This window comes from Vibrio sp. 11986-1-5 (assembly GCF_963878025.1).
Lineage (GTDB): Bacteria > Pseudomonadota > Gammaproteobacteria > Enterobacterales > Vibrionaceae > Vibrio > Vibrio injensis.
Map to the genome: position 1 here is coordinate 1 of NZ_CAWNVW010000052.1, position 57,671 is coordinate 57,671.

The 57,671-nt window shown below is 44.5% G+C and carries 49 protein-coding genes, 1 tRNA gene, 3 rRNA genes and 1 other RNA gene (1 of these 54 running past the window's edge); 35 read left to right on the forward strand and 19 right to left on the reverse strand.

What is annotated here, in order from left to right:
- From AACS00_RS14165 to rrf (AACS00_RS14180), 4 genes are all read left to right on the forward strand, one after another.
- Positions 1-107 (forward strand): 23S ribosomal RNA (locus tag AACS00_RS14165); the annotation flags it as partial.
- 163 nt (positions 108-270) lie between these two features.
- Positions 271-386 (forward strand): 5S ribosomal RNA (gene rrf / locus AACS00_RS14170).
- Positions 387-464: 78 nt separating this feature from the next.
- Positions 465-540, forward strand: a tRNA-Thr gene (locus AACS00_RS14175).
- A gap of 31 nt (positions 541-571) precedes the next feature.
- Positions 572-687: ribosomal RNA gene (gene rrf, locus AACS00_RS14180) — 5S ribosomal RNA — on the forward strand.
- A gap of 41 nt (positions 688-728) precedes the next feature.
- On the opposite strand, the gene AACS00_RS14185 is transcribed toward rrf (AACS00_RS14180), so the two are convergent.
- From AACS00_RS14185 to leuA, 5 genes are all read right to left on the reverse strand, one after another.
- Positions 729-1,517, reverse strand: a complete 789-nt coding sequence (locus AACS00_RS14185; protein ID WP_110167788.1) for a DUF547 domain-containing protein — start codon at positions 1,515-1,517, stop codon at positions 729-731.
- A gap of 141 nt (positions 1,518-1,658) precedes the next feature.
- Positions 1,659-2,261 (reverse strand): 3-isopropylmalate dehydratase small subunit, encoded by a 603-nt coding sequence (leuD, locus tag AACS00_RS14190; RefSeq protein ID WP_110167789.1) that lies wholly within the window; start codon positions 2,259-2,261, stop codon positions 1,659-1,661.
- 15 nt (positions 2,262-2,276) lie between these two features.
- Positions 2,277-3,680 carry a 3-isopropylmalate dehydratase large subunit gene (gene leuC, locus AACS00_RS14195; protein ID WP_110167880.1) on the reverse strand — a complete coding sequence of 468 codons (1,404 nt, stop codon included), beginning with the start codon at positions 3,678-3,680 and terminating at the stop codon, positions 2,277-2,279.
- A 61-nt stretch (positions 3,681-3,741) separates the two neighbouring features.
- Positions 3,742-4,833 (reverse strand): 3-isopropylmalate dehydrogenase, encoded by a 1,092-nt coding sequence (leuB, locus tag AACS00_RS14200; protein ID WP_110167790.1) that lies wholly within the window; start codon positions 4,831-4,833, stop codon positions 3,742-3,744.
- A 59-nt stretch (positions 4,834-4,892) separates the two neighbouring features.
- Positions 4,893-6,443, reverse strand: a complete 1,551-nt coding sequence (leuA, locus tag AACS00_RS14205; protein WP_110167791.1) for a 2-isopropylmalate synthase — start codon at positions 6,441-6,443, stop codon at positions 4,893-4,895.
- A gap of 451 nt (positions 6,444-6,894) precedes the next feature.
- On the opposite strand from leuA, the gene AACS00_RS14210 reads away from it, so the two are divergent.
- From AACS00_RS14210 to ilvN, 6 genes are all read left to right on the forward strand, one after another.
- Positions 6,895-7,431 (forward strand): phosphatase PAP2 family protein, encoded by a 537-nt coding sequence (locus AACS00_RS14210; protein ID WP_110167792.1) that lies wholly within the window; start codon positions 6,895-6,897, stop codon positions 7,429-7,431.
- Complete coding sequence (locus AACS00_RS14215) at positions 7,428-8,474, forward strand: MJ1255/VC2487 family glycosyltransferase (protein WP_110167793.1); 1,047 nt, start codon at positions 7,428-7,430, stop codon at positions 8,472-8,474. The genes AACS00_RS14210 and AACS00_RS14215 overlap by 4 nt, the downstream gene beginning before the upstream one ends.
- A gap of 353 nt (positions 8,475-8,827) precedes the next feature.
- Entirely contained in the window at positions 8,828-9,787 is a 960-nt protein-coding gene (gene leuO, locus AACS00_RS14220; protein WP_072671487.1) for a transcriptional regulator LeuO, read from the forward strand.
- A gap of 177 nt (positions 9,788-9,964) precedes the next feature.
- Positions 9,965-11,770: an AMP-dependent synthetase/ligase gene (locus AACS00_RS14225; RefSeq protein ID WP_110167794.1), complete on the forward strand. Its 1,806-nt coding sequence runs from the start codon at positions 9,965-9,967 to the stop codon at positions 11,768-11,770.
- A 547-nt stretch (positions 11,771-12,317) separates the two neighbouring features.
- On the forward strand, positions 12,318-14,057 hold the full coding sequence (locus AACS00_RS14230; RefSeq protein ID WP_110167795.1) for an acetolactate synthase 3 large subunit: 1,740 nt from the start codon (positions 12,318-12,320) through the stop codon (positions 14,055-14,057).
- A gap of 1 nt (position 14,058) precedes the next feature.
- Positions 14,059-14,553: an acetolactate synthase small subunit gene (gene ilvN / locus AACS00_RS14235; protein ID WP_072671484.1), complete on the forward strand. Its 495-nt coding sequence runs from the start codon at positions 14,059-14,061 to the stop codon at positions 14,551-14,553.
- Between the two features lie 67 nt (positions 14,554-14,620).
- Here ilvN and serA read toward each other — a convergent pair whose 3' ends face one another.
- From serA to zapA, 5 genes are all read right to left on the reverse strand, one after another.
- Complete coding sequence (serA, locus tag AACS00_RS14240; RefSeq protein ID WP_072671483.1) at positions 14,621-15,850, reverse strand: phosphoglycerate dehydrogenase; 1,230 nt, start codon at positions 15,848-15,850, stop codon at positions 14,621-14,623.
- 343 nt (positions 15,851-16,193) lie between these two features.
- Positions 16,194-16,850: a ribose-5-phosphate isomerase RpiA gene (gene rpiA, locus AACS00_RS14245; protein WP_072671481.1), complete on the reverse strand. Its 657-nt coding sequence runs from the start codon at positions 16,848-16,850 to the stop codon at positions 16,194-16,196.
- A gap of 153 nt (positions 16,851-17,003) precedes the next feature.
- Entirely contained in the window at positions 17,004-17,594 is a 591-nt protein-coding gene (locus tag AACS00_RS14250) for a 5-formyltetrahydrofolate cyclo-ligase (RefSeq protein WP_110167796.1), read from the reverse strand.
- Position 17,595: 1 nt separating this feature from the next.
- Positions 17,596-17,779: non-coding RNA, 6S RNA (gene ssrS / locus AACS00_RS14255), on the reverse strand.
- A 21-nt stretch (positions 17,780-17,800) separates the two neighbouring features.
- A complete protein-coding gene (zapA, locus tag AACS00_RS14260; RefSeq protein WP_072671478.1) occupies positions 17,801-18,103 on the reverse strand; it encodes a cell division protein ZapA in 303 nt (100 codons plus the stop codon).
- A gap of 240 nt (positions 18,104-18,343) precedes the next feature.
- Between zapA and AACS00_RS14265 the strand changes: the two genes are divergently transcribed.
- Genes AACS00_RS14265 through AACS00_RS14275 form a run of 3 tightly spaced genes read left to right on the forward strand, consistent with a single transcriptional unit; the run spans position 18,344 to position 21,368 of the window.
- On the forward strand, positions 18,344-18,919 hold the full coding sequence (locus tag AACS00_RS14265) for a YecA/YgfB family protein (RefSeq protein WP_072671516.1): 576 nt from the start codon (positions 18,344-18,346) through the stop codon (positions 18,917-18,919).
- Between the two features lie 20 nt (positions 18,920-18,939).
- Positions 18,940-20,109 (forward strand): 2-octaprenyl-6-methoxyphenyl hydroxylase, encoded by a 1,170-nt coding sequence (gene ubiH, locus AACS00_RS14270; protein ID WP_181397589.1) that lies wholly within the window; start codon positions 18,940-18,942, stop codon positions 20,107-20,109.
- Between the two features lie 11 nt (positions 20,110-20,120).
- Complete coding sequence (locus AACS00_RS14275; RefSeq protein ID WP_110167798.1) at positions 20,121-21,368, forward strand: FAD-dependent 2-octaprenylphenol hydroxylase; 1,248 nt, start codon at positions 20,121-20,123, stop codon at positions 21,366-21,368.
- 91 nt (positions 21,369-21,459) lie between these two features.
- On the opposite strand, the gene AACS00_RS14280 is transcribed toward AACS00_RS14275, so the two are convergent.
- The 3 genes from AACS00_RS14280 to ygfZ form a co-directional block, all read right to left on the reverse strand.
- On the reverse strand, positions 21,460-21,666 hold the full coding sequence (locus AACS00_RS14280; RefSeq protein WP_040903845.1) for a DUF1107 domain-containing protein: 207 nt from the start codon (positions 21,664-21,666) through the stop codon (positions 21,460-21,462).
- A 557-nt stretch (positions 21,667-22,223) separates the two neighbouring features.
- Positions 22,224-22,703, reverse strand: a complete 480-nt coding sequence (locus AACS00_RS14285) for an aminoacyl-tRNA deacylase (protein WP_375152960.1) — start codon at positions 22,701-22,703, stop codon at positions 22,224-22,226.
- Positions 22,693-23,664: a tRNA-modifying protein YgfZ gene (ygfZ, locus tag AACS00_RS14290; protein WP_072671472.1), complete on the reverse strand. Its 972-nt coding sequence runs from the start codon at positions 23,662-23,664 to the stop codon at positions 22,693-22,695. The genes AACS00_RS14285 and ygfZ overlap by 11 nt, the downstream gene beginning before the upstream one ends.
- A 147-nt stretch (positions 23,665-23,811) precedes the next feature.
- Here ygfZ and AACS00_RS14295 point away from each other — a divergent pair, with 147 nt between their 5' ends.
- The gene (locus AACS00_RS14295) at positions 23,812-24,072 is read left to right on the forward strand and encodes an FAD assembly factor SdhE (RefSeq protein ID WP_072671471.1); all 261 of its coding nucleotides are present in this window, start codon (positions 23,812-23,814) and stop codon (positions 24,070-24,072) included.
- The gene (locus AACS00_RS14300) at positions 24,041-24,445 is read left to right on the forward strand and encodes a protein YgfX (protein ID WP_309048914.1); all 405 of its coding nucleotides are present in this window, start codon (positions 24,041-24,043) and stop codon (positions 24,443-24,445) included. The genes AACS00_RS14295 and AACS00_RS14300 overlap by 32 nt, the downstream gene beginning before the upstream one ends.
- A 5-nt stretch (positions 24,446-24,450) precedes the next feature.
- On the opposite strand, the gene nadB is transcribed toward AACS00_RS14300, so the two are convergent.
- A complete protein-coding gene (nadB, locus tag AACS00_RS14305; protein ID WP_110167799.1) occupies positions 24,451-26,055 on the reverse strand; it encodes an L-aspartate oxidase in 1,605 nt (534 codons plus the stop codon).
- Positions 26,056-26,383: 328 nt separating this feature from the next.
- On the opposite strand from nadB, the gene rpoE reads away from it, so the two are divergent.
- The 11 genes from rpoE (at position 26,384) to acpS (ending at position 35,600) form a co-directional block, all read left to right on the forward strand.
- Positions 26,384-26,956, forward strand: coding sequence for an RNA polymerase sigma factor RpoE (gene rpoE / locus AACS00_RS14310; protein WP_072671466.1), 573 nt, complete (start codon positions 26,384-26,386; stop codon positions 26,954-26,956).
- A 19-nt stretch (positions 26,957-26,975) separates the two neighbouring features.
- A complete protein-coding gene (locus tag AACS00_RS14315) occupies positions 26,976-27,614 on the forward strand; it encodes a sigma-E factor negative regulatory protein (protein ID WP_110167800.1) in 639 nt (212 codons plus the stop codon).
- Positions 27,611-28,573 carry a sigma-E factor regulatory protein RseB gene (rseB, locus tag AACS00_RS14320; RefSeq protein WP_072671464.1) on the forward strand — a complete coding sequence of 321 codons (963 nt, stop codon included), beginning with the start codon at positions 27,611-27,613 and terminating at the stop codon, positions 28,571-28,573. The genes AACS00_RS14315 and rseB overlap by 4 nt, the downstream gene beginning before the upstream one ends.
- A complete protein-coding gene (locus AACS00_RS14325; protein ID WP_040903838.1) occupies positions 28,570-29,040 on the forward strand; it encodes a SoxR reducing system RseC family protein in 471 nt (156 codons plus the stop codon). Before rseB ends, AACS00_RS14325 begins: the two co-directional genes overlap by 4 nt.
- 113 nt (positions 29,041-29,153) lie before the next feature.
- Positions 29,154-30,947 (forward strand): translation elongation factor 4, encoded by a 1,794-nt coding sequence (lepA, locus tag AACS00_RS14330; RefSeq protein ID WP_072671461.1) that lies wholly within the window; start codon positions 29,154-29,156, stop codon positions 30,945-30,947.
- 86 nt (positions 30,948-31,033) lie between these two features.
- Positions 31,034-31,930 (forward strand): signal peptidase I, encoded by an 897-nt coding sequence (gene lepB / locus AACS00_RS14335; protein WP_072671460.1) that lies wholly within the window; start codon positions 31,034-31,036, stop codon positions 31,928-31,930.
- Positions 31,931-31,967: 37 nt separating this feature from the next.
- A complete protein-coding gene (gene rnc, locus AACS00_RS14340; protein ID WP_072671459.1) occupies positions 31,968-32,645 on the forward strand; it encodes a ribonuclease III in 678 nt (225 codons plus the stop codon).
- Positions 32,638-33,603, forward strand: a complete 966-nt coding sequence (era, locus tag AACS00_RS14345; RefSeq protein WP_072671458.1) for a GTPase Era — start codon at positions 32,638-32,640, stop codon at positions 33,601-33,603. Before rnc ends, era begins: the two co-directional genes overlap by 8 nt.
- A gap of 144 nt (positions 33,604-33,747) precedes the next feature.
- Positions 33,748-34,473 (forward strand): DNA repair protein RecO, encoded by a 726-nt coding sequence (gene recO, locus AACS00_RS14350; RefSeq protein ID WP_072671509.1) that lies wholly within the window; start codon positions 33,748-33,750, stop codon positions 34,471-34,473.
- Positions 34,470-35,201 (forward strand): pyridoxine 5'-phosphate synthase, encoded by a 732-nt coding sequence (gene pdxJ / locus AACS00_RS14355; protein WP_110167801.1) that lies wholly within the window; start codon positions 34,470-34,472, stop codon positions 35,199-35,201. The genes recO and pdxJ overlap by 4 nt, the downstream gene beginning before the upstream one ends.
- A gap of 6 nt (positions 35,202-35,207) precedes the next feature.
- The gene (acpS, locus tag AACS00_RS14360) at positions 35,208-35,600 is read left to right on the forward strand and encodes a holo-ACP synthase (RefSeq protein ID WP_110167802.1); all 393 of its coding nucleotides are present in this window, start codon (positions 35,208-35,210) and stop codon (positions 35,598-35,600) included.
- Between the two features lie 20 nt (positions 35,601-35,620).
- Here acpS and barA read toward each other — a convergent pair whose 3' ends face one another.
- Positions 35,621-38,398, reverse strand: a complete 2,778-nt coding sequence (gene barA, locus AACS00_RS14365; protein ID WP_181397594.1) for a two-component sensor histidine kinase BarA — start codon at positions 38,396-38,398, stop codon at positions 35,621-35,623.
- Between the two features lie 213 nt (positions 38,399-38,611).
- On the opposite strand from barA, the gene rlmD reads away from it, so the two are divergent.
- The 5 genes from rlmD to eno all read left to right on the forward strand — a co-directional run bounded on the left by rlmD (position 38,612) and on the right by eno (position 46,376).
- Positions 38,612-39,934, forward strand: a complete 1,323-nt coding sequence (rlmD, locus tag AACS00_RS14370) for a 23S rRNA (uracil(1939)-C(5))-methyltransferase RlmD (protein ID WP_110167804.1) — start codon at positions 38,612-38,614, stop codon at positions 39,932-39,934.
- Between the two features lie 66 nt (positions 39,935-40,000).
- Positions 40,001-42,220 (forward strand): GTP diphosphokinase, encoded by a 2,220-nt coding sequence (gene relA / locus AACS00_RS14375; protein WP_110167805.1) that lies wholly within the window; start codon positions 40,001-40,003, stop codon positions 42,218-42,220.
- 114 nt (positions 42,221-42,334) lie between these two features.
- The gene (gene mazG, locus AACS00_RS14380; protein WP_110167881.1) at positions 42,335-43,138 is read left to right on the forward strand and encodes a nucleoside triphosphate pyrophosphohydrolase; all 804 of its coding nucleotides are present in this window, start codon (positions 42,335-42,337) and stop codon (positions 43,136-43,138) included.
- 221 nt (positions 43,139-43,359) lie between these two features.
- Positions 43,360-44,997, forward strand: a complete 1,638-nt coding sequence (locus AACS00_RS14385; protein ID WP_072671452.1) for a CTP synthase — start codon at positions 43,360-43,362, stop codon at positions 44,995-44,997.
- A gap of 77 nt (positions 44,998-45,074) precedes the next feature.
- Positions 45,075-46,376 (forward strand): phosphopyruvate hydratase, encoded by a 1,302-nt coding sequence (eno, locus tag AACS00_RS14390; RefSeq protein WP_072671451.1) that lies wholly within the window; start codon positions 45,075-45,077, stop codon positions 46,374-46,376.
- Positions 46,377-46,475: 99 nt separating this feature from the next.
- Here eno and AACS00_RS14395 read toward each other — a convergent pair whose 3' ends face one another.
- From AACS00_RS14395 to AACS00_RS14410, 4 genes are all read right to left on the reverse strand, one after another.
- Positions 46,476-47,690, reverse strand: coding sequence for a multifunctional CCA addition/repair protein (locus AACS00_RS14395; RefSeq protein ID WP_110167806.1), 1,215 nt, complete (start codon positions 47,688-47,690; stop codon positions 46,476-46,478).
- Positions 47,691-47,761: 71 nt separating this feature from the next.
- Entirely contained in the window at positions 47,762-48,370 is a 609-nt protein-coding gene (locus tag AACS00_RS14400; RefSeq protein WP_072671449.1) for a TIGR04211 family SH3 domain-containing protein, read from the reverse strand.
- A gap of 230 nt (positions 48,371-48,600) precedes the next feature.
- A complete protein-coding gene (locus AACS00_RS14405; protein ID WP_072671448.1) occupies positions 48,601-49,860 on the reverse strand; it encodes an inorganic phosphate transporter in 1,260 nt (419 codons plus the stop codon).
- A 146-nt stretch (positions 49,861-50,006) separates the two neighbouring features.
- The gene (locus AACS00_RS14410; protein WP_072671447.1) at positions 50,007-50,687 is read right to left on the reverse strand and encodes a TIGR00153 family protein; all 681 of its coding nucleotides are present in this window, start codon (positions 50,685-50,687) and stop codon (positions 50,007-50,009) included.
- Positions 50,688-50,895: 208 nt separating this feature from the next.
- On the opposite strand from AACS00_RS14410, the gene AACS00_RS14415 reads away from it, so the two are divergent.
- From AACS00_RS14415 to hldE, 4 genes are all read left to right on the forward strand, one after another.
- Entirely contained in the window at positions 50,896-52,416 is a 1,521-nt protein-coding gene (locus AACS00_RS14415; RefSeq protein WP_110167809.1) for a CYTH and CHAD domain-containing protein, read from the forward strand.
- 389 nt (positions 52,417-52,805) lie between these two features.
- Complete coding sequence (locus AACS00_RS14420) at positions 52,806-54,062, forward strand: methyl-accepting chemotaxis protein (RefSeq protein ID WP_110167810.1); 1,257 nt, start codon at positions 52,806-52,808, stop codon at positions 54,060-54,062.
- 105 nt (positions 54,063-54,167) lie between these two features.
- Positions 54,168-57,011, forward strand: a complete 2,844-nt coding sequence (glnE, locus tag AACS00_RS14425) for a bifunctional [glutamate--ammonia ligase]-adenylyl-L-tyrosine phosphorylase/[glutamate--ammonia-ligase] adenylyltransferase (RefSeq protein ID WP_110167811.1) — start codon at positions 54,168-54,170, stop codon at positions 57,009-57,011.
- 124 nt (positions 57,012-57,135) lie between these two features.
- Positions 57,136-57,671, forward strand: partial view of a bifunctional D-glycero-beta-D-manno-heptose-7-phosphate kinase/D-glycero-beta-D-manno-heptose 1-phosphate adenylyltransferase HldE gene (gene hldE, locus AACS00_RS14430; RefSeq protein WP_110167812.1) — the 5' portion only. The gene runs 895 nt beyond the window's last position; the window shows 536 of its 1,431 coding nt (coding positions 1-536); it begins with the start codon at positions 57,136-57,138; its stop codon lies beyond the right edge, outside the window.

Sequence of the window (57,671 nt, forward strand, 5' to 3'; positions counted from 1 at the left end):
TAAGTGTCCTAAAGGGTTGTTCGAGACTAGAACGTTGATAGGCAGGGTGTGTAAGCGCTGTGAGGCGTTGAGCTAACCTGTACTAATTGCCCGTGAGGCTTAACCATACAACACCGAAGGGGTTTTGTGGGCTCAATTGAGTGCATTGAATGTGTAGAGAACGAGAAACAGCTTTCCAGATTTAGGAATTGAATTTATCAACTACATCCCTGTAGTTGACCCTACGGGCCGCACTAAAGTGCGTTAAATTTTGTTCCAGACAAAATTTTGCTTGGCGACCATAGCGTTTTGGACCCACCTGATTCCATGCCGAACTCAGAAGTGAAACGAAACAGCGTCGATGGTAGTGTGGGGTCTCCCCATGTGAGAGTAGAACATCGCCAGGCTTTTATTTCTACTTCTTCTTACGAGAAGAAGTGACTCTAGCGCTGATAATAAGCGGACTAGCAGTTTAAAAAAGATCTGCTGATATAGCTCAGGCGGTAGAGCGCATCCTTGGTAAGGATGAGGTCCCCAGTTCGATTCTGGGTATCAGCACCAGTGATTCAATAGCTTGAGCTATAAAAATTCACTTGGCGACCATAGCGTTTTGGACCCACCTGATTCCATGCCGAACTCAGAAGTGAAACGAAACAGCGTCGATGGTAGTGTGGGGTCTCCCCATGTGAGAGTAGAACATCGCCAGGTACTCATTTGAAAAGCCTCTGTAGTAATACAGAGGCTTTTTGCTATTTACGATTTAACTGCCAATCATATTCATAACGAAAACGTCGCGTTATTCTTTCATCATTAGCTAGCTCTGGACGATAGCGAATAAGGTGATCCAATAATTCATCTTGTGAACCAAAATCCTCAGCGTACCATTGATAAATAGAAGATAGAATCAAACGTTGATTATGGATATTAACGCCTTTATCGCTGTTGATAAATTCATAAGCAGCCTGTTCCAGTAAACGCTCAATATTATCTGCAGTAAATGCTTCAGGTTGGAGATTGGGACAACCAAGGCTGGCGCAATTGACCACATAATGAATTCTTGCGTCTTGCCAGATAGGCCGCAAAATTCGATGCTCAATATCATTAAGGGTCAGCTTTTGATTAGCGATTTCTATTAATGGCAGATTCCAAGGTCCAAAGCGAAACCAGCCACCGATCTTGGTAATTGAGGATACAGGATAATGATCAATGACTACTTTGACAGTGAGTGCGTTATATAAGTTTATCCAGTAAGCGTACTGCTGTTGCTTATTTAGTGTTCTTGGATCTAGCCTTGTCAGGGAGTTAATATAAGCTTGTAATTTTTCTTGGTCCGAGGTTTGTAGATTGGCGTAATCGAAAACAGTGTGCATGCCTTGTTGAGATAAGTAACTATCAAGCAGTTGTTGCCAAGTTTGATGGGATACCTCTTGTGAGTTTAATTGATTACTTTGATCCCAATAGTCCCATCGTTCTGATTTGGGTGCGGCGGTGATTGATAATGACCAGCATAAGGTTAAAAGCGATAGTAAATATTTCATAGATTCCTTAATGAGAAAAAGCAGAATGCTGCCAGCAGACAGTGTAGTTCAAACGAGAAGATAAATACGGCTTTAAAAAGTAAGGGCTGCCTAGGCAGCCCTTTTTCAAATAGTCGTTGAGTTAGCTAAGCTAAAGGTTATTTAAGCTAAAAAACGCGGTATTTTTGCTTCATATTCAGCGATTTTTGTCTCATGTTGTAGCGTGAGGCCTATATTGTCTAAGCCATTTAATAAACAGTGACGTCGAAAATCGTCAATTTCAAAATGGTAGGTTTTGCCGTTAGCCGAAACAGTCAAACTTTGTAGATCAACACTGATGGTTGCTCCTTCAGTATGTTGAACATAGCTAAACAGTTCATCCACTTCTTGATCAGTCAGTTGTACCGGAATCATCTGATTATTAATCGAGTTACCATAAAAAATGTCGGCAAAACTTGGGGCGATCATCACTTTGATGCCGTAATCGGCCAATGCCCATGGCGCGTGCTCTCGAGAAGAGCCACAGCCAAAGTTTTCACGGGCAAGCAAGATACTCGCTCCTTGATAGCGAGGCTGATTCATGACAAATTCTTGGTTAGCTTTTTCACCTGCATCGTCTAAAAAGCGCCAGTCATGAAAAAGGTGCTTGCCAAATCCAGTGCGATTGACCTTTTGTAAAAACTGCTTGGGGATAATCGCATCGGTATCCACGTTGGCGGCATCAAGAGGAACGGCTAATCCGGTATGTTGCTGAAATCCTGACATGGTGTTCTCCTTGAATTAAAGTTGGCGAATATCGACAAAGTGCCCACTAATAGCGGCGGCGGCAGCCATCGCAGGGCTGACTAAATGAGTTCGACCATCACGGCCTTGACGTCCTTCAAAGTTACGGTTTGAAGTCGAAGCGCAGCGTTCTCCCGGCGCTAAGCGATCGTTATTCATGGCTAAACACATTGAACAACCGGGTAATCGCCATTCAAATCCAGCTTCAATAAAAATCTTATCTAAGCCTTCTGCTTCAGCTTGTGCTTTTACTTGCTCAGACCCCGGTACAATTAAGGCTTGAACATGGGGAGCTACTTTTTTACCTTGTGCGACTAACGCTGCTGCTCGTATATCTTCAATACGTGAATTGGTACATGAACCCACGAACACTTTATCCACCTTGTAATCAGAGAGCATTGTCCCAGCTTCTAACCCCATATAAGCTAATGCTTTTTCTGCTGAGTTACGCTCAACGGGATCGGTAAAGTCGTTCGGTGATGGAATCGGTTGATCGATGGCAATCACTTGTCCGGGATTGGTTCCCCAAGTCACTTGTGGCTTGATTTCACTGGCATCCAAGATCACTTCCGCATCAAATTTCGCATCTGGATCGGTTTTTAGTGTTTGCCAGTATTTTATAGCGTCATCCCAATCACGGCCTTGTGGCGCAAACTTGCGACCTTTAATGTAATTAAAGGTCGTTTCATCAGGGGCAATTAAGCCAGCTTTTGCGCCGAGTTCAATTGCCATATTGCAGACTGTCATTCGCCCTTCCATAGAAAGATCTTGAATAGCTTGACCACAGAACTCAACCACATAACCGGTGCCACCCGCAGCGGTAATTTTGCCAATGATGGCCAGCACAATATCTTTAGCCGTGATGCCGGGAGCGACTTTACCACGCACTTCGATTTTCATTGTTTTGGCTCGGCCTTGTTTTAAGGTTTGGGTCGCGAGGACATGCTCGACCTCTGAAGTGCCGATACCAAACGCGAGTGAGCCAAAAGCACCATGTGTCGCGGTGTGTGAATCACCGCAAACAATCGTCATGCCTGGTAGCGTGATGCCAAGTTCTGGTCCCATGACATGAACAATACCTTGATATTTATGGTTAATATCATATAAGGTCACCCCAAATTCTGCGCAGTTTTTGGCAAGGGTTTGCATTTGAATCCGCGCCATTTCCCCTGATGCATTAATGTCTTTGGTGGTAGTAGAGACGTTGTGGTCCATGGTTGCGAAGGTTTTGCTGACTTGGCGTACCGAACGCCCTTTTTCACGTAATCCATCAAAGGCTTGCGGTGAGGTTACTTCATGAACCAAATGGCGATCGATATACAAAATGGGCGTTTCACCGGGTGCGGCAACCACCACATGCGCATCATAAATTTTTTCATATAACGTTTTTGCTGATGACATTGCTTCTTCCTTGAGCTCTTTGAGCTGCATAGTGTACTCGTATCATTAACGAGTCGACTTATTATGAGTGTAAAATATAACCAGCGATTTTATCGCCCATTTCTGAGGTAGAGAGCGCCGGTTTGTTGCCTGCAAGATCGGCCGTCAGTTCTCCGGCGGATAAAGCTTTTGACACGGCATTTTCAATATCCAGTGCTGCTTGTTCTTCACCTAAGCTATAACGTAGCATTAAGGCCGCGGAAAGAATTTGTGCGACAGGATTAGCGATGTTCTTACCCGCGATGTCTGGTGCTGAGCCGCCCGCTGGTTCATAAAGGCCAAAGTTACTCTCGTTAAGGCTTGCTGAAGGTAACATCCCCATTGAACCGGTGATCATTGCGCACTCATCGGAAATGATGTCACCAAAAATGTTCGAGCATAACATCACATCAAACTGAGCCGGATCTTTGATAAGTTGCATAGTCGCGTTATCTATATAAAGATGAGAAAGTTCAACATCAGGATAATCCTGCGCAACTTTTTCAACGACCTCACGCCATAAAATAGAGCTTTGTAAAACGTTAGCCTTATCTACCGAGCAAACTTTTTTACGACGTAAGCGAGCCGATTCAAAAGCAATTTTTGCGATACGTTCGATTTCATAACGATGATAGACTTCAGTATCAAAGGCTTTTTCATTAGCTCCTTCTCCTTCACGTCCCTTCGGTTGACCGAAATAAATGCCTCCGGTTAATTCACGAACGACAACAATATCAAAGCCTCGTGAAGAAATGTCGGCACGTAGAGGTGAGAAGCTCTCTAATCCAGTATGGATTTGCGCTGGACGTAAGTTACAAAATAGCTGGAAATGTTTACGTAAAGGCAGTAGTGCGCCACGTTCGGGTTGTTGATTGGGCGGCAAGTGCTCCCATTTGGGACCACCAACAGAACCAAATAATACCGCATCGGCTTCTTCACACGCTTTGAGAGTACTCTCTGGTAGTGGACATCCATGATTATCAATGGCGATTCCGCCAACATCATGATGTTCGCGGCTAAAGGTGAATGAGTACTTTTGTTCAATAGCATCAAGCACTTTTTCGGCTTGTTGCATCACTTCTGGTCCAATGCCATCGCCGGATAAAACGGCAATGCGGTAGTGTTTGTCTGTCATGATCGTCCTTTGTCTAATTTTTTATTAAGTTGTGTTTGCTAATCAGTCGTTGTGGGAGGTTATACCGTGGCGACTTTTTTCTTTTGTTTAATTTGGTCAATCTGGTTTGCGCGATGAATGCTATTGATCACATGAAGTAGAGCTTGACCCGAGGCCTCAACGATATCCGTAGACACGCCAGTTCCATGGTATTTTCTACCGTTATAGTTAGCAATGATGTCTGCTTGACCAAGTCCGTCTTCACCTTCACCTTTTGCGGTTAAGTCGAATTTGTCCAATACAATGTCATAACCCGTTAGGCGATAAATGCATTGATAGAGTGCATCAACCGGGCCATTACCGACGGCGGCTTCGCAGTGTTCGTCATCTCCACACTTGAGTTTAATTGTAGTAGTGGCCATGACACTTCCAGATTGCACACTAAGATAATTCAACTTATAGAAGTCATCTTCTTCACGTAGATTTGAAAAGTGCATTAAGGCTTCTAAGTCGTAGTCGAAAACCTGACCTTTTCGATCGGCTAATTTGAGGAAGTCTTCATATAACGCATCTAAATTATACTCATGTTCATGATAGCCCATGGATTCCATATGACTTTTCACGGCCGAACGACCGCTACGACTGGTCAAATTCAGCGCTTGGTTTTTCAAACCAATCGATTCAGGGGTAATGATTTCGTAGGTATTCTTATTTTTTAATACCCCATCTTGATGGATACCTGATGAGTGGCTAAATGCATTCGCTCCGACAATCGCTTTATTACTTTGGATAGGCATATTACAAAGTTGACTGACGAGTTTACTTGTCCGACTGATTTCTTCATGACGAATATTGGTTTTAACTCCCAGTAGATCGTGACGAGTTTTCAATATCATGGCGATTTCTTCTAGAGCGCAGTTGCCAGCTCGCTCACCAATACCATTGATAGTGCCTTCGATTTGTCTTGCGCCAGCTTGAACGGCTGCAATGGAGTTGGCCACCGACATGCCTAAATCATCATGGCAATGGACGGAAATGATCGCTTTGTCGATATTGGGAACCCGATTAAATAACGTTTGAATAATTCCACCAAATTCGCTGGGTACTGTATAACCAACGGTATCGGGAATGTTGATGGTGCGAGCCCCAGCATTGATCGCCGCTTCTACCATACGACACAAGTTATCAATAGGGGTACGTCCTGCATCTTCACAGGAAAATTCGACGTCATCGGTATAGTTTCTGGCATGTTTTACGGCTTGTACCGCCATCTCTACCACGTCATCGTAACTGCGGCGCAATTTATCTTGTACGTGAATGGTGGATGTTGAAATGAAGGTATGAATACGAAAAGCGTCGGCGACTTTTAATGCTTTGGCGGCAGCATCGATATCTTTCGCAACGGCACGCGAAAGGGCGCAGACTCGGCTATTTTTGATGTGTTTAGCAATGGTTTGTACGGATTCAAAATCACCAGGAGAGGAGACGGGAAATCCGGCTTCAATAATATCAACTCCTAAGCGTTCAAGGGCATAAGCGATTTGTAGTTTTTCTTTGACGGTTAAACTGGCTGATAACGCCTGTTCGCCATCACGCAATGTGGTATCGAAGATAATGACCTGATCACTCATGTTTGCTCCCTGATTGTGTTGTGCCTTGTCGGTTTAATTTAGCTAGACTGATGTTTTTGGGGTCTTAGCATTGCATTAAGCCGATGGTTTCTGGTTGACTTCCTGAATATCAATATAAAAAAACCCGCATCTCTGTGCGGGTTCTATGTAATCAGTGTGTTATTTTTCTTCCACAAGCTACCCGCGCGATTGGTTCACGATCAGAAGTAGGCCTAGCAGAAGAGAAATACGCAATATCATTATTAACATTCCACACGATTAAGTTAACAAATTAGTACCGCACTCCACTGAACTCGTCAACCCTTAAATGGATTTTTTATTGATTAACCACGATGATAAGCCGTGCGAGTCAGTTTGCTTTGTCATTTAATTTCAAACAAAGGATCACGGTGTTGTCATTTGCCTTATCTATGCTCGATGAGTACTGGATAGATTAAGCAAGGAATAGATCATGCGCACCATTGAGCCACTGATTAAATTAGATTTGGCCTTGTCGACATACTGTTTACGGCATCGAACACATTCATCGTTAACGACAGTCAGTAAAGCTATTTCCCATACGGGAGATGGTCATCTTTATCTACTATTAGGTTTGTTAGCATGGGGACTCGATGGGAATTATGGCCGTCAATTTTTTCTTATTGGTATTTTCGCTTTTGCTATGGAATTACCGATTTATTGGATAGTCAAAAATGCTGTCCAACGACGCAGGCCACAAGACTATTCTCCTCGTTTGACCGCTGCTATTACTCCCTCTGATCGTTACAGCTTACCATCTGGGCACACCGCCGCCGCTTTTTTAATGGCAACACTGATTGGGTATTTTTACCCGAGTCTTTATCCTGCGGCACTGATTTGGGCCGGATTGATTGGCGGTTCGCGTATTGTCTTAGGTGTTCATTTTTTAACGGATGTTGTTGCTGGTGCGTTGTTGGGGTATCTCTCTGTGGTCATGGCTGTAACGATTCTTGGTAGTGGATTATTATGAAAATACTTTATGGTGTTCAAGGGACGGGAAATGGACATATTGCCCGAGCACGAGCGATGGCGGATGCCTTTGTGCAACGTAATATCGAGGTGGATTTCCTATTTTCAGGCCGAGATCCCCAACGTTACTTTTCGATGGAGTGCTTTGGTCATTATCAGACTCGGTATGGTCTGACTTTTGTATCTCAACAGGGCGAGGTTAGCTATTTAAAAACGCTTTATGCAAATCGTCTGGGGCGATATTACCAAGAGGTAAAAAACCTCGATCTTAGCGGCTATGATCTTGTGATTAACGACTTTGAGCCAGTCACAGCTTGGGCTGCCAAACAACAAGGAGTGATGTCAATTAGCCTCAGTCACCAGAATGCATTTCGTTATTCTGTTCCGATTAAAGGTGCTAGCTGGTTGGATAAATCGATCATGCAGTACTTTTCTCCGGCTAACTATTATCTTGCTTTACATTGGTACCATTTCAATCAACCCATTTTACCGCCAATCATTCATTCATCCAGTCAATCTATTAGTAATCAAGGGTTTATTTTGGTTTATTTGCCTTTTGAAGACTTGGATCAAGTGTGTGAATTACTGGCTCGTTTTACTCAACAACCCTTTGTCTGTTATCACCCTAGTATCAATCAGAGTTCGACACTGAATAATCTTCATTTAAAACCTCTGTCTCATCAAGCGTTTCAGATTGATTTACACCGCTGTGGCGGAGTAATTGCTAATGGTGGATTTGAATTGCCGTCCGAAGCATTATCATTAGGAAAAAAACTCCTTTTAAAGCCACTTATTGGTCAATTTGAACAACAAAGTAATGTGGCGACTTTAGAGTTACTTGGACTTGCGGCAAGTATGAATTCATTGGATGCTTTTGTGATCAGTGAATGGCTCGATGAACAAGACATTGAACGTGTTCATTATCCTGATGTGGCGTGCGCGATCGTTGATTGGTTGCTCAATGGCCATTGGGCTTGCCACTCTGAATTATCACAACAGCTTTGGAAGCAAGTCGATTTTCCTAGCTATGCCGCATTAAATTAATTCACATTATTATTCTTACCTCCAATGATATTTCTTTGGTGAATATTAGCTTTTGTTTGTGTTTTAAAGTATTCGCGGGGTCAATGTTTTATAAAAAACACCAGAAAATAAACTTTATCTTTTTTTATAAAAAACTAAATTGTTGAATTTAAAGGCCAGTTATTTGCTTTGGGTAAAATTTACTGACTTTTTCTCAATCCTATTGCTATTAGTTAAATGAATCGTTGATAGTAGGTCTCACCAGAAATTATCTGGGTAATAAATACTTCTGCATTCTTTTTTTACTTGAGATGGGTTACCACTCATTACAGTGAACATTGATGTGGATGATAATAAAAAAAGAGGCGTACTTTATGCTTAACAAAAAAGATCCAATGAGCGCAATTGCGAGTTACCGAATGGAAAGCACTTTGCGTAGCGTTGATTTAAATTTACTCACGGTGTTTGATGCGGTGATGCAAGAGCAAAATATTACTCGAGCAGCCCATAATTTAGGCATGTCTCAACCTGCAGTGAGCAATGCGGTTGCGCGTTTAAAAGTAATGTTTAATGACGAATTGTTTATGCGTCAAGGACGAGGGATTCAACCTACACCGCGTGCTCGTCAATTGTTTGGTCCGATTCGCCAAGCACTACAACTCATTCGTAACGAATTACCAAGTTCGGTTTTTTCTCCGCAGACCTCGACTCGTTTATTCAAACTAGCGATTTGTAGTCCTTGTGATATTCGTTTTGCACCACAAATCATGGCGACGATTCATGAACAAGCGCCTCACGTTCAATTGCATCTTGATGCGGAGTTTGATCGTCAATTAGCTGAGCGTATGCGTTATCAAGAGATTGATTTTGTTATTGACTATGCTCGATTTGATGAACAAGGTTTTTCTAGCACCGAAATTTTTCAAGATGAGCTGGTGGTGGTCGCTGCCAAATCTCATCCACGAATTCAAGGTACGATCACTCGCGAGTTACTGGCCAGCGAGCAACATGCTAAATTGTCAAAAGTTCATGGTCAACGTAGTTTTTCTGAGCAGGCATATCGTGAATTAGATTGCCAAGCCAACTACGAAGGAACGAGCTTGAGCAATGTACTTTACGTTGTTGGTCAGTCAGAACTTGTGACGATTGCTCCACGTTGGGTCGTTGAGCATGCAGCGAATAAAGAGCAGTTACAAATTCTAGATTTTCCATTTGATCATGCAAGTATCAGTGGCTATTTAAGCTGGCACGAATCAAGTGAAAAAGACAAAGGCCATATTTGGTTACGTGACCAATTAATGATGACTTGTGGCAATGTCGTTGCTTTATCGTAAATAACCTTGCTGAGACGTGAACTTCAGGTTAGGGAAAGCCTTAACCTGAAGTTCTTTTTATTTTCAGAGACAATCTTTTGGTAAAAGTTTGATACCGTGCCATTGTCTTTTCAACGGTTAAATGTACACTTGTTCGCTCAAAAAATAGCTTACAAGTGTAAGCCATAGGTAAGAGACATGGTCAATTTAGATTTTCATATCGTTAACTGTATTCGTGAGCAAGTTTCTCGCGGTGGCAATCGTATTGCATTACAACATAAAGTAGATAAAACTTGGCAGGGCATTACTTGGCATCAATTTGGTCAACAAATCGATCAACTGTCCTTAGCCTTATTATCGTTAGGCTTAGATATCCAAGATAAAGTCGCGATTTGTTCCCCCAACATGCCACGATGGACGATTGCCGATTTTGCTGCTTTACAAGCAAGACTGGTAACGGTGCCAATTTACCCCACCAATACAGCTGAGCAATGCGCTTATATTTTGCATAATGCCGATGTCAAAGTGTTGTTTGTCGGTGAACAAGCACAGTACGATGCCGCCCTCGCTATTTTTGCACAATGTGAGACTCTACAATTAATCATCGCTATGAATGATGACATTGATTTACAGAGTTTTTGTCATGCTTTTACTTGGAGTGATTTTATTGCTCAAGGTTCTACTGCTCAGCAAGCCGAGCTATCAGCGCGTTTAGCAAAGGCTAACTATGATGATCTTTATACCTTAATTTACACTTCGGGCACGACTGGCCAGCCTAAAGGAGTAATGCTTGATTACCGTAATATTGGTGCTCAATTAGAAGGGCATGATCAACGGTTAAATCTTTCCGATCAGGATGTTTCTTTGTGTTTCTTGCCGCTTTCGCATGTCTTTGAACGTGCGTGGAGTTGCTATGTTCTATATAAAGGGGCGACCAACGTTTATTTGCAAGATGTATCTCAAGTGCGTGAGGCATTGAGTGACGTTCGTCCTACGGTGATGTGTGCTGTACCGCGTTTTTACGAAAAGATTTTCTCTGCTATCCATGAAAAAGTAGCCAAAGCGCCATTTCATCGTAAAGCCTTATTTACTTGGGCGGTGAATATGGGAGCCAAAATGGCTTTGTGTCGTCAAGAAAATCGTCAACCGTCGTGGTTGTTAGTGCGTAGCTATCAGCTTGCGGATAAATTGGTATTAGTTAAGCTAAGAGCACTACTGGGAGGACGAATCCATTTTATGCCATGTGGTGGTGCAAAATTGGATGAAACGATTGGACGCTTTTTCCATGCGATTGGCATTAATGTCAAATTGGGCTATGGCATGACGGAAACCACAGCCACCGTCTCTTGTTGGAATGATCACCAGTTTAATCCTGATTCTATTGGTATCACTATGCCGAATGTGCAGCTTAAGATCGGGGAAAATAATGAAATTTTAGTCCGTGGACCGATGGTGATGCGTGGTTATTACAAGATGCCGCAAGAAACCGCCAATAGTTTTGATGAGCACGGCTTTTTGAAAACTGGTGATGCCGGACATATTGATGAACACGGTAACGTTTTTATTACTGATCGCATTAAAGAGTTAATGAAAACGTCGAACGGTAAATATATTGCCCCTCAATTGGTTGAAGGCACGATAGGCAAAGATCACTTTATTGAGCAAATTGCCGTGATTGCTGATACGCGTAAATTTGTTTCTGCATTGATTGTTCCGTGTTTTGATACGCTGGAAAGCTATGCGAAAGAGCTAAATATTAAGTATCACGATCGTCTTGAACTGATCAAACATAGCCAAGTGGTGGAAATGTTTGAAAAGCGAGTTCATGATTTACAACAAGGATTGGCTAAATTTGAGCAGGTAAAACAGTTTAAACTGTTGCCTAAAGCCTTCTCTATGGATGACGGGGAATTGACCCCGACCCAAAAATTACGTCGTAAAGTGATTAATGATCGCTATCAACACGAAATTGAAGATATGTATCGTGATAAGTCGAAAGAATAAATGAGAGCATGATTATCATCTGATATTACTATCATTTAAACCCCTAATATTTTCCGCCCTCCAGTATTAGTCTCAAGGGGCGGGAAGTTCTTTTCTTCTTTAGAAATATTGAAAATAAGGCGTGGTCCCAGCCTCTGTGTTTCGCTGTACGGCTTTTTCGGATTTCTACAACTATTTTGCACGGTATCGGCGAGCCACTTGGATGATTTACTGCACTCAGAGTGAGCGTGTCGGCTAACGTAACAAAATATTACTCTGTTTTTTATCTTCTTTCCGTCTCTCCATCCTATTTATGATGACAAAGTCAACATTGAGCGCCTTTTATACATTTATTTACCTTATCTTATTGTTTGCTGGCGTTTTATGCCATTAGACCTTATGAAAATAAACCGTTACAGTTGTTGCGTTACCTTAGCACTTGTTATGACCGGTGCGGGACATAGCGGAACGCGGAAGGCTTCCACATCAGGCTACAAATAAGCCCTAGACTATGTAAAACCAACTTTATCCACTGACCGAGTGCAGAAGATTGGTTAAGGAGAATAAAATGGCAGAAGTACCGAATATAGCGATGTTATCTGGCGCTGAAATGGTTGTGCAATCGCTGATAGAAGAAGGGGTGGAGCAGATTTTTGGCTATCCCGGTGGTTCAGTATTAGATATCTACGATGCGTTGCATCTCAAAGCTGACCAAATTAAGCATGTCTTGGTCCGGCACGAGCAAGCCGCCACGCATATGGCGGATGGTTATGCTCGAGCCACAGGAAAGACAGGAGTGGTGTTAGTCTGCTCGGGGCCAGGTGCAACCAATACCATTACTGGTATTGCTACCGCCTATATGGATTCCATTCCTATGATTGTTATTTCCGGTAACGTTGCCACGAATTTAATCGGTAATGATGCCTTTCAGGAATGTGACATTGTTGGTGTATCAAGGCCGATCGTAAAACATAGTTTTTTAATTAAAAAAGCTCAAGATATCCCAGAAACTATCAAAAAAGCGTTTTATATCGCTTCAACTGGGCGTCCTGGTCCCGTCGTGATTGATATTCCCAAGGATGTGATGGATCCTTTGGTTAAATTGCCGTATCAATACCCAGGTTCAATCCATCTTCGGGCTTATAATCCAACCACTGCGGGTCATAAAGGGCAGATAAAAAAAGCCTTAAAAGCCTTGCTTGCCGCTAAAAAACCGGTGCTGTATATCGGTGGTGGGGCGATCATTTCACAAGCCGATAAACCTATCAAAGCCTTAGCTGAACAGCTAAATTTACCTGTGGTCAGTACATTAATGGGATTAGGGGCTTTTCCTGGTACCCATAAAAACAGTCTAGGCATGTTAGGAATGCATGGTTTATATGAAGCCAATATGGCAATGCATCATGCAGATTTGATTTTTGGGGTTGGGGTACGATTTGATGATCGTACCACGAACAATTTGGAAAAATATTGTCCCAATGCCAAGATCATGCATATTGATATTGACCCGTCTTCTATCTCAAAAAATGTCAAAGTTGATTTGCCTATCGTAGGCTCAGCTGAACAAGTTTTAACGACGATGCTCAACTTATTGAATGAGCAAGACGAAACCAATGATCATCAAGCATTGGCCGCATGGTGGCAAGAGATCGATCAATGGCGAGAGCGTCAATGTTTACGTTATGAAACCTCGGCTGAACGAATCAAACCCCAGCAAGTGATTGAAAGCTTATTCCGGATTACCGAAGGCAATGCTTATGTGGCTTCCGATGTTGGTCAGCATCAAATGTTTGCCGCACTTTATTATCCATTTGATAAGCCGAGACGCTGGATTAACTCTGGGGGGCTTGGCACGATGGGATTTGGCTTGCCTGCGGCGCTTGGTGTTAAGTTTGCCTTGCCGGAAGAAGAAGTCGTGGTCGTGACGGGAGACGGCAGTATTCAGATGAATATCCAAGAGCTTTCTACTGCGTTGCAGTATGGTATTCCGGTCAAAATCATCAATCTTAATAACCGTTTCTTAGGTATGGTCAAACAGTGGCAAGATATTATTTACCAAGGTCGTCACTCTAACTCTTACATGAGTTCAGTCCCTGATTTTGCGGCGATAGCGGAAGCGTATGGTCACGTAGGGATGCGCATTTCATCCCCTGATGAACTGGAATCAGGGCTGGCTAAAGCGCTCGCTATGAAAGATCGTTTAGTGTTTGTTGATATTAGTGTTGATGAGACAGAGCATGTTTACCCAATGCAAATTAAGGGTGAAGGCATGGATAAAATGTGGTTAAGTAGAACGGAGAGAACCTAAGATGAGATATATCATTTCCTTATTGTTGGAAAACCAGCCGGGTGCGCTTTCTCGTGTGGTTGGTTTGTTCTCTCAGCGTGGTTATAACATTGAAACATTAAACGTTTCGCCTACTGATGATGAAACATTGTCGCGTTTGAACATCACCACTAAATCAGATCAGATGCAATTAGAGCAGATTCAAAAGCAATTGCATAAGTTGATCGATGTTTTGAAAGTACAAGAAGTCTCTGAGTTTGAGCATATCGAGCGTGAATTAATGTTGGTTAAAGTTAAAGCCAGCGGTTTTGCTCGGGCTGAAGTCAAACGAACGGCGGATATCTTTCGTGGCCAGATTGTCGATGTGACTGCTGCGCAATATACGGTTCAGTTAACTGGAACCAGCGATAAACTGGATGCCTTTATTGCCGCGATCACCGAAGTCACGGAAGTGATTGAAGTGGCACGAAGTGGCGTTGTTGGCATGACCCGCGGTGAGCGAGCTCTACGTGGTTAATACAAACTAAAAAGCTCTAAAAAAACCAGCCTAGGCTGGTTTTTTCGTTTTATACATCGATGATTGATTAATGAAGAATGCGCGCACGAATGGTGCCATCGATGGCCTTGAGTTTGACTAAGGCTTCTTCAGAACGTGCAGTCTCGACGTCAATCACCACATAACCAATATTGGCGCTAGTTTGTAAATATTGCGCAGCAATGTTGATGCCATCTTGGGCAAAAATGGTGTTGATTTGGGTTAGGATACCGGGACGATTCTCATGGATATGCAATAAACGAGAACAATCACGATGCTGAGGTAACGATACTTCAGGGAAGTTAACGCTCGATAGGGTTGAGCCGTTATCTGAGTATTTGGTTAGTTTGCCTGCGACTTCAATACCAATGTTTTCTTGCGCTTCTTGAGTTGAGCCACCAACGTGTGGAGTAAGAAGGACATTATCAAACGCAGTTAGTGGCGATTCGAAGCGCTCTTTATTTGATGCCGGTTCCGTTGGGAAAACATCAATCGCGGCTCCAGCAATATGGCCAGATTCAAGAGCGCCACATAACGCAGGAATATCAACTACGGTCCCTCGCGCAGCGTTGATAAATATAGCGCCCGGTTTCATGCGAGCGAACTCTTCTGCCCCCATCATGTTTTTTGTTTCAGGCGTTTCTGGGACATGTAAAGAGATCACATCACACTTATTGAGTAACTCGCTCATGGTATGAACTTGAGTTGCATTACCTAAAGAGAGTTTATTTTCAATGTCGTAGAAATAGACATGCATGCCAAGGTTTTCAGCAATAATTCCAAGCTGAGTACCAATATGACCATAACCAATAATCCCTAAGCGTTTGCCGCGCGCTTCATAGGAATTGTCGGCACTTTTTTTCCAGATGCCACGATGAGCTAAAGCATTTTTCTCTGGGATACCACGTAGCAACAAGAGGATTTCGCCCAAAACCAATTCGGCTACACTGCGTGTGTTAGAAAAGGGAGCGTTAAATACCGGAATACCACGTTGGGCTGCAGCTTCTAGATTAACTTGGTTGGTGCCAATACAGAAGCAACCGATGGCGACCAGCTTATTAGCAGCATTAATGACTGACTCAGTGAGGTTGGTTCGTGAGCGAATACCGATAAAGTGGACGTCTTTGACGGCTTCCAGTAGCTCGTTTTCTTCGAGCGAACCTTTGTGATACTCAATATTGCTGTAACCTGCGGCTTGTAATACTTCGACGGTTGAAGGGTGTAGCCCTTCAAGCAGTAAGATTTTAATTTTATCTTTTTCTAGTGAAACTTTGGCCATGATACTCGTCCTTAAATATGGGAAATGGGCTTATTGAGTTAACCACAAGTATCCCCATTCCGTTTGAAGTTACCGTTTCATGTCATTGATGCTGGAGAGATGAATCGGTCATAGAGCTATTTTTCAAATGGTTTGGGTATCAAACGTCAATTATTGGACTTGTTTTATTCAACGCAAACGTTTTCCTTGGGTGTCTTTGCTCCAATAAACTAACAAATATTTTCCCGTTTGGGTAAGAAAATTACGGAATAAGCGAGAATATTCTTTAATGAAAAGCAATAAAAACGGCACTCAAGGTGCCGTTTGTAATCAAATAACCAAAAAGGTGGTGATTTTCTCAATCTTATTCTTCGATTTTAGCACCTTGTTCGGTGCCTGTGATCACCACATCGGCACCACGATGAGCAAATAAACCATTGGTTACGACACCGGTAATCGAGTTGATTTTATCTTCCAGTGCTTTGGCTTGAGTAATGTGCAGATCGTGCACATCCAAAATAATATTGCCGTTATCAGTAATCACCCCTTCACGATAGACAGGTTTTCCGCCCAATTTGCTCAATTCACGGCTAACGTAGCTACGCGCCATTGGGATAACTTCAACTGGCAATGGAAATTTCCCTAGTACGGGAACGGCTTTGCTGCCATCGACGATACAGATAAATTGTTTAGCAATCGCCGCAACAATTTTTTCTCGCGTTAAGGCTGCGCCACCGCCCTTAATCATTTCACGTTGAGCGTTGATCTCATCAGCACCATCGACGTAAATATCTAACGCTTCAATGTCATTACAGTCATAAACTTTGATGCCGAGTGCTTGGAGTTTTTCTGTTGAAGCAATAGAGCTAGAGACTGCGCCTTGAATATCATCCTTAATAGAGCCTAAGGCATCGATGAAGTGATTAACGGTTGACCCCGTGCCGACACCAACAATACTGCCTTTTTTGACATAGTTAAGTGCAGCCCAGCCGGCGGCTTTTTTCATTTCATCTTGAGTCATGCCTATCTCCTGATTGTGAGTCATTGAATGTTGGTTGGTATTCCCTGTCAATACATGAACCATAAAGGGGGAATAAGGGCGCGATTATATACTCAAATCGTATTCAGCTGTACTGAGAGAAGACAACAATCGAGTCGTTTATGTCTACACAGATCACGCTTTCCATTGCCAAACTCGCGTTGGCGTGACGATTTTAGGTAATGGAATATCCCAACTTTCGTGGGGTAATTGCTCGACATATTGACAGTTATGCGCAAAACCGATCGGTGTTGCCCCTTGGCCTGTCGCAAACCAATTGGCGAGGGTTCGATCGTAATATCCGCCTCCCATCCCTAAGCGTTGGCCATGAGCATCAAAGGCTACTAACGGGGTGCAGATCAGATCCAGTTGTCCGAGTGGTTGGATCAGTTGTTGATTGAGTCGCGGTTCAAGAATCGCAAAGCGATTACGCACCATAGGCGTTGTAGATTGATAACGTAAAAAAAGGAGATGACCGGGAGAAAATGGGTGCAATACTGGTAGATAAATACATTTACCTTGAGCCCATAACCATTCAATCAGAGGTTGTGTATTTAATTCACCATCAGTAGCCAGATACAAGGCAATGTGTTGGCTTGTTTTCGCTTCAGGAAGCTCAGTAAAGCGCTGGATTAAGTCTTGGCTGGCTTGCTGTTGCTCAGTCTGAGACAGTTGATTGCGTCGTTGGCGAATCAATGAACGTAGTTGTTGACGAGTTGGTAACATTAGGAACCCCAGAGTGCCGTTGAGGACTGTGGCCCTTGAACCAGCTGGTTCAAGGCGGATTAGCAATGGCTACCGTAGGCTTCTCGGTACAAGCCGAGCCTGCTCAATAGTGACCAAGTACCAACCCTTATGTGTTGCTTATCGGCTCAGGGACGTACATCCTCTGACAAACACTCCAGGGTAAAACTTGTGCAGGTAATGTAACACTATCCGTGTGGTACTTTATTGAGTACTGCTTGTAGTGATGCAGTCAGCTCTTCCACTCGCTCACTGATTTGTTGCTGTTGATCATTCTGCTTTTGTCGCTCCGTCTGTAGCTCATAGCAGATATTAAGAGCGGCAATGGTAAGTAGCTTAACCTCATTAGTTACCTTAGTACGTTCAGCCATATCTTTCAATCGTTGATCGAGATCTTGTGCGGCGCGTATTAACGAGGCTTCTTGTCCAGAAGGACAATTGACACGCGTTTTTTTGCCTAAAATTTCAACGTCAACCGCTTGATTACTCATGATAATTGAACTCTATTCGCGTAACTAATGATGATTGTATCCGAGCAACCATCGAGGGGCAAACTATAGGTAAAGTGGTCACAAGATTCAAGCTTTTCAGGTTGATAAATAGTAATTGGCAAAGTAAACACCGACTTCTTAACCAATTTGCGTTAAAGGCAAGCACAAACCCAGCACGGAGGATTTTCCCGATGACCTCGAAGTGATAGGATGGCAATTATTTACCATGATGAAGTGACCATGAGCGATACAACGTTTCCCAGTTATAACCAACTAGCCAGCGAACTCCAAGCGGCATCGTTAGCGATAAATCCAGCTGAACTGCATGGTTTGATCGCTGGTATGCTAGCCGGAGGCTTAACCTTAAATGATCAAAGTTGGCAACCGCTGCTTTTTGATTACACCAATGATGGTATGGGCTGGCCGACGGGTGCATTAGAAAAAGCGAAACAGTTACTGTCCGCCACTCAAGCCGAACTTGCCAGTGAGGATTTTAAGTTAACCTTATTAGTACCGATCACCGATGATAGCGAGGCTCTATTTCAATTCGCGGATGGCGTCGCTGATTGGGTCAATCACTTCATTTCTGGGCTCGGTTTAATGGCTGTCACTCTGTCTGGGTTATCGACGCATGCTAAAGAAGCTCTGCAAGATTTAGAAGAGATCGCAAAATTAGGCATTGATGAGCAAGACGATCTTGATCAGCAAGCGCAGTTACTTGAGCATGTGATTGAGCATATCAAGGCGTGTGTGTTTATGTTGTATATCGAGTTTAAAGGCTCGGTGAATCCCGATACTAAACCTATCGTGCATTAAGTGAGGCAGTGGTGAGAGAGGTGAAATCTTTTGATGTGATCATTGCTGGTGGTGCAATGGCAGGATCGACATTGGCGTTAGCATTGAATGCACTTAGTCAACGTGCTCTATCGATCGCCATTATCGAACCCTTTCAAACGAACCATCATGCACATCCAGGGTTTGATTCTCGCTCAATTGCGTTGGCTCATGGTACGGTGGAATTGTTAAAAAGCTGGGGGTTGTGGCAAAGCCTATGCCCCTTTGCCACACCGATAACACAGATCCACGTTTCTGACCGCTCTCATGCAGGGATAGTTAACTTTGATTCTACCCACCTTGGTTTAGACGCTTTAGGGTATGTGGTCGAACTGTCTAAAGTTGGCCAACAGTACGCTGAGAAAATTAACGCCTGCGATAATATTACCTATTTTTGCCCACTGAGTGTCGAGCATGTTGAGCGCTCACCAGAACACGTTAGTGTAACCTTATCCGATCAACAGAGAATAACCGGAAAGTTATTGGTTGCTGCAGATGGTGCATTGTCGACATCTAGTGCCCAAATGGGATTCGTTCGCCAAGAACACGATTTTGAGCAGGTGGCTTTAATTGCCAATGTGGTTTCTGCTCAGCAACATCGGGGACGTGCCTTTGAGCGTTTTACTGCATCTGGGCCCTTAGCGTTATTGCCCATGAGTGACGACCGCTTATCGTTAGTTTGGTGTCTATCTGCCGAACAGGCCGAACAGATGCTGTATGCTTCAGATAGTGAGTTTCTTGCTCAGTTACAAACGATGTTTGGCTGGCGCTTGGGGCGATTTTTACAGGTTGGGCAACGTTCTACCTACCCATTAATTTTGCGTTATCATTCCCAGACTATTGCGCATCGATTTGTCACCATCGGCAATGCGGCGCAAACGCTGCATCCTATTGCTGGACAAGGTTTTAATCTGGGGATCCGAGATATTGCTACACTTGCGCAAGTGCTGACCGAAGAAGATACTCAGTCGATGGGTGAGTACCGTCAATTAGCAACGTTTCGTCAGCGCCGTGAAGCGGATCGCCAAGCAACGATTCAATTAACGTCGACATTAGTTCATCTGTTTTCTAATGATTGGCTGACATTACGAGTGGGACGCAACTTAGGGTTGATGGCGATGGAAAATATCCCATTGTTAAAAGCGCCTCTACTCAATCACACTTTAGGATAAAGGTAATAAATATGATGCAAAGTGTGGACATTGCCATCGTCGGTGGTGGTATGGTTGGGCTAACGCTGGCGGTTGCGCTAAAAGATTCCGATCTGAGAATCGCGATCATTGAAAGTAAAACGCCGGATACTCAGTTTGACGATTTACCTGATGTTCGAGTGTCAGCCTTGAGTCGCGCGAGTGAAACAGTCTTGAAAAATCTTGGTGTATGGTCGGGGATCCTTGCGCGTCGAGCGAATCCTTACTTCGCAATGGAAGTATGGGAACAAGATAGTTTCGCCAAGATTGAGTTTTCTGCGCAGGAAATTACCCAGCCTAACCTTGGGCATATTGTTGAAAATAGAGTGATTCAATTGGCACTGCTTGATGAAGTAAAAAAACAAGCCAATGTCAGTCTATATATGCCAGCTCATTGCCAACAATTGGCTATTGGCGAGAATGAAGCGTGGTTAACCCTAAGTGACGGGCAAGCATTAACGGCTAAATTGATCGTCGGTGCGGATGGTGCTCACTCTTGGGTGCGTCGCCAAGTCGACATCCCTTTAACGTATTGGGATTATGGTCATCATGCTTTGGTTGCTAACGTGCGTACTGAGCTGGCACATCAGGCGATAGCTAGGCAAGTTTTTACTCCACAAGGGCCGCTAGCCTTTTTACCGATGGGGGACATGCACATGAGTTCGATTGTGTGGTCAACCGAAGCGAGTCGTGCTCAGCAATTAATGGCCTTAGAGGATCAGGCATTTAATAAAGCATTGACGGCTGAGTTTGATGCTCGTCTTGGCTGTTGTGAAGTCGTTGGTACAAGGCATGCTATTCCGTTAACGGCACGCTATGCTCGTGATTTTGCTAGACAGCGCATCGCATTAGTCGGTGATGCAGCACACACCATTCATCCATTGGCGGGGCAGGGTGTTAACTTAGGATTACTTGATGCCGCTGGTTTGGCGGAGCATCTTCTCTCTACTTGGCAGCAAGGGCTTGATATTGGTCAGCATCGCTATTTACGACCTTACGAACGTTGGCGTAAAGCAGAAGCCGCCAAAATGCTAGCTAGCATGCAAGGTTTTAAAGAGTTATTTTCTGGTGATCATCCGGCTAAAAAATGGCTACGTGGCATGGGTATGCAGTTAGCGGGACAAATTCCCGGAGGGAAACAGATGATGATGCAGCATGCGCTCGGTTTAAAAGGTAAATTGCCTAGAATCGCTCAGGGCCTTCAGGCAGATCATTTCCGCGATTACAATCCATTGAGCTAGACATTGGTTCGCAGAACGATCGTTTCTCGTGTCGATGAAACATAAAAAAGGGTTAGCTGTAAAGCTAACCCTTTTTCGAATAATGAGTTAATTAAGCGTATGCACAACGTAAGCGACGGATTTCTTGGTTGACCTCGTTGACGGTCTGGAAATGTCGTTGTTCGGCACGTTCAGGTAAGATCAATTTTCCGTGGTCAAACTCAAATCTACCAACACCATAGATATAGATTCTTCCTTTAAAAAGACGACTTACGTGCTTAGCAATCATACTGGGTGTATAGCGCTTAAACAGTCTCATATTTCGATCCTTTCTTTATTTCCATGCAAGTAAGTATAGGTTAAATCACAGAAAAATAGTGTGATGAAGGCAGCTATACTTACTGCATTGACTGACGAATTTAATAGTTTGCCCGATTACCTATCTCGATTCGGTGTATGAACATTTGGCGATAGGATAGACCATGCTTTAGGTATCGACGGCAGTGATGATGGTTATGGCGCCTATTTAGCCAAATGAATATGACAGTAATAAGAATAGCGGAAGAAAATAAAAACGAGTGATAGATGGGTGAGTTTTTTGTAAAAAATGCCCGCAAGGTTGCGGGCTAAATAATCACAGATGCATTACACACAAAGCGAGTTACAGGTAAAACCTGCTAACCGCTTTTTACTGACGATGTTCCTGAACACTTAATCAGAACCTTGATATCAAGTGAACGGACTGACCTTCATCAGTAAAATCAGGGTAACTGAAAATCATACCGTTAACTATTTATGATTGAAAAGTGATTTAATATTCATGTGAATACATTGAATAATTTAGCTGTGATCACACTATCTTGGTCATGAATAGCACTAATCGCGAACGATATCTGCAAATTTAGGTTGGCATAACTCAACCAAGTCATTGAGTGCTAAGGCTATCCCTGCATGCGGTGAGCCACTGCTAATGGTGACCAACGTTTGTTGTTTTAATGAATAGTCAAAAATAACCGGTAACGATATGGTTAAGCATAATGGCGTGACAGTGCCTATTGTATAGCCTGTCAACGCTTCAACTTGAGAGCGGTCGACGCAAGTCATTCTTCGCCAATCTAATACTCTGCGAACTTTCTTCGGATCCACAGTTTGATCGCCAGGTACACACGCTAAAGCCAAACGGTTACTCATATCGCGCAGTAAAAGACATTTGACCATTTGACTGGGATCGATGCCGCGTTGACGTGCGGCATCTTCGATGGTGATTGCGGCTGACTGATGATGCAGCAACTGATGATCGACCTTTTGTTGCTCTAAGTAGTTGATGATTGGGGTTGAAAGTGGTTTAAGCATCATCTAATGAATAGGGTAAAGGTTGTAGTGTCCAGCGTGTCTCTGGCTGAGATTTTATGCGTAATAGGGTATCAGACTCAAGGTTATTGGGGAGAACAATAAGCCCGATAGCACGTTGATCGGCAAAAGAGTAATGGGCCATCAGTACCCCAGCGCTGCGCCAGTTATCACCAACCGCTCGTTCTAATTCAATGCTTTGATCGGCGTTTAATGGCTGATGAATATCACCGGCGACCAGACATAAAGCTCGCTTATTGATCCCTCGGTATTTGGCTCGTGCTACCGTTTCTTGGCCAGTATAACAGCCTTTGTTAAAGCTGATGCCGCCTAAAGCCTGTAAGTTTAACGCTTGCGGGATATGCTCATTTTGCTGCTCTTGAGTGACGATCGGTAGTGCTTCTTGAATCTCAAAGCGAGTCCAGATCTCTGAGTTGACGCGCTGAGCTGGCATGTTTTCCAGTAAGGCTTCTACGGAATCAGGATTAACTAACAGTAACCAACGTTTAGCGCTGATTTTTACCGCCGTTCCTTGCTCTAAAACACGTACGTCATCGCGACAATCACTGAATTGGTCTAGCCACCGTTCAGCTTGTGTTCCGATAAGGCCTAAAGCGACATCTTGGCTTTGGTCGATGGTCACTTTAGAAAAAATCGCGTACTTTTTGAGTTCTCGTAATTCGACGTCAACCGCTGAAGCGGGTTGGAACATGGCGTAACCATCTCGGTGATGAAATAAACGAAAAGCGCTCCATACTTTGCCTTTCGCGTCGCAGTGTGCGCCGTAAACCATTTGTTGTGCAGGTAATGCGACCACATTACAGGTGAGCTGTCCTTGTAAGTAAGGTTTACTATCGATGCCTGAAACGCAGATTGCGCTCCACTGTTCGAGATGGGTCACCATCAATTCCGGTAATAAGTCATCGGTGGTCACTAAAAGAGGGGTAAATGTATTTTTCCAGCTCATATCCTTCACCTAACTGAAATGATTTTCACTATGTTAATCTGGATCAAGTTTTTTGTCAGCTTGAATAGGGACTGTGACTAAGCTACTAGTTGTATTGAGGGTTGCTTGTTACACTTGCCAAAAATGTACCTAAGGTGAGGAAAGTCGATGTACACTGCGCAAGAAAAAGCACGAGTGAAATGGGCATGCCGTCGTGGCATGTTAGAACTTGATGTGGTTGTCATGCCCTTTTTCGAGGAGTGTTTTGAAGCCTTGAGTGAATCAGAGCAACAAGATTTTGTCTCTTTACTTGAGTGTGATGACCCTGATCTCTTTACTTGGATCATGGGCCACGGGCGCTCTGAAAATCTCGGTCATGCTGCCATGGTAGACAAGATTGTCGCTTATAATCTCAGCAAAGTCCGTTAAGCTTGCTTTAAGTCCTTCCCTGTTTGCCCATATTACCGCGTGGTGTCTGTTGATGCTGCTGATATGGGCATTATTAATTTCGCCCATTCCTCTCATCGCCGCTATGGTGATCCTGTGTTATTGGCTAAAAACACCTTTATTAGATTGGTTACCAGCGACTTTATCACAAGAAGTTGAGATTGATTTTTCTGGACGGCTGCGATGGGCAGACCAAGAGTTGTCTTACCAAGGTGTATCGTTATTATATCGAGGATTATTCATTCGTTTTTATGGTCGGCAGCGATCCGTGCTCCTATGGCGAGATAGTTGCTCTGCAACGGATTATCGTCAGTTGCTGGGGCGCTTAAAACGGGAGCATTCAGGCTCCCGTTAACGGTGTCATCTTGGTGAGAGAATAGTTGGGCCACTCTTTTCCAGTGGTTCAGGATAATCTAGTGTGTAGTGTAACCCTCTACTCTCTTTGCGCTGCATTGCACAGCGAACCATCAGCTCTGCGACCTGCAATAAGTTACGCAGCTCAAGGAGGTTATTGGATACTCGGAAATGACTGTAGTATTCATGGGTCTCTTGCTGTAATAACTGAATACGTCGTAAAGCTCGTGCTAGACGTTTATCGGTGCGAACAATGCCCATGTAATCCCACATAAATAGACGGAGTTCATGCCAATTGTGCTGAATAACGACTTCTTCATCCGAGCAAGTCACTTTACTTTCATCCCAATGAGGTAGGGAAGGTGGCATCTGGGCTTGAGGATATTGGCGTAAAATATCTTGGGCGGCAGACCAAGCATAAACCACACACTCTAACAAAGAGTTAGACGCCATACGGTTAGCACCATGCAAGCCGGTGTAACTGACCTCACCAATCGCATATAACTGTTTAAGATCCGTTTGGCCCTGCTGATTGATAACCACTCCACCACAAGTGTAATGAGCTGCTGGAACAATCGGGATCGGTTCTTTGGTCATATCAATGCCTAAATCCATCAGGCGGTTATGTATGGTTGGAAAATGTTTCTCAATAAACGCCGCGGGTTTATGGCTGATATCAAGATACATACAATCTGCGCCCAAACGTTTCATTTCATAATCGATTGCGCGAGCGACGATGTCCCGCGGAGCCAATTCTGCCCGAGGATCAAAATCGGTCATAAAACGGCTGCCATCGGGGCGACGTAAATAAGCGCCTTCACCGCGTAGTGCTTCAGTCAGTAGGAAATTACGAGCTTCTGGATGATACAAACACGTCGGATGAAATTGGTTAAATTCCAGATTAGCGACTCGGCAGCCTGCACGCCACGCCATGGCGATACCATCCCCCGAGGAAACATCGGGATTTGAAGTGTATTGATATACCTTTGATGCGCCACCGGTCGCGAGCACAACAAATTTAGCTCGAATCGTTTCAACATGTTCATCATTACGATTCCAGACATAAGCACCGACGACTTTATTCTCATCGCCACCAATTTTATCTTCGGTGATCAAATCGAGCGCATTGTAACGTTCAAACAGGCGAATATTAGGGTGATGGAGAATATTATCTTGCAGCGAGGTTTGCATCGCCATGCCTGTTGCATCGGCGGCGTGCAAAATGCGTCGATGGCTGTGGCCACCTTCTCGGGTTAAATGGTAGCGCGGCTGCCCCTCAGGGTCGTTCTCTTCTTTGTCAAAAGGCACGCCACCATCGATCAGCCACTGAACACAGGCTTTGGCGTGTTCAGCGATAAATTGTACCGTCTCTTGGTCGCAGATCCCTGCACCAGCGATCAGCGTATCTTGCACATGAGATTCGATGCTATCGGATTCGTCAAACACCGCTGCAATACCGCCTTGTGCGTAATAGGTCGCCCCTTCACTACGAGGTCCTTTGCTCAATACAATCACATGACAGTGCTCAGCCACTTGCAGTGCTAAAGATAAGCCTGCCGCGCCACTACCTACTATCAATACGTCGCATTGATGTTCTCGAGAGTCGTTCATAAGATGGTTTACTTCCTGAACTTTAAGTGGAACATGCCCACTTGAAATTAAACTAAAGCTGACAAGGTATTTACTTGTTGTACGCGTAACTAACCTTTAAGATTTTCATACCTTGTTGTCTATACCTCAAGTAATCTTAACTTAGGTATCCGTTGTTCATTACAGCATAATGCGCAGCGTAAAGGAAAATTTTACCTGGCATTGAACTTTCTGTGCGTAATTGAGTCACAATAGTGCTCATGTAAGCAGCGGTGTCAAGCAAGCATTCTGCATAATTAGAGCCCATATCTGAGAAGGTAGGGGGATAACAATAGGAGTAACCGCTCGAATGAACGAGCAGCTGACCGATCAAGTGTTGATTGAGCGAGTTCAGAACGGAGATAAGCAGGCATTTAATCTTTTGGTGTTGAGATACCAAAATAAGGTGTGCAATCTTATTTCGCGGTATGTGAGCAACTCTGGAGACGTGCCCGATGTCGCACAAGAAGCGTTTATTAAAGCGTATCGTGCGATTCCGACGTTTCGCGGTGAGAGTGCGTTTTATACTTGGTTATATCGCATTGCTGTCAATACTGCGAAAAATCATATCGTCGCTCAAAGCCGCCGGCCACCAGCGAATGATATTGATGCTGAAGACGCTGAATTTTACGAAACCAATAATGCATTAAAAGAAATATCGAACCCTGAAAACATTACGCTGTCCAAAGAATTGAAGCAGGTAGTGTTTAATGCGATAGAGGCGTTGCCTGAAGATTTAAAAACTGCGATGACGTTGCGAGAGCTGGAAGGTTTAAGCTACGAAGAGATCGCCGAAGTCATGGATTGCCCCGTTGGTACGGTGCGTTCTCGTATCTTCCGTGCTCGTGAAGCGGTAGAAAAGCGGATTAAACCACTTTTATAACCGATAATGAGCAATAAACATGGTGAAAATAATGGCTGACAAAGAAAAGCTTTCAGCGCTTATGGATGGCGAAGTGGTCGATAAATCGTTGTTACAAACGATCGCCCACGATGATGAAAGTCTCGATACGTGGAAAAACTACCACTTGATCGGTGATGTCATGCGTGGTGATGCACCCGTAAGTCCAGAATGGAATATTGCTGGAAGGGTCGCTCTCGCTCTAGAAAATGAACCTGCTCATACTCGGTTAAGCGTCGTCACAACAACTGAATCTGCTGAGCCTCGACTTGAAGAGCAGCCTGCGGCGCAAAAAGCTCGTCGCCAGTTACCCGCTTGGCTTAGCCAATTTGGGCAAGTCGCCATTGCTGCTAGCGTGTCGTTAGCGGTGGTTATCGGCGTGCAACAATACGGTGGTAGTGATACCGTCGGTGTGCAAGACGATCAAATACCGGTCTTGCAGACAATCCCATTCTCAGGCAGCGCTGAACCTGTGAGTTTGACGCGTGATTCCGTCAATCGACACAGCAGTAATGAAGCTAGTATGCAAGAGCAGCGTCGACGGATTAATGCATTACTGCAAGATTACGAACTACAGCTAAGATTAAATAGTGATAATCTGGCCCCCCACACTCAACTCGCTGAACCGGTAATGGAATGAAAAAAGTCCTGATCAGTGTGCTGGCACTGTTCAGTTTGCATGTGACTCAGGCCTTTGCAGAGGAATTATCTGCAGAGGCTTTGTTGCATCAGATGAACGACGCAAGTCAGCATCTCAATTATGAACTCTCTTATATTCTGCTAAAGAAAAACAGCATTGAGCCTTTGCTGTATCGTCACGCTCGGCAAGATGAGCAACAATTTGCGCATTTGATTTATCTCAGTGGTCCAGTACGAGAAGTGATTCGTCGTGGTAATGAAGTCAGCTACATCGAACCCGGTGTTGAGCCTTTTACGATTGAATCTGGCACTATGGTCGCGCCAACCATTCCGATGCTCAATAGTGATGTCGCTAAGCTTGGTCAATACTACGATTTTGTTAAGATGGGACGCGCTCGTGAAGCTGGGGCTGCCTGCCAAGTCTTGCGGATTGTACCTAAAGATGGTTTACGCTATTCCTATGTACTGTGGATAGATGAACACAGTTCACTACCTTTACGTGCCGATTTAGTTGATCGCGATGGAGAAGTGCTTGAGCAGTACCGTACTATTTCTTATTCGATTAATGATCAATTGGCTACGCTAATGTCTGGACTGAATAAGGTTCAACTGCCTGAAGTACTGTCATTACCTAAAGGTAATATTCAGCAAACTTTTTGGCAGGTAGGGTGGAAACCCGATGGTTTTCAACCTCTTGAGTTAAATCGCTATCGGATGGCGATGACAGAGCGTTTAGTCGAGAGTCAAATGTTTTCCGACGGTCTGTTTAATTTTTCTGTGTATGTCTCCGTTCGTGATGATCATTCACTCAAAGGTCAGTTAGTTCGGCAAGGCCGACGCACCTTACACAGCGTGATCAATGGTGATAATGAAATCTCTGTGGTTGGTGATATCCCTCCAGCAACCGCGCAGCGTATTGCTCAGTCGATCACGTTTAGTCGTCCTGAGGTCTCACCATGATGACCGCGCTAGCCACCGTGACTGAGGTAAAGCCCCAACCCAGTGGTTATCTCGTTGCGTTGAGTTGTGATCAGCAAACCAGCTGTAACCAATGTGCTTCGGTTAAAAGCTGTGGGACGGGGATAGTCTCAAAAGCGATAGGCAATAAAGCCTTATTTTGGCGCTTAGTGACTGATAAACCAGTCACCATCGGACAAATCGTCGAGATTGGTTTACCCGAAAAAAGCCTGCTGCAGTCGGCAGCCTTGGTCTACTTAGTCCCATTATTGATGATGATTGTGGGAGCGGTATTGGGAGAGCTTTGGTTTGCGCCATTGTTAGGAGCATCGGAAGGCATCGTGATCGCTTGCGCACTGCTGTTTATGGGCTTAGGTGTTGTGATCGCGAAATATTTTTCTACTCAGTTAGAAAATGACTCATCACAGCAGGTGATCTTGCTACGTGTTCTTGGTGAGCCGATCGCCTAAATTATGGTGCGAAGCCTAGCGAAATTGGGTAGAATCGGCCAACTTAAATGAAATGCCACTTCGGTGGCGTTTCTTATTCCCTAATCAGCAAAGAGTTTAGTCATCCCAAGCCTATGAAGCACATTCGTAACTTTTCGATCATCGCCCATATTGACCATGGTAAATCGACGTTATCTGACCGATTAATCCAAGTTTGTGGCGGATTAACCTCGCGTGAAATGTCAGAGCAAGTTCTTGACTCCATGGATCTTGAGCGTGAACGTGGTATCACCATCAAAGCGCAGAGTGTGACACTCGATTATCTCGCTAAAGATGGCCAAACCTATCAACTTAACTTTATTGATACCCCCGGACACGTTGATTTCTCTTATGAAGTATCGCGTTCTCTCGCCGCTTGTGAAGGTGCCTTATTGGTAGTGGATGCTGGTCAAGGTGTTGAAGCTCAAACCTTGGCTAACTGTTACACGGCCATTGAAATGGATCTCGAAGTGGTGCCTATCCTCAATAAAATTGATCTACCAGCGGCTGAGCCTGAGCGGGTTGCAGAAGAGATCGAAGACATTGTTGGGATTGATGCCATCGATGCCGTTCGTTGTTCCGCTAAAACCGGTTTAGGTGTCGATGATGTATTAGAGAAAATTGTTTCTCAAATACCGGCCCCAGAAGGGGACCCAGAGGCACCGTTACAGGCGTTGATCATTGACTCTTGGTTTGATAACTACTTAGGTGTGGTTTCTTTAGTGCGTATCAAAAATGGTAGCCTGAAGAAAAACGACAAGATCAAAGTCATGAGCACTGGCCAAGTCTGGGGTGTGGATCGAATTGGTATCTTTACTCCTAAGCAGGTTGATACCAACGGATTGGGTTGTGGTGAAGTAGGCTGGGTCGTCTGCGGTATTAAAGATATCTTAGGTGCTCCCGTTGGTGATACGTTAACCCTTGCTAAGAATGGCAGTGAAAAACCGTTACCGGGTTTTAAGAAAGTAAAACCACAAGTTTACGCAGGACTTTTCCCTGTCTCATCGGATGATTATGAAAACTTCCGTGATGCTTTGGGGAAATTGAGTCTCAATGATGCGTCACTGTTTTATGAACCAGAAACGTCTGCGGCGTTAGGGTTTGGTTTCCGTTGTGGCTTCTTAGGGATGCTGCACATGGAGATCATCCAAGAGCGTTTAGAACGTGAGTACGATCTGGACTTGATCACGACGGCACCAACCGTTGTCTATGAAGTGCTTAAAACCGATAAAGAGACACTCTACGTCGATAGTCCGGCTAAATTACCGGCGATCAATGACATAGAAGAGATTCGTGAGCCGATTGCGCGTTGTAATATTTTAGTGCCATCCGATTACCTAGGTAGTGTGATTACCTTGTGTGTTGAAAAACGCGGTACTCAGGTGGATATGATTTATCATGGTAACCAAGTAGCGTTGACCTACGATATTCCGATGGCAGAAGTGGTTTTAGACTTCTTTGACCGTTTGAAATCGACATCACGCGGTTATGCATCACTGGATTATGGTTTTCAACGTTTTGAAGAATCGAGCATGGTCCGAGTCGATGTACTCCTTAATGGAGAGAAAGTCGACGCGTTGGCGATCATCACTCATAAAGATCTTGCTCAAAATCGTGGTCGTCAGTTAGTCGAGAAAATGAAAGAGTTCATTCCTCGTCAGATGTTTGATATCGCTATTCAAGCGGCGATTGGCAACCATATTATTGCCCGTTCAACGGTTAAGCAATTACGTAAAAACGTATTGGCGAAATGTTACGGCGGTGATATTAGCCGTAAGAAAAAACTGTTGAAGAAGCAGAAAGAAGGTAAGAAACGCATGAAACAGATTGGTAACGTAGAGTTACCACAAGAAGCGTTCTTGGCTATCTTGCACGTAGGTAAAGATTAATTTTTTTGCATCGTGCGTTCAGCATTTGTTCTCAAGTGAAAGGGTCTTGGCCCTTTCACTTTCGTATTTTTAGATAAGGGAAGTCAATGGCGAATACATTTTCACTCATTTTGGTGATCGTTACTCTCGTGACCGGAATCATCTGGGCGTTGGAAAAGTGGCTATGGTCAAAAAAACGTCTACAAAAACAAGCTCAAGTGCAGAACGAAACCAATGGAATTGATGCGGCAGTTGTCAGCAAAATCGCGCCACAGCCTTGGTGGGTAGAAAATGCGGTGTCGATTTTTCCAGTGATCGCTTTTGTCTTAGTATTACGCTCGTTTATTTTTGAACCATTTCAAATCCCATCTGGCTCGATGATGCCAACGTTATTGGTCGGGGATTTTATTCTGGTTGAAAAATACGCCTATGGCCTTAAAGATCCTGTATGGCGCACACAATTGGTTGAAACTGGTAAGCCTGAGCGTGGCGATGTGGTGGTGTTTAAATACCCACCTAATCCAAGTATTGACTATATTAAGCGTGTGGTTGGCATGCCGGGCGATATTGTTCGCTACAACTCAAACAAAGAAATTTGCATTCAAACTCAACAAGATTCTCGTTGCCAAACGGTGAAGTTATCTAACGTACTTGAAAGCGAGTTTGTACAGAATAATATTCCATTAATGCAGATGGATGAGCAGTTGGGGCAACAGGCGCACAGCATTTTAATTAACCCGTTACGAATGGATAATGTTCGAGATTATCAACCTCGCGCGGGTGTTAATGAGTGGATTGTTCCACAAGGGCACTATTTTGTAATGGGTGATAACCGTGATAACAGTGCTGATAGCCGTTTTTGGGGCTTTGTACCAGAAGAAAACTTAGTGGGTAAAGCCGTAGCAATTTGGATCAGTTTTGAATTTGAACGATCAGCAGATAGCATCTTGCCAGCTTGGATCCCAACCGGAGTGCGATTTAATCGTATAGGTGGCATTAATTAGGTCAGCAGTTTGCTGACCCGTAACACATCGAGAGAGCATGAATTCTCCAATTAATAGATTAGAACCCAAACTCGGTTATCAATTTAATGATCCTGAGTTTATGGAATTGGCGCTTACTCATCGTAGCGCCAATGGTAAGCATAATGAGCGTCTTGAGTTTCTGGGCGATTCAATTTTAAGTTTTGTTATTGCGGACGAGCTATATCGTCGCTTTCCTAAGATCAATGAAGGTGATATGAGCCGCATGCGTGCCACACTCGTACGCGGCAATACCCTTGCGGAGTTAGGCCGAGAATTTGGCTTGGGAGATTACTTAAAATTAGGTCCAGGCGAGCTAAAAAGCGGTGGTTTTCGTCGTGATTCAATTTTAGCTGATGCCGTAGAAGCGATTATCGGGGCAATTTATCTGGATAGTGATATTGAGATGGTGCGCGGTATCATCTTAAATTGGTATCAACCGAGACTCGATGCCATCAAACCTGGCGTGTCGCAAAAAGATCCTAAAACACGTTTGCAAGAGTTCTTACAAGGTAGACGTAGTCCGCTCCCTGTCTATATTGTGACTAATATTAAAGGGGAAGCACACAACCAAGAGTTTACGGTATCGTGTGATGTTGCCGGTATTGCCACACCCGTTATAGGTAAAGGCACTAGCCGCCGTAAAGCCGAACAAGCAGCGGCTGAAACCGCTCTGGAGCAATTAAACCATGGCTGATAAAGAATTCGATATCGATGCGTACTTCGCATCCGATCAACAACCGAGCTCATCACCCGATAATCAACACTGTGGTTTTGTCGCCATTGTCGGTCGCCCTAATGTCGGCAAATCTACCCTGTTAAATAATATTCTTGGGCAAAAAATCTCCATTACCTCACGTAAACCACAGACCACTCGCCATCGTATTATGGGCGTGGATACCAAGGGTGATTATCAGGCGGTGTATGTTGATACTCCCGGGCTGCATATTGAAGAAAAGCGGGCGATCAACCGTTTAATGAATCGTGCTGCCAGTAGCTCACTCAGTGATGTCAATTTAGTCTTGTTTGTGGTGGATGGTACACACTGGACTGCTGATGACGAGATGGTGCTTAACAAACTGCGTCAAGCCAATTTTCCAGTTGTGTTATGCATCAATAAAGTCGATAACGTCAAAGATCGTAACGATGTGATGCGCCATATGCAGGATCTTTCTAGCTTAATGGACTTTGTCGATATTGTGCCTATTTCGGCTAAGTTGGGGAAAAATATTGATGTGTTGCATCAGCATGTTCGTCATCATTTACCAAAAGCAACGCACCATTTCCCTGAAGAGTATGTGACCGATCGTTCACAGCGTTTTATGGCTTCGGAAATCATCCGTGAAAAATTAATGCGCTTTACCGGTGAGGAATTACCTTATTCGGTTACCGTAGAGATTGAACGTTTTGATTACAACCCAGAAACCGATGGTTTCCATATTAATGCTTTGATTTTGGTCGAAAGGATTGGCCAGAAAAAAATGGTTATTGGTAAAAAGGGTGAGAAAATAAAAACCATTGGTCGCGAAGCCCGTCTCGATATGGAAGAGCTGTTTGGACGCAAAGTCTATTTGGAAACTTGGGTCAAAGTGAAATCTGGCTGGGCAGATGATGAGCGAGCTTTGCGTTCATTAGGTTATATTGACGATCTATAAATTGCGCCTAGTGAGTTAAACCAAACGGAGTCGCTTTACGTGGCTCTTCCCATCGCCATGGTCAGATCCTACAGTGATATTGCGCGATGTTATCGTCTATTTGGTCTTCTACGCTGTACTCTGACTGGAGTGATTGGTGTTGTTATGATTGATGGTTTTCAACGTTGCTTTGTTCTTAATCGCCGTCCTTATAGCGAATCAAGCTTAATCTTGGACGTCTTTAGTGAAGAGTATGGACGATTAACGTTGATGGCGAAGGGGGCTCGTGGCAAGCGTTCTCAGCTTAAAGGCGCCTTGCAGCCGTTTACTCCATTATTATTAAAATGGTCTGGCAACAGTACCATGAAGACATTACGTCAAGCTGAGTCAATCAGTTTAGGCCTTCCTTTAAGTGGCATCAGTCTCTATTCAGCGATGTACGTCAATGAATTAGTTGGCCGAGTCTTGGCGAGTGATGTTCCTAGCCCCGCACTGTTTCATGATTATCTGTTTGCGCTGACTGAGTTAGCGCAAAGTGATAATCCTGAGCCAGCTTTGCGTCGTTTCGAACTGGCATTATTGTCCTCTCTTGGCTATGGCGTTGATTTTTTACATTGTGCGGGCACGGGTGAGCCCATCACTCCGACGATGACCTATCGTTATCGTGAACAAAAAGGCTTTATTGCGTCGGTAAGACGCGATAACTTGACTTTTTATGGTGATGAGCTGATTGCGATCAGTGAACGACGCTTTACCACCAAAAATCAATTACAAGCCGCAAAGCGCTTTACACGCATTGCTTTAAAGCCTTATCTTGGCGGTAAACCTTTAAAAAGTCGGGAGTTGTTCCGACCCACAACGCTATCTAGAGCACGGAGTATAGAAACATGAGCTCAATTCTTTTAGGTGTCAATATTGACCACGTTGCCACGTTACGTAACGCGCGTGGTACCCGTTATCCTGATCCTGTGCATGCGGCAGAGATCGCTGAACGAGCAGGTGCGGATGGCATTACCATTCACCTGCGAGAAGATCGTCGCCATATTCAAGACCGTGATGTGCGTATTTTGCGTGAAACCTTGCAAACGCGGATGAACCTTGAGATGGCGGTAACCGAAGAGATGCTCGAAATTGCTTTAAACACTCAGCCTGAATTTGTCTGCTTGGTACCAGAAAAGCGTGAAGAGCTGACCACTGAAGGGGGGTTAGACGTACTAGGGCAGTTAGATAAAGTGAAAGCTGCGACGGAAAAACTGACCGCTGCAGGAATTAAAGTTTCTCTATTTATTGATGCCGATCGTGAGCAAATTGACGCCGCGAAAGCATGCGGTGCGCCTTTTATTGAATTGCACACTGGGCATTATGCAGAAGCCTCTAATGAGACTGAGCAGCAAAACGAACTGAAAAAAATCGCGGCAGCGGCAGCCTACGCCAGCGATCTTGGTATTACGGTCAATGCTGGACATGGTTTGACGTACCACAACGTAGCGGCAATTGCTGCTATTCCTGAAATTTATGAGCTGAACATTGGTCATGCGATTGTTGGCCGAGCGGTGTTTGATGGTTTGAGCAAAGCGGTCGCGGATATGAAAGCAATCATGGATAACGTGCGTCGTTAATCGTCGATGATTGTTGGCTTAGGCACAGACATTACTGAGATTGAACGCATTGAGAAGGTGCTTACCCGTAGTGGTAGCGCCTTTGCGGCGCGGATCCTCACCCCTGAAGAGCAGGTTAAATGTGCGGCTTTAAAACAGCCTGCGCGCTTTTTAGCCAAACGTTTTGCCGCTAAAGAAGCGGCTGCGAAAGCCTTAGGTACTGGTATCGCTTGTGGTGTTACGTTCCATGATTTTCAAATCACCAACGATACCCAAGGTAAACCCCATCTAATTCTGCATGGCCGAGCGAAGCAACTCGCCGAAGCCATGCAAGTCACATCCATTCATCTATCCCTTTCCGATGAGCGACATTACGCCGTCGCTACGGTGATTCTTGAGTCATTTTTTCCCTCGAACTGATTACTCATCATTGCTGCGCTTTAGTTGAGGTATTGTGGCGCTTCACTGAGTAACTTCTCCATTTCATCTTGCAGTTCAAATAATTCAGGCTCGATATCACTGACTCGGCTCCCTGAGCGCAGCATCTGTTCTAAGGTGGCACAGATGCTTTTCAATGATGGCGTGCCACTGTAAGAGCAGCTTCCGTGCAGTTTATGGATGTGATGCAGTAAATCATCTAACGCATACTGATCATCTTGTTGTGCTTGATTGACCACTTGAATCACATCAGGAAGATAATTGACCAACAGTTGTAACATCTCTTTGGCCAAATCTTCTTTTCCTGCGGCTTGCTTCAAGGCCAGTGACCAATCAATCACCATTGAAGTTGAGGGAGAGGATGGGGTGGGGTTGAGCTCTGCTTGATGATGGCTTAAAGGCAGCTTTTCTACACCGTGAGTTAAGTGGGCTGGGCTCCAGTGAACCAACACTTGCTGTAAAATATGCTCTTCAATTGGCTTGGTCAGATAATCGTCCATGCCTGCTTTTAGTAGTCGATCTCGTTCTCCAGCCATAGCGTGAGCCGTCACCGCAATGATTGGTGTTGTGCTATTAAGCGGTAATTGTTTAATTGCCTTACAAGCGGTAACCCCGTCCATATGCGGCATTTGAATATCCATTAAAATGATATCAAAGGCGCGCAGAGTCGCTTGTTCTACCGCGCTAATTCCATCGCTGCAAGTAATTACCTCTGCAACCCTTTCCTGCAGCAATGCACTGATCAGTTTTAAGTTGGCTGGGTTGTCATCAACCGCCATTACGGTCAAGGGCAGTTTATCTATTTCACGTGGTTGCTCGATAGGCGTCGGCAATGTCGGCTGATGAGCTAATAGGGTTTGTAATAGCTTACGGCGTGACAACGGTTTAGTGACGCATTGAACTGGGTAGTGCTTCATCAGTTGGTCGGCTAACGCAAGCTCGGTACTTGGTGTACCAATAATCACATGCGGTGCTAATTGCAGCGCTTGCTGAATCCATTGCTCGGCTAAGCTGGTGTCGGTTTCTTTGGCTGGTGATAAATTCAGTAAGACATAATCGTAGTGTTCGGAATCTTCAGGCATCGATGAGCGATAGGTAACCGTTAACCCAGCTTGGACTAATTGTTGTTGGACAATAGAAGCGGCTTGCATATTAGGTTCAACAAGTAATAACTGCTTATCCAATAGTGCCTGCGTATCAACCCAATCGCTGATAGGCATGGTTGTCGCAGGTAAACGCAGCGTAAACCAAAATGTAGAACCTTGATGCAGTCGGCTGGTTAAACTGATTTCGCCGCCCATTTGTCCAACTAATTTTTGCGTGATGACTAAGCCCAAACCTGTGCCACCGTAACGACGTGAAATACTCGCATCGGCTTGACTAAAAGCTTGGAATAGCTGAGCTTGTTGGCGCTCCGAAATACCAATCCCAGTATCGCGAACCATAAATTGCAGCTCAACGATATCATCCCGTTGTGAGCGCATTTCAACGCTAATATCAATATTACCTCGTTCGGTAAACTTAATTGAGTTGCCAACCAAGTTAGTCAAGACTTGTTGAATACGCAGCGGATCGCCAACAAGACCGAGCGGAATTTTCGGATCGACTTTTAAAGTGATCTCTAAGCCTTTTTCATGGGCACTGGTGGCCTGTAGATTAACCACTTCTTCTAAGGTTTCTTGGAATTCAAAAGGGATGTTCTCAAGTGCTAGCTTACCAGCTTCAAGTTTTGAGAAGTCGAGGATATCATTAATGATGGTTAATAAGTTATTGGCTGATTTTTCAATAGTTTGCAGGTAATCTGTTTGGCTATTGGTTAACTGGGTTTTTAGCATTTGACGCGTAAAGCCGATCACCCCATTGAGCGGAGTACGCAGCTCATGTGACATATTGGCTAAAAATTCAGATTTAATTCGAGCGGCTTCTTGAGCGCGTTTTTTGGCAATATCCAGTTCAACGTTTTGGATCTCTAATTGCTCAAGAGTTTCGCGCAGATCTGAGGTAGCTTGATCAATGCTGTGTTGCATTTCTACATGGTATTCGGATAGCGAGACCGCCATGGCATTAATGCCTTTACGCAGTGAATCCAACTCACCATGCATTTTCCCTTCAATTCGAACATCTAAATGGCCGCGCCGAATGCGGTCAACCATGTTTTTCATATGGGTGATAGGACGGGTCACATCGTGCATGAGACGAACGGCGAAAACGCTAGAGAGCACTAGGCCCATAATTAACACTAAGCAGGCGGAGAAAATCTCCTGATATTGTTGTAAACGCAGCGAGGAGAGATCTAATTCAATGGCAATATAACCCAGTACCGGTACCGAACGCGCGCTATTCGTATTATCTTCGAGTAGGCGGCTTTCTGCCAAAATCGGTGTACGGAGAATAAGGGTGTTATCATGTTGCTGGGCACTGCCGAGAACTGGGATCGGTTGCTCTTTAGGGTACATCAAACTTTCAAAATTGGGATGAAAGTTGGAGGTCACAAATAACTCATGGCGAGCATCGAATACCGCAATACTGCGTACTAATTTCGAGTGTTTACGATGAGCGTAACTAATGATCCGTCGTACCGATTCCCTACTTTGGTTTTTTAACGCTTCTTCGCTGGCAATCGCCAGTGGTTCAATGATACTTGCACCAGAATTGAGAACCTGAATTTCCAAATCGTGGTAACGGTTGAATGAGAATAAAGCGCTAAGCAGTAACCCAATAATTAAGGTTGGTGCTAAAGTCAGGGTAATAACACGCGCACGTAAGCCATATTTGGTCATTATTGTCTAAACATCGTGGTGTGGATATGGGAAAATAACCCGCATTACATTGGGCGAAGTTATTCAATCAATCGCTATTATTGTCGAGCTGTCTATTCTCAACGCTAAGCCACTATAGCTTAATGCAAGAGTCATGGCTTCGACAATCTTCCCCACACAGAATAGTGATGCTGGGGCAAAAACCTTTTTATAAATCACACTTAGGCATAAAGCATGGCACGTTTTTTCCAAGCGAAGAAGAATACCTCGATTCAATCTAAACATCAGTCAGTCATGGTGACGAAGCTGGATCATCTCGGCGCGGGAATGGCGTATCAGCAAGACAAACCGATTTTTATTGACGGAGCGTTGCCTGGTGAAGAAGTTGTAATTCAACTCACTGAGAGTAAAAGCAAATTTTCTCGGGCAAAGCTTATCAAAGTGCTTAAACCCAGTCCTGAGCGTATCGTGCCATTTTGTCAACATTATCAGCAGTGTGGTGGATGCGATTTACAGCACCTCTCTCGTGGCGCGCAAGTGGCTCATAAACAGCAGACCCTTAGCCATTTAATGAGTAAGTTCGCTAAGCAAACGGTGCCATTATCGGCACCGATCACTGAGCAAGATAAAGGCTATCGTCGTCGAGCGCGGCTCAGTTTATGGTGGGATAAAAAAACGCAGCAATTGCAGGTTGGTTTTCGGCGTAAACAGAGTAAAAGTATTATCAACATTACCGATTGCCCAGTACTGGATCCTCATCTTAATCAATGCGTCGCTGAGTTAAAGCCCTTATTGAGCGGTTTTCAGCATCCTGAACAACTAGGACATATCGAGCTGGTTAAGGCTGATAATACCAGCGTGCTTTTATTACGCCATTTAGGATCGTTACCAAGTGCGGATAAACAACGTTTGTCTGAATTCGCTCAGCGTCATCAATTGGCATTGTATTTGTTGACGGATAACCAGCCGTTGGAGCATGTACAAGGTGAAGCGCCCTACTACCAAGAGGCGGGAGTGACGATGCATTTTTTGCCTACTCACTTCATTCAGGTCAATCAGTCAATCAACCAACGTATGGTTGCTCAAGCTATCGAATGGTTAGACGTTCAATCCAGTGATCGAGTATTGGATCTCTTTTGTGGCTTAGGCAACTTTAGCTTACCGTTGGCACGCATTGCTCACTATGTGGTGGGGGTTGAAGGCGTCGATGAGATGGTCTTGGTGGCCAGTAAAAATGCCGATTTGAACCAGATCAATAATAGTGCGTTTTACCAAGCCAATTTGGAACAAGATATGACGAAGGCTGAGTGGGCGGCGGAAAAGTTTGATAAAATATTGCTTGACCCTGCGCGAGCAGGTGCGGCTGGGATCATTGAACAACTCGGGGCGCTGGCGGCGGAACGTATTGTCTATGTTTCGTGTAACCCCGCAACCTTAGCTCGTGATAGCCAAAGTTTACTCAATCAAGGTTATCATTTGGCGAAATTAGCTATGCTTGATATGTTTCCTCATACTAGCCATCTAGAGTCGATGGCCTTGTTTGTAAAAAATCGGTAACTGGCTGAACTTTCGGGAGCGAAAGTCAGTCGATACCCTAAAATCTAAAAAATTAGGATTATCTCTATGGTTGCAGTTCGTAGCGCACATTTAAACCCAGACGAACAGTTTGAACTAGAAAAATGGATTGCTAGTTTACAGCAAGAGAGCAAAACGTCGGTAAGGCTAACGGAAGTCTATCGTCAGTGTGAGCATTGGCTTGATGGCCATTCTCAAGGCCCAATATTGCTATGGCGTGGGCGTGAGATGATCGAAATTTTGATCACTTTGTCGATGGATAGAGCCACTTTAGTGGCAGCGCTACTGTTTCCAATTGCCACCAGCGGTTTGCTGGATCAAGAAGAACTTGAAGAGCATTACGGCAAAGAGATCATCAAGTTGATTCATGGGGTCGAAGAGATGGCGGCGATTGGTCAGCTCAATATCACCATGCAGGGCAGTGAAGCATCGGCACAAGTTGATAATGTTCGACGTATGCTGTTAGCGATGGTTGATGATTTTCGTTGTGTGGTGATTAAGTTAGCGGAACGTATTTGTAACTTACGCGAAGTGAAAGATCAGCCCGATGAAGTGCGTCGCGCAGCCGCGAAAGAGTGTGCCAATATTTATGCGCCATTGGCCAACCGTTTGGGGATTGGTCAGCTCAAGTGGGAAATTGAGGATTACGCGTTTCGTTATCAACAACCGGACACTTATAAGCAAATCGCTAAACAGCTTTCTGAGCGGCGTATCGTTCGTGAGCAATATATCCGTGATTTCGTCAATGATCTACGCCAAGAGATGAAAGCGTTAAATATCAATGCCGAGGTGAGTGGTCGCCCTAAACATATCTACAGCATTTGGCGCAAAATGCAGAAGAAAAATCTCGCCTTTGACGAGCTATTTGATGTGCGAGCGGTGCGAATTATCGCTGATAAATTGCAAGATTGTTACGCCGCATTGGGCATCGTGCATACTAAGTATAAACACTTGCCGGGCGAATTTGACGACTATGTGGCTAACCCGAAGCCTAATGGTTATCAGTCGATCCATACGGTGATTTTAGGCCCCGAAGGCAAAACCATAGAGATTCAGATCCGAACTAAACAGATGCATGAAGAGTCTGAGCTTGGCGTTGCCGCGCACTGGAAATATAAAGAAGGGGCATCGGCTGCGCGTAGTGGCTATGACGAGAAAATCACTTGGCTGCGTAAGCTGCTTGATTGGCAAGAAGAGATGTCGGATTCTGGTGAAATGCTTGATGAACTGCGTAGTCAAGTCTTTGACGACCGGGTCTATGCCTTTACACCTCGTGGTGACGTCGTCGATTTACCGATGGGCGCCACACCGCTCGATTTTGCGTACCATATTCACTCAGAAGTGGGCCATCGTTGTATTGGCGCTAAAGTCGCAGGGCGTATCGTGCCGTTTACCCATAAATTACACATGGGTGACCAAGTCGAAATTATTACCGCCAAAGAGCCAAATCCTTCACGTGACTGGTTAAACCCGTCATTAGGCTTTGTTCATTCTGGTCGAGCTCGCGCTAAAATTAATGCTTGGTTCCGTAAACAGAGCCGAGAAAAAAATCTCGAAGCGGGACGTGAAATTCTCGAAAATGAATTAGCAAAAATTGGTGCTAAGTTAAAAGACGCTGAAGCGTACGCATTAAAGCGTTTCAATGTTAACAGTGCCGATGAGTTGTATGTGGGTGTCGGTAGTGGTGATTTACGCATCAATCAAATAATCAACCATATCAATGCCTTAGTTAACAAGCCTACCGCTGAAGAAGAGGATAAACTCGCCTTAGAAAAATTAGCGGGTGAAGTAAAAGCGACAACGACTCAAACCACTCATAAGGATGCAGTCGTGGTGCAAGGGGTAGATAATTTAATGACCCATCTTGCTCGTTGCTGTCAGCCGATCCCTGGTGATGACATTCGTGGTTACATCACTCAAGGGCGTGGTATTTCGGTACATCGTAGCGATTGTGAGCAACTTGAAGAACTGATTCACCATGCGCCTGAGCGAATCATTGATACCGTGTGGGGACGAGGTTTTATTGGAACTTATCGCTTAACGTTACGTATTGAAGCGATGGAGCGTAGTGGATTATTAAAAGACATCACCACATTACTGGCTAACGAGAAAGTGAAAGTGATCAGCATGAAAAGTCGCAGTGATTATAAACGTCAATTGTCGATCATGGACTTTGAGTTAGAGGTGAACAGTGTTGAAGTTCTACAGCGGATCATCAAACGCACAGAGCAGATCAAAGATGTCATGCTCGTCAAACGATTGGGTTAAGCCCCGCGACCATTAGTGCGAATCGCGATAGCGTAATGTTGTTGATTCACCCTTCAATAACGAGGTGCGATGATGTTCATTGACCTCGTTATGACGTATCAAGAAAGAGAAAATATGTCTCATCCTATTGTACAACTTGAACAGATTATGGCGCAGTTACGTGATAAAGAGCATGGCTGCCCATGGGATAAACAACAAACCTTTGAGACGATTATTCCGCATACCATCGAAGAAACCTATGAAGTCGTCGATGCGATTGTCCAGCAAGATTGGCCCAACTTACAAGAAGAGCTCGGTGATTTACTGTTCCAAGTGATTTTTTATAGCCAGCTTGCTAAAGAGCAAGGTTTGTTCGATTTTTCTGATGTGGTAGACACCGTTAATGAAAAGCTCACTCGCCGTCATCCGCATGTTTTTTCTGACGCCAAGTTTGCCGATGAGCAGCAACTCAACGCCCATTGGCAAGCCGAAAAACGTAAAGAAAAGCAGCAAGCAGGCAAAACAGAACAAAGTATTCTAGACTCAGTACCACAGGCGTTACCGGCTTTGTCTCGCGCGAACAAAATCCAAAAAAAATGCGCTCAATTTGGTTTTGATTGGGCAAGTATCGGCCCTGTGGCGGAGAAGGTGCAGGAAGAGTTGGATGAAGTCATGACGGAAGCACTGCAAGTGCCCGTTGATGAGCAAAAGTTAGAGGAAGAGCTGGGAGATTTACTGTTTGCGACGGTGAATTTGGTTCGTCATTTAGGTAAGGATCCTGAACTGGCCTTAAATAAAGCCAATCATAAGTTTGTACGTCGTTTTCAAGCTGTAGAGCAATTAGCATCATCAGCTCAGCAACCGTTAACCAGCCTGACATTAAATGAGTTAGATGCGTTATGGGAACAAGTAAAAAGACAAGAGCGAAAGGTTCGTTGACTCCATGTATCGCATGGATCTTCTTACTGCGTCATTTTGAGCGAGTTAATCAACCATGGTGAGCAAAGAAAAAGCACCGACTTCAATCTGTTTGATTTGAAGCAAAAAATAAAAAACTGAGTGTGATAGATTTCACGTTGTGGCGATAAATGGGTTCTGGTATAGTTTTATCCCGTCCAGAAGAAATCCATTTCCCTCATTCAACCAATTTCAGGTTAAACATGACAACAAATTATATTTTTGTTACTGGCGGGGTTGTATCCTCTCTAGGTAAAGGTATTGCAGCAGCATCGCTTGCGGCGATTTTAGAAGCTCGTGGTCTTAAAGTGACCATGATGAAGCTTGACCCTTACATCAACGTTGATCCAGGCACAATGAGCCCAACCCAACATGGTGAAGTGTTTGTCACGGAAGATGGCGCTGAAACTGACCTTGACCTTGGTCACTACGAACGTTTCATTCGTACCAAAATGACCAAGCGCAATAACTTTACTGCTGGTCGTGTTTATGCTGATGTATTGCGTAAAGAGCGTCGTGGTGATTACCTAGGTGCAACGATTCAGGTTATTCCTCATATTACCAATGCGATCAAAGATCGTGTTCTTGCTGGCTCTGAAGGCCATGAAATCGCAATTGTTGAAGTCGGCGGTACCGTGGGTGATATCGAGTCTTTACCTTTTATGGAAGCCATTCGTCAATTAGCCATTGAAGTGGGTCGCGAGCGTGCGATGTTTATGCATCTAACGTTAGTGCCTTATCTTGCTGCTGCTGGTGAAGTAAAAACCAAGCCAACCCAACATTCGGTTAAAGAATTACTCTCAATTGGTATTCAACCAGACATCCTTGTTTGCCGTAGTGATCGAGTGATCCCAGCGAATGAACGTAAGAAGATAGCTCTGTTCTGTAATGTGCCTGAAAAAGCCGTTATCTCGATGAAGGATGTTGATTCAATCTACAAAATCCCTCAGCTTATCAAGTCACAAGGTTTAGATGACTTGGTATGTGCACGTTTTGGTATTACCGCTCCAGAAGCCGATCTTACTGAATGGGAACGAGTCATTTATGAAGATGCTAACCCAACAGGTGAAGTCACGATTGGTATGGTCGGTAAATACATCGAGTTACCGGATGCTTATAAATCGGTTAACGAAGCACTGAAACATGCAGGTCTTAAAAATCGTTTAAGCGTGCATATCAAATACATCGATTCGCAAGATGTTGAAACCAAAGGCATTGAAATCTTACAAGGCGTAGATGCTATTTTGGTTCCTGGTGGTTTTGGTGATCGTGGTATTGAAGGTAAAATTCTTGCCGCTCAATATGCACGTGAAAATAATGTCCCTTATTTAGGTATCTGTCTAGGGATGCAAGTGGCGTTGATTGAATACGCACGTAATGTCGCCGGTATGGAAGGCGCGCATTCAACAGAATTTAACAAAGAAACCCCATTCCCTGTGGTAGGCTTAATTACCGAATGGGTTGATGGTGAAGGTAACGTAGAAGAGCGTACCGAAAGTTCCGATTTGGGCGGCACCATGCGTCTAGGTTCGCAGCTTTGCCATTTGGCGAAAGGCACTAAAGCTTATGAGCTTTACGGCAGCGCGACGATTCATGAACGTCATCGTCATCGTTACGAAGTCAATAACCATCTTCGTCCAAAAATTGAAAAAGCAGGCCTGAAAGTGTCTGGATTGTCAGCTGACAAGAAACTGGTGGAAGTGATTGAAAACCCTGCTCATCCATGGTTTGTTGCGGCTCAATTCCACCCAGAATTCACATCAACGCCTCGTGATGGTCATCCATTATTTGCAGGTTTTGTGAAAGCAGCCGGTCAGTTCCAACGCGGTGAATTGAAGTAAAAGGATATGGATAGCGGCTTAAGTTGTGCGGCTATCCTTTTAGTTTTGACATTTAAATTCAATGAGAGGAAACATTAATGTCTAAGATCGTTAAAGTTCTAGGTCGTGAAATCATCGACTCACGTGGTAACCCAACGGTAGAAGCTGAAGTACACCTAGAAGGCGGTTTCGTTGGTATGGCAGCTGCTCCATCTGGTGCCTCTACTGGTTCTCGCGAAGCGCTTGAGCTACGTGACGGCGACAAGTCTCGTTTCCTAGGTAAAGGTGTTCTTAAAGCGATTGCTGCAGTTAATGGTCCAATTGCCGATGCTCTTGTCGGTAAAGATGCAAAAGACCAAGCGACGATTGACCAAGTGATGATTGACCTTGATGGTACTGAAAACAAATCTAAATTTGGTGCAAACGCGATTCTTGCTGTGTCACTAGCGAACGCGAAAGCAGCTGCTGCCGCTAAAGGTATGCCTTTGTATGAGCACATTGCTGAATTGAACGGTACTCCTGGTCAGTTCTCTATGCCTCTACCTATGATGAACATCATCAACGGTGGTGAGCACGCTGATAACAACGTTGATATTCAAGAGTTCATGATCCAACCTGTTGGCGCAAAAACGCTAAAAGAAGCGGTACGTATGGGCGCAGAAGTGTTCCATAACCTAGCTAAAGTTTTAAAATCTAAAGGTTACAACACTGCTGTTGGTGATGAAGGTGGTTTTGCTCCTAACCTAAAATCTAACGCTGAAGCGCTAGAAGTTATCGCAGAAGCGGTAGCAGCTGCAGGTTACGTGTTAGGTAAAGACATCACATTAGCGATGGACTGTGCTGCATCTGAGTTCTTCGATAAAGAAGCTGGTATCTACAACATGAAAGGTGAAGGTAAAACCTTCACTTCAGAAGAGTTTAACCATTACCTAGCTGAACTAGCGAACAAGTTCCCAATCGTATCTATCGAAGACGGTCTTGATGAGTCTGATTGGGCTGGCTTTAAGCACCAAACTGAACTACTTGGTGACAAGCTACAATTAGTGGGTGACGATCTATTCGTAACTAACACTAAGATCCTGAAAGAAGGTATCGAGAAAGGTATTGTTAACTCAATCCTGATCAAGTTTAACCAAATCGGTTCTCTAACTGAAACATTGGCAGCTATCAAGATGGCGAAAGATGCTGGTTACACTGCAGTTATCTCTCACCGTTCAGGCGAAACTGAAGATGCAACGATTGCTGATCTAGCGGTAGGTACTGCTGCAGGTCAAATCAAGACGGGTTCTATGAGCCGTTCTGACCGTGTTGCTAAATACAACCAATTGATCCGTATCGAAGAAGCACTCGCTGGTCGTGCTCCTTTCAACGGTCTAAAAGAAGTGAAAGGCCAAGCGTAATCCTTTTGGATACGGCTTAGTAGCATTGCTTAGAGAACGCCCTGCCTAGCAGGGCGTTTTTTTATATTGAAGATAGGAACAAGGCCGGTAGAGTAGGGCTTATTCCGCCGCGCTAATGGCTTTTATTCGCCGTTTGTTAAGCTCTTCTTTAATAGCTTTACCCTGAAAACCATCAGCGATCACCTGCTGTACCTCGACGCTTAGAGCCGCTTGATAAGCATTAAGAAAGAGATCACGTTGTGGATAAGCATTCCCTTCACAGCCTAATCGACCTGCGTGATCCGCCTGACAACAGAGTAAAACATCATATAAACGTTCTGGTTTACGCCAGACATCGAGTTTGTCGAGTATTTTAAGTTTGGTGATCGCTTTAAGCTCTGCCGCTCGATGAATGTTTGAATGCTGCTCACAGACTAATAATGCTAGCGCTTTGCACTCATTAGGAATACGGATACGTTCGCATAACGCGTTAATAATCTTAACCCCGGTATGACAGTGCATTTTGTGGCTTGGCCATTCACTTTGCGGTGTTACGCCTTTACCGACATCATGTACTTGCGCAGCAAAACGCACCGCAATAGAGGGAGAGAGTGTTGCCGCTTGTGCGGCGACCATTAACGTGTGCACTCCAGTATCTATTTCAGGGTGCCACTGTTTGGGTTGTGGGACACCGAATAAGCGGTCAATCTCTGGTAGAATGATCGCCAAAGCCCCACATTCGCGCAGTGTAGAGAGAAAGACCTCTGGATTGGCGGTGGAAAGTGATTTATGCCACTCTTGCCAGATGCGCTCGGCTGTTAAATGCTCGAGTTCCCCTGATTGAGCGATCTGTGTCATTAATTGCATGGTCTCGCTAGCAATGGTAAACCCAAGGTGTGCTAACTTTGCGGCAAAACGTGCGACCCGAAGGACACGAAGTGGATCTTCGATAAAAGCATCAGAAACATGGCGTAATAGACGGTTATGCAAGTCTCTTTGGCCACCATAGGGATCGATCAGCTTACCAGTGTTATCTTGTGCTATGGCATTAATAGTCAGATCGCGTCGAGCGAGATCTTCTTCAATGCTCACATCCGGGGCGTAATAACAAGCGAACCCTGTATAGCCAGCCCCTGTTTTACGCTCGGTACGAGCCAGAGCATACTCTTGTTTTGTCTTCGGGTGTAAGAAGACAGGAAAATCCTTACCGACCGCTTGATAGCCTGCTTGGCGCATCTGTTCTGGACTACTGCCTACGACCACCCAATCTTGATCATGTACAGGTAAAGAGAGTAATTGATCGCGCACCGCGCCACCGACGAGATAAACTTGCACTAAGACTCCTTACTGAGATGAATAGGTGCGAAGAAAAAAACGGCCACCTTCGGTGACCGTTAATCGTGCAATTATGCCCATCCGGCAGGGTTACGCTTACGGCGAGGAATAATGTGTGGCAGCACTAGGCCAAACAATAAGCCTCCACCAGCAACGCCACCGCCATAGATAAAGTACTTTAAGAGTAAATCTTCTTTTTGGGTATCGAGGCGAGCTCGCAGTTCACGGATTTCAGTTTGTGAAGCAATCAGTTGTTGACTGATATCACCATAACTTTGTTCTAGCTCGGCGATTTGTTTGTTACGAATTTCGAGTGAATCGACCAGTCCCGCTTTTTCACTATCGGCATTTTGGCGAGCATTGGCGAGTTGGTTTTTTACTTCTTTAAGTTCTTTTTCAAGTTGTGGCAGACGAACTGCCATACTGACTTCACGAGTTACAAAGCGGCTTTCTATCCAACCATTACGTCCTCGTTCATCGACAATTTGACTGTAACCAGTCTCTTTATTGGTGTTGAGCAGTTTGACTTTCTCTCCCGCATCAATCGATCCAATAATACGAAACTGGTTACTTGGGCCCGAATGCATATAGGTAAACAGTTTATCTGCGACATAACGGTCTTGAGCGAGCGCTGGTGCTGCTAATAAAGAAAATAGCACCATGCAGATGAGTTTTTTCACGGTAGATCCCTTAATTATGGTCAATATTGCGCTTGAGAGTTTTGAATCTTCTCATTCCGTTGATGGACGCGCAATAGGGTTATGTACGACTGTATTATCAGTCTTAAGGTTTGTTTTACAAATAGTAAAAACTTTCTGCGTGCGGCGCAACAAAGAAGGGAGGCTGAGCCTCCCTTTCTGTGCGTTTGAGTCAATAATGACAATCCGTTTACATTGGATTGACGAATTGATTAAGTAAACGCTGCTTGAATCGCATAGAAGAACAGAACAGCCAGTAGGGCGCCCGCTGGTAGGGTGACAATCCATGAGGCAACAATGTTACGCACTACACCTAAGTTAAGTGCTGCAATTCCGCGCGCAAAACCGACCCCTAACACCGCACCAACTAAGGTTTGCGTAGTTGAAATAGGTAATCCAGTGCCAGATGCGAGTACCACGGTAGAAGCCGTCGCTAACTGCGCCGCAAAACCACGACTCGGTGTTAACTCCGTGATGCCCGTTCCGACGGTTGCCATCACTTTATGTCCCAGTGTCGCAAGGCCGATCACAATCCCGATACCGCCAAGTGGTAATATCCACCAAGCAATCGCACTTTTAGACGCGACATTACCTAAGCTTTCCACGGTTGATACAACAGCCGCTAGAGGACCAATTGCATTGGCTACGTCGTTTGAGCCATGAGCAAACGCCATCGCACAGGCAGTAATGACCATTAAAACAGAGAAAATACGTTCAACGTTAGAAAAACCATGGTTTTCTTCGGTATCGGCAAATTTCTTATAAATGTACAGATAACCAATAACCATGACGATGCCTGAAACCAGAATTGAGCAAATCCAAGCTTCATTATTGGTCAAATGTAATCCAACATGTTTTAAGCCTTTTTTAATGGTCACTAAAGCGATCACCATGGTGGTAATAAACATGTACACGGGGACGAAACGCTTGGCATTAATCAGTGGTGTTTCAGTATCAAAAATCAGTTTTTGTGCACTGACAAAAATAGCGTAAGCCAATAAGCCGGAAATAAATGGCGTGATGACCCAACTACCAACGATGCCTTGTACGGAGCTCCAATCAACAGCTTCTGCACCAACAGAAATCGTCGCAAAACCAATAATCGCACCAATAATTGAATGGGTGGTTGAGACTGGCCAGCCCATATAAGAGGCAACAAGCAACCATGTTCCGGCAGCAAGTAGAGATGACATCATGCCATAAACCAGTAAGTCTGGTTGATCGGCAAACAAGGTTGTATCAATAACGCCTTGGCGAATCGTATCAGTAACTTCGCCTCCAGCTAAATAAGCACCAGCAAACTCAAAAATCATCGCAATGATGATAGCTTGCTTAACGGTAAGCGCTTTTGAGCCAACAGATGTGCCCATGGCATTGGCGACGTCATTCGCACCAATACCAATGGCCATTAATAAACCGAAGATCGCTGCAACAATAATCAGGACAATGCCGTAGTTCGCAAGGATATCCATCGTAATACCTAGTTGTTGATAACAAGCGGAGACTCATCGTGGTGCTTTTTAGGCACGAAAAAAACCATTAGCGCAAGAATATAGTTAGCGCTTGAATGGTGGGAAACACGATTATGGCTCTTAGTTATTTGGTTAACTTAAATGATTTAAGAACGGGAAAGCATCAGTTCAAGTCGAGCACCGACCCGCTGAGCCTGATCAGCGATACCGCCGACCCATTCAAAGATTTTGTACAAGAACATGACATCAATCGGATTCATGGTTGATTCGATAGCCATTAATTGTTGGCGTAAACGAATCTGCATATTATCCGTATCATCTTCTATGACATCCAGTTGATTAATCATTTCCGCCACAAGCGTGACTTCACGACCTTTAAATCCGGTTTCCAATAACTCGTCAAGTTCATTGATCACCTTCTGTGCTTGTGTTGCTGCGTCAAGACAGCGTTGAACATAAGCGAGGAAATTATCTTGGAGAGGTTTAGGGATAATAAGCTGACGACCGTAAACACGGCCAGAGATGTCTTTAGCAAGATTTGCCAGCTTATCTTGTTGAGTGAGAAGCTCAAGCATGTCAGTGCGATCAACCGGCAGAAACAGACCGCGGGGGAGTTTCAGACGGATTTCGCGTTTTAACACGTCGGCTTCTTTCTCTAAATGAGAAATTTGTGCGCGTATTTCTGCGGCTTTTTCCCAATCACCTTGAGCACAAACTTCAAAGAAGTTGATCAGGTGTGAGCAGCATTCATTGACACACACAACGTGTCGTTGCAAAGGCTTAATGGGGGACTTTGCAAATAACCCCATAATGGTATTTACTGGCATGGTCATTCAACCTAATTACTATAACCGAGAAAGAACAGACACCATGATAGCCTGGTGAAATGTTGAGCGTTGGCTATAAAGGCGCGCATGGTAACCTAATAATAGAATCATTAAAACTGTTTTAGATCATCAATAGGACGATATTTCTCACTTGCCCCGTTGTCTATTAGGCAATATCCTGTCGCTATCTGCTGTGAAAGGTATAACTATGGAAACCGAGATAGAACTGAAGTTTTTTGTTTCTCCTGATTTTTCAGACGTTTTGCGTAATAAAATTTCCGAAACTAAAGTGCTTCAGCACCATTGTCGGCAACTGGGTAACACCTATTTTGATTCTGCTGACCATTGGTTACGTCAACACGATATTGGGCTGCGTATTCGTCGTTTTGATGAGGTGTACGTGCAAACGGTTAAAACGGCAGGGCGAGTGGTGGCGGGCCTGCATCAAAGACCGGAATACAATGCAGAGCACACCTGCAATCAACCCGATTTAACGTTGCACCCTGACGATATTTGGCCTCAAGGACGCGATGCTGAAACGCTGCAATCTCAATTGATAGCTCTATTTTCGACCAATTTCACTCGTGAACAATGGCTAGTGGCCATGAGTGATGGTAGCCAAATTGAAGTTGCTTTTGATCAAGGTGTTGTTGAAGCTGGCGATAAACAAACGCCGATTTGTGAGGTTGAATTAGAGCTGAAATCGGGGCAGATAGATGCGCTATTTTTGCTTGCTCGTCACTTGTCTGAACAAGGTGGAATGCGACTAGGTAACCAGAGCAAAGCGGCAAAAGGTTATCGTTTAGCGATGGGCGACGAGGGAGACGACGTTCAAGGGATCACTCTCGTCAATACTCGCAGTGATGATAATGTAGAATCTTGTTTGATTCGCTCACTTGAGCACGCTCTTGCCCATTGGCATCGTCATGAACAAATCTATACGGAACGCGACTCGATTGCGGCTTTGCACGAGATTCGTCATGCAATAAGTTTTATTCGTCAACTGCTTACCGTATACGGTGGTATTGTGCCACGCCGAGCCAGTGCTATTTTACGCCAAGAGCTTAAGTGGTTAGATGGTGAATTGGCGTGGTTAAAACAGTACGACTACCTAGAAGACTTACTCAAAGATAAGGGCTATGCATTACGTAAGCTAGATGCACGCAAGTTTTTAGTTGCTGAGCTTAAGCTGCGTCAAGAAACTTTACCTCAACGTGATGCGTCATTAAAACTGTTGCACAGTGCTCGTTATACGGCATTACTGCTTGATTTGAGTCGTTGGATTTTAACTCGAGGATGGCAGCCATTTTTAGATGATAAAGCTCGTGAACGGATGGCTCGTCCAGTCGGACCTTTCTCGGTTAAACAGCTCGATCGAGTGTGGGCGGAGTTGGTCGAAGTGTTTCCATTAGAGCAACTTTTATCTGCCGACGATTATATTGAACAGCAATACCGTTTGATACGTGCACTCTATACTGGGGTCAGTTTTGCTCGTTTATATGATGTTGAGCAACGTTTAGCGTTTCGGATGCCATGGATTGATTTATTACATGGTATCGATGACTTATTAACCTTAAAAACGTTAGAGCAACTGCTTGATCTGTTACAAGATGAACAAGATCAAGAGCAGTTAACCCGTTGGCTTAATCGTCAAGAAAACTCGATTTTGCACGCCATGGAGCAAACGCGTCGTATTGGCATAGAAGCGACGCCTTACTGGCGTGAATAGTGTCTACACTCATCAAGCACATTCCTGAACTTTTGCTTCGGGAATGTGCCACTTTCATTCCATTTCTCCATTACTCCCTTCTTGGTTGAAAAACTAGAGTTAACTCACAAATAGCGCAACCGCTGATTTATTCCATTGTAGCCATTTGATGTGTCGCCGATAAAAACGGTGATGGTTGGATATATACTGCATTAGAGAGGGTGTAATGCATAATCCATCGGCTTAGACAAATCACACCATCAATCTGCAAATTCGCGAGGTAATACACATCGAGAGCCGCTGGTTTTTGATAGTATTAATTTCATACGAAGCTCGAAATAATTCATACGTGGTAGGTGGGCATCACAACCATGATGGGCGAGCATTAAAAACGGAGTGGAGAATCAGTCATGGCGAGGATGGCATTTAAACCGTGGGAACGGGTGATCACAGACATACGTTTGATCCCTAAAATGGTCATGCTAATGTTTTTTAGTACGATTTTAGTGATCGGCAAGCAACTGTGGGATGCGAGCTTGTTCTATGACTCTTTACTTGCTGCGACTCAAAGCACGGAAATTGCCAAACTGCATTATGATACCTACATCGTCCAAGTCATTTGGCAAACTGGGTTTATGATTGTCACTTTTATTTCATTACTGATGTTTGCCGCACGAGTGATGTTACGTCAAACCCAGTTTCTCAATCAGTCAATCAAGCAGATGGCTGAACGTGATTTATCCGAACCTATTTTTATGGACTGTAAAGATGAGTATGGTGATGTTGCTCGTGAGTTAGAGAAAACTCGTCGCCAATTGCAAGATTTAATTAAAGTGCAGATCACTACATCACAAGAATTAACCACCTTGACGGAAGTCATGACGATCAGCATGTCAGAGACGAAAGACTCCGCGCAGGAAGAGTTCCATGAAATTGATCAAATAGCCACGGCAATGAATCAGATGTCGTCAACGGTACAAACGGTCGCCGATCACGCGCAAAGTGCGTCTTCATTAACCGAGACCGCTTCTCATAGTGCAGCGACGGGGCAGCAGTTTGTCCAAAAAACCATTCGTAAAATTGATCAGTTATCAAAAGATATTGCCGCTTCAGCTTCAGCCGTAAATCAAGTTGAAGAGCGAGTGGTTGCGATTGGTAGTGTGGTTGGTACCATTCAAAGTATTTCTGAACAAACCAATTTATTGGCGTTAAATGCCGCGATTGAAGCCGCTCGTGCTGGCGAAGCGGGGCGCGGTTTTGCTGTGGTTGCTGATGAAGTTCGTAACTTAGCTCAGCGTACTCAGACGGCGACGGTTGAAATTCAAGATATGATTAGCCATCTACAAAGCAGCGCTAACTCGGCGGTGGATTTAATGGAAAAGAGTGTCGTTGAAGCCGCTGATGGCGTTGAATTAATCACCAATGCCGGCACAGAGTTGGACGGTATTGTTCAACAAGTCAAACTCATCAATGAGATGAACTTACAGATTGCGACAGCAGCGGGACAACAAAGCAGTGTCGCGGTAGAGATCAATCAAAATATCACCAACGTAAGAGAATTGGTTGAAGCTTCGGTCACGGTAGTCAGTGAGTTACTGGAAACTTCTGAGTTGATGCAAAATAATGCTGAAGAGTTGGATCGAAAAATCACCGTCTTCAAGGTGTGATCAGCTCAGGTTCATTGATATTAACGACGCTCACCGTTTGGTGGGCGTTTTTATTTATCTCAGACTGCGATACAGTGAGTCGATGATAAGAAACAAGGATGATTTATGCACCTCCCCGAACGCTTAATGACCCATGCCGATAATGCCTATCAACAGTTGCTTGCTGAGCAGCCGAAGCTGCATCAGTGGCCGTCTGAATTGCAGCAATCACTTCGTTATGTGACTGCGTTGAGCCGTTTTGTCACTCAGACCTTCTCTCGTGATGAGTGGCTGGTTGATGAGTTTCCAAATTGGTTACAAATTGAATCGCGAGCAGAGACTTATCGTGAGCGATTACAGGCTTTACTAACTTCGTGCCCTGATGAACAAACCGGACAGCGGATTTTACGTCAGTTTCGTTATCGAGAGATGGTCTATATTGCTTGGCGTGATTTTTTAGCCACTTGGCCTGTCGAGCAGAGCCTTGAGCATCTTTCTGAACTGGCAGAAGCGCTGATCGTCGAGACGTATCAATGGCAATATTCACTGTGCTGCCAAGAGTGGGGAACGCCATGCAATGCGCAAGGTGAGGCTCAACCGATGCTGATTATCGGCATGGGTAAATTAGGTGGTGGGGAGCTTAATTTCTCTTCAGATATCGATCTGATTTTTACTTACCCTGAAAACGGTCAAACTCAAGGCGTCAGGCGCAGTATTGATAACGGACAGTTCTTTACCCGTTTAGGGCAGAAGATCATAAAAATGCTTGATCAACCGACACTCGATGGTTTTTGTTATCGGGTTGATATGCGTTTGCGTCCGTTTGGCGAAAGCGGTCCTTTAGTGATGAGCTACGCTGCATTAGAAGATTACTATCAAGAACAAGGGCGTGATTGGGAACGCTATGCGATGGTCAAAGCGCGAGTGATGGGCCGTGAAATGCACCATCAGTATCAAGAACTACGGCAAATGCTGCGACCTTTTGTATTTCGTCGTTATATCGATTTTAGTGCTATTCAATCGCTGCGGCGAATGAAATCGATGATCCGTAGTGAGGTACGTCGTCGTGGATTGAGTAATAACATTAAACTGGGTGCTGGTGGTATTCGGGAGATTGAATTTATTGCCCAAGTTTTCCAGCTCATTCGTGGCGGACGAGAGCCCAGTTTGCGCCAGAGAGGATTATTAGAAACACTACAGGCGATTGCCGAACTGGAACTGTTAACCGCCGAACAAGTCGCGCAGTTAGTGGCCGCTTATCGTTTTTTGCGCCGATTAGAAAATCTATTACAGGCCATGGAAGACAAACAGACGCAAACGCTGCCAGAGAAAGAAGACGATCAACGGCGTCTCGCTATTGCGATGGGTTATGGATGTTGGGATGCCTTACTTAGCCAGTTACAACATCATATGACGCAAGTTCATCACGTGTTTATCACTTTGATCGGTGAAGATGACGATGAAGAAAGCACAACGGCTGAGCATTTTCATGAATTGTGGGATATGGCAGATAAGCTGGATGTGATTTTACCTATTTTAAGGCAGGAGTTGGCGATTGAAGAGCCATCGAATTTGGCGCATTGCTGCTTAACGTTTAAACAGGATTTAGCTAAAAAAACCATTGGTCCACGTGGCCGAGAGGTATTAAATCGCTTAATGCCTAAGGTTTATCAAGCCATATTCTCTCATCCCGATGCGCAATTTGGTTTAGCGCGAGTGCTGCATTTACTCAATAGTATTGCCACGCGCACCACCTATTTAGAGCTGTTGGATGAATATCCAGCAGCATTGCACCAACTGGTTCGTTTGTGCACAGCTAGCCCGATGATTTCTGAGCAACTGGCTCGTTACCCGATCTTACTTGATGAGTTGATTGATCCGCAGCATCTTTATCATCCGATTGATCTTGGTAGCTATAAAACCGAGCTGCGTGATTTTCTTGCTCGTATTCCAGAAGAGGACATGGAGCAGCAAATGGAAGCGCTGCGTCAATTTAAGCAGATCGGGATATTAAAAATCGCGGCTGCCGATATCGCGGGTGTATTACCAGTGATGAAAGTCAGTGATCATTTAACGTATTTGGCTGAAGCCATCGTCGATGCTGTGGTTAATCAAGCTTGGTTACAAGTCAGTGCTAAACATGGCGTTCCCGATCATTTAACCCAACAAGCTGGTAAAGGTTTTGCTGTGGTGGGATATGGCAAAGTGGGAGGCTGGGAGCTGGGTTACAACTCCGATTTAGATATTGTATTTATTCATGATTGCCCACCCTCAGCGATGACTCAAGGGATGAAACCGATTGATGGTCGACAATTTTATTTGCGTCTTGCTCAACGGATTATTCACCTTTTTTCAACTCGGACTGCTTCCGGTATTTTGTATGAAGTGGATACCCGTCTACGTCCTTCTGGCGCTTCGGGGTTGTTGGTCAGTTCGATAGAGGCCTTTGCCGATTATCAGCATCAAGAGGCTTGGACATGGGAGCATCAAGCCTTGGTTCGAGCAAGAATGATTTACGGAGAAGCGGATTTACAAGCCAAATTTAATCATGTTAGACATTCTGTACTCTGTTTGCCGCGAGATGCAAACACTTTGCAACAACAAGTGGTCGAGATGCGTGACAAAATGCGTCAACACTTGGCTAGTAAAAAAGCCGGACGTTTCATGTTAAAGCACGATCAAGGTGGGATCACTGATATTGAGTTTCTCGCGCAATATTTTGTCTTACGTTATAGTCATCAGCATCCAAAGTTGACGCGTTGGTCGGATAATGTGCGTATTTTTGAATCATTGATGAACGAAGCGGTACTGGATCGCGCATCGGCTGAGGCATTAACCCGCGCGTATACCGAGATGCGAGATCAAATCCATCATCGTAACTTATTGAATCTTGATGCAGATGTGGATGAAGAACAATGGATTGCCCAGCGAGAATGGGTGATTGAAACTTGGCATCAGTGGTTAGGTTGAACGCTATCTACTGAACTCGATAAAGATTGGTCGAACTGACACCGTTTAGCGGTAACTCAAAGTAGTTTGGCTGTAAAAGGCTATGTTACACTGCGCCATAGATTAATAGTGGAGAAGATCGATAATGAAACCAATTCTACCTGACTACAGTAAAGCGGGTGTGCTTATTATTGGTGATGTGATGCTTGATCGTTATTGGTATGGTCCTACAGGGCGTATTTCCCCTGAAGCGCCAGTGCCAGTCGTTAAAGTTGAGCATAACGAAGAGCGCCCAGGAGGCGCTGCTAACGTAGCGATGAACATCGCTTCTTTAGGTGGATTGGCGCATATCATTGGCTTAACTGGTACTGACGAGCCAGCACAAGTGTTGCAAGAAAAATTAACCTCGCTGAACGTGCAGTGTGATTTCGTTGGTTTAGCCGATTACCCCACCATTACCAAATTACGGGTATTAAGTCGTGGGCAGCAATTGATCCGTCTCGATTTTGAAGACAAATTTGAGAACATTGATGCTCAGCTGATCCTGTCACGCATGGAGCGCTCTCTGCCGAGCGTGAACGCGGTGATTTTATCTGACTATGCGAAAGGCGCTTTGGAGCACGTTCAGCAGCTGATTCAAAAAGCCCGCATGGCCAATATCCCAGTATTTATTGATCCTAA

Bases quoted from the DNA above. Each gene is read 5' to 3' on its own strand.
- AACS00_RS14185 (WP_110167788.1), bottom strand. From the start codon at position 1,517: ATGAAATATTTACTATCGCTTTTAACCTTATGCTGGTCATTATCAATC.
- leuD (WP_110167789.1), bottom strand. From the start codon at position 2,261: ATGTCAGGATTTCAGCAACATACCGGATTAGCCGTTCCTCTTGATGCC.
- leuC (WP_110167880.1), bottom strand. From the start codon at position 3,680: ATGTCATCAGCAAAAACGTTATATGAAAAAATTTATGATGCGCATGTG.
- leuB (WP_110167790.1), bottom strand. From the start codon at position 4,833: ATGACAGACAAACACTACCGCATTGCCGTTTTATCCGGCGATGGCATT.
- leuA (WP_110167791.1), bottom strand. From the start codon at position 6,443: ATGAGTGATCAGGTCATTATCTTCGATACCACATTGCGTGATGGCGAA.
- AACS00_RS14210 (WP_110167792.1), top strand. From the start codon at position 6,895: ATGCGCACCATTGAGCCACTGATTAAATTAGATTTGGCCTTGTCGACA.
- AACS00_RS14215 (WP_110167793.1), top strand. From the start codon at position 7,428: ATGAAAATACTTTATGGTGTTCAAGGGACGGGAAATGGACATATTGCC.
- leuO (WP_072671487.1), top strand. From the start codon at position 8,828: ATGCTTAACAAAAAAGATCCAATGAGCGCAATTGCGAGTTACCGAATG.
- AACS00_RS14225 (WP_110167794.1), top strand. From the start codon at position 9,965: ATGGTCAATTTAGATTTTCATATCGTTAACTGTATTCGTGAGCAAGTT.
- AACS00_RS14230 (WP_110167795.1), top strand. From the start codon at position 12,318: ATGGCAGAAGTACCGAATATAGCGATGTTATCTGGCGCTGAAATGGTT.
- ilvN (WP_072671484.1), top strand. From the start codon at position 14,059: ATGAGATATATCATTTCCTTATTGTTGGAAAACCAGCCGGGTGCGCTT.
- serA (WP_072671483.1), bottom strand. From the start codon at position 15,850: ATGGCCAAAGTTTCACTAGAAAAAGATAAAATTAAAATCTTACTGCTT.
- rpiA (WP_072671481.1), bottom strand. From the start codon at position 16,850: ATGACTCAAGATGAAATGAAAAAAGCCGCCGGCTGGGCTGCACTTAAC.
- AACS00_RS14250 (WP_110167796.1), bottom strand. From the start codon at position 17,594: ATGTTACCAACTCGTCAACAACTACGTTCATTGATTCGCCAACGACGC.
- zapA (WP_072671478.1), bottom strand. From the start codon at position 18,103: ATGAGTAATCAAGCGGTTGACGTTGAAATTTTAGGCAAAAAAACGCGT.
- AACS00_RS14265 (WP_072671516.1), top strand. From the start codon at position 18,344: ATGAGCGATACAACGTTTCCCAGTTATAACCAACTAGCCAGCGAACTC.
- AACS00_RS14275 (WP_110167798.1), top strand. From the start codon at position 20,121: ATGATGCAAAGTGTGGACATTGCCATCGTCGGTGGTGGTATGGTTGGG.
- AACS00_RS14280 (WP_040903845.1), bottom strand. From the start codon at position 21,666: ATGAGACTGTTTAAGCGCTATACACCCAGTATGATTGCTAAGCACGTA.
- AACS00_RS14285 (WP_375152960.1), bottom strand. From the start codon at position 22,703: ATGATGCTTAAACCACTTTCAACCCCAATCATCAACTACTTAGAGCAA.
- ygfZ (WP_072671472.1), bottom strand. From the start codon at position 23,664: ATGAGCTGGAAAAATACATTTACCCCTCTTTTAGTGACCACCGATGAC.
- AACS00_RS14295 (WP_072671471.1), top strand. From the start codon at position 23,812: ATGTACACTGCGCAAGAAAAAGCACGAGTGAAATGGGCATGCCGTCGT.
- nadB (WP_110167799.1), bottom strand. From the start codon at position 26,055: ATGAACGACTCTCGAGAACATCAATGCGACGTATTGATAGTAGGTAGT.
- rpoE (WP_072671466.1), top strand. From the start codon at position 26,384: ATGAACGAGCAGCTGACCGATCAAGTGTTGATTGAGCGAGTTCAGAAC.
- AACS00_RS14315 (WP_110167800.1), top strand. From the start codon at position 26,976: ATGGTGAAAATAATGGCTGACAAAGAAAAGCTTTCAGCGCTTATGGAT.
- rseB (WP_072671464.1), top strand. From the start codon at position 27,611: ATGAAAAAAGTCCTGATCAGTGTGCTGGCACTGTTCAGTTTGCATGTG.
- AACS00_RS14325 (WP_040903838.1), top strand. From the start codon at position 28,570: ATGATGACCGCGCTAGCCACCGTGACTGAGGTAAAGCCCCAACCCAGT.
- lepA (WP_072671461.1), top strand. From the start codon at position 29,154: ATGAAGCACATTCGTAACTTTTCGATCATCGCCCATATTGACCATGGT.
- lepB (WP_072671460.1), top strand. From the start codon at position 31,034: ATGGCGAATACATTTTCACTCATTTTGGTGATCGTTACTCTCGTGACC.
- rnc (WP_072671459.1), top strand. From the start codon at position 31,968: ATGAATTCTCCAATTAATAGATTAGAACCCAAACTCGGTTATCAATTT.
- era (WP_072671458.1), top strand. From the start codon at position 32,638: ATGGCTGATAAAGAATTCGATATCGATGCGTACTTCGCATCCGATCAA.
- recO (WP_072671509.1), top strand. From the start codon at position 33,748: ATGATTGATGGTTTTCAACGTTGCTTTGTTCTTAATCGCCGTCCTTAT.
- pdxJ (WP_110167801.1), top strand. From the start codon at position 34,470: ATGAGCTCAATTCTTTTAGGTGTCAATATTGACCACGTTGCCACGTTA.
- acpS (WP_110167802.1), top strand. From the start codon at position 35,208: ATGATTGTTGGCTTAGGCACAGACATTACTGAGATTGAACGCATTGAG.
- barA (WP_181397594.1), bottom strand. From the start codon at position 38,398: ATGACCAAATATGGCTTACGTGCGCGTGTTATTACCCTGACTTTAGCA.
- rlmD (WP_110167804.1), top strand. From the start codon at position 38,612: ATGGCACGTTTTTTCCAAGCGAAGAAGAATACCTCGATTCAATCTAAA.
- relA (WP_110167805.1), top strand. From the start codon at position 40,001: ATGGTTGCAGTTCGTAGCGCACATTTAAACCCAGACGAACAGTTTGAA.
- mazG (WP_110167881.1), top strand. From the start codon at position 42,335: ATGTCTCATCCTATTGTACAACTTGAACAGATTATGGCGCAGTTACGT.
- AACS00_RS14385 (WP_072671452.1), top strand. From the start codon at position 43,360: ATGACAACAAATTATATTTTTGTTACTGGCGGGGTTGTATCCTCTCTA.
- eno (WP_072671451.1), top strand. From the start codon at position 45,075: ATGTCTAAGATCGTTAAAGTTCTAGGTCGTGAAATCATCGACTCACGT.
- AACS00_RS14405 (WP_072671448.1), bottom strand. From the start codon at position 49,860: ATGGATATCCTTGCGAACTACGGCATTGTCCTGATTATTGTTGCAGCG.
- AACS00_RS14410 (WP_072671447.1), bottom strand. From the start codon at position 50,687: ATGCCAGTAAATACCATTATGGGGTTATTTGCAAAGTCCCCCATTAAG.
- AACS00_RS14415 (WP_110167809.1), top strand. From the start codon at position 50,896: ATGGAAACCGAGATAGAACTGAAGTTTTTTGTTTCTCCTGATTTTTCA.
- AACS00_RS14420 (WP_110167810.1), top strand. From the start codon at position 52,806: ATGGCGAGGATGGCATTTAAACCGTGGGAACGGGTGATCACAGACATA.
- glnE (WP_110167811.1), top strand. From the start codon at position 54,168: ATGCACCTCCCCGAACGCTTAATGACCCATGCCGATAATGCCTATCAA.